Source organism: Micromonospora sp. Mcm103 (genome assembly GCF_024519755.1).
In the GTDB taxonomy this organism is placed as follows: domain Bacteria; phylum Actinomycetota; class Actinomycetes; order Mycobacteriales; family Micromonosporaceae; genus Micromonospora; species Micromonospora aurantiaca.
In genome coordinates, this window is sequence record NZ_JALJRJ010000012.1 from 12751 (window position 1) to 69777 (window position 57027).

Below are 57027 nucleotides of genomic sequence, written 5' to 3' on the forward strand. Positions count from 1 at the left end.
TTTTTTTTTTTTTTTCCCGAAAACCCCCGCGCATGGTTGACGACCAGTGACAATTGGCGATCATCCTCTGGCCATGTCTGGGCAGCTCAACGCCTACTTCTGATAGTCATTGACATGGGCAGGATGGCTACGGACGGTAACAAGGGGTCGTCGGCTCGAATCCGGCCGTCCCGACAGAGAGGGTTTCCACAGGTCGGCGACTTGCGGAGGCCCTGTTTTGATCGCTGTCGGTCGATTCCATGGCGAGCATGCCGCCGTTGGGACCCTCAACTCGGCGGTCTACTGAGTTGATCTCGGTTGGGGCTTTGGCCATGGATGGCCTGGTAGATCGCGTGCGTTTGCGGCGTCGCGCTCATTGCTGGACTCCTTGCCGACGGAGCAACTCGGGACAAATAGGTGCCGATTCCCGTGGCGCTGCCACCCTGAGCCCGATAGGCGGTTGGCGAGCGGCCTGATGACTGCCGTGGTCTCACGAGCGCATGAACGGAGCCCCGCAGACGGAACTCGGGCGCGGCGCCGCAGTCCCCGACTGCTGCCCGACACGGGAAGCTGGCCGCATCCTCGATGAACCAAATTCCCCGCACACCGCGATAGTCCTTGTGTGCGACGAAGAAGAAGCCAGTCACCGGAGCGGTCCGTCAACGAGCTGAGCAGTGACGCCGAGCTGCTGCGTGCCGTTGCAGCCGAGCGGGCCGAGGCTCTCCGGTTGCTGCATCATCGGCACGCGCCCTGGCTGCGGGCCCGCCTGCGCCGGCGCTGCGCGGACCCCGATTTGGTCGATGCCGCGCTCCAGGACACGTTCGTCGCCATCTGGACCGACGCCCGACGGTACGAGGCGACTGGTGCCGATGCCGCGGGATGGATATGGACCATCGCTGTCAGGCGGCTGGTGTCTGCGCTGCGTGGTCCCGCGCATCGTTGGCTCAGTGGCGCCAACACCGAGTTGCCCGACGTCGCCACGGCGCCGTCAGCGGAGGAGTTGGTCCTGCTGGGCATCGAGCACGGCGACCTGGGCGGAGCGCTCGATCGGATCCCACCGGAGCTGCGGGCGCTCATGCAGGCCACGGCTATCGACGGCTTGACCGTACGGGAGGCGGCCAAGCTGCTCGGTATCGCGGAGGGCACGGCAAAGACCCGGCTGCTGCGCGCCCGGGCCCGGTTGAGGGAGCTGCTGACATGACCGACTGGCACATCGATGCGGGTATGCTCGCGGACTACGACCGGGGAGCGCTCGATCCGAGCCGAGTCATGGCCGTCGACGCCCATCTGCTGGCCTGCGCCTCCTGCCGCGGACGTGTCGCGGTCGACACGGTGTGGCTGACCGGCAACTGGGCGGCCGTCTTCGACGCGGTCCATGCGCCCAAACAGCGCGCGCTACGGCGGCTCCTGGGCCGGCTCGGGCTGCCTGAGCATCGGATCCAGCTGCTCGCCGCGACGCCGGCGCTGCGCTGGTCCTGGTTGGGTGCGACCACGGCGGTGCTGGCCCTCGCGGTGGCCGCGGCGTATCTCGATCAGACCGGGGCGCGAGTCAGCGACGCCCTCTTCCTCGTCTTCGCGCCGATCCTGCCGGTGCTAGCAGTCGCCACCGCGTACGGGCCGCCAGCCGACCCGATGCACGAGATCACTGATACGACGCCGGCGGCAGGGCCGCCGCTGGTCCTCTGGCGCGCCACCGCGGTCGTCGCCGTTGCGGTGGCCATGGGCATGGCGGCGGCGGTCCTGCTGCCCGGACCGGGTTGGTACGCCGTGGCCTGGCTGCTGCCCGCACTGCTGCTCAGCGTCGGGAGCTTGGCGCTGAGCACCATCGTTTCGCTCTCGACCGCCGCTGGCCTGCTGGGCAGTGCCTGGCTGATCGTCGTGGGTACCGCGGCCACGGTCCACCGTGAATCTTCTCTGCCGGTCATCTTCGGTGGCACCGCGCAACTCGGCTACCTGCTCGCCGCGGCGGTGGCCGTCGCGGTACTGACCGTGCGGCGAAGCCGCCTCGACTTGGGGGAGACTCGATGACCACCGTCAGCATCGGCGGGCTCGGCAAGCGTTACGGGGCCACGGCCGCGCTTGACGACCTGGATCTGGAGCTCGGGACGGGGGTGACCGGCTTCCTCGGTCCGAACGGCGCCGGCAAGACCACCCTGCTGCGCTGTCTGGCCACCGCGCTGGCGGCCGACCGGGGCCGGCTGCGGATTCTCGGTCTCGACCCGGCGGTCCCCGCGCAGCGGACCGAACTGCGCCGGCGGATCGGCTACCTGCCGCAGAATCCGGGGCTCTACCCCCAGTTCACCGCCTACGACCTGCTCGACTACGTAGCGGTGCTCAAGGAGATGACGGACGGCCGGCAGCGCCGAGCCGAGGTGCGCCGGGTGCTCGACCAGGTCGAGCTGACCGACCGGGCCAGGACCAAGGTACGCAAGCTCTCCGGCGGAATGCGGCAGCGGCTGGGTCTGGCCCAGGCCCTGCTCGGCGAGCCCCAGCTGCTGATCCTTGACGAGCCCACGGTCGGCCTCGACCCGGAGCAGCGGATGCTCTTCCGGGCCTTGATCTCCCGGGTGGGCGAGAGCCGCACCGTGCTGCTGTCGACCCATCAGACCGAGGACGTGGGGGCACTCTGCGAACGGATCGTGGTGATGAACTCCGGGCGCGCGATCTTCGATGGCAGTCCGCGAGAGCTGGTCGCTGTCGCCGACGGCCGGGTGTGGCTGTCGACCACGGCTCCGTCCGGCTCCCAGGCGTACTGGCGCAATGCCGACGGGCTGTACCGGACGCTCGGTGACCGACCCGCAGACGGCGTGCCGGCCTCCCCCTCCATCGAGGACGGCTACCTGCTCCTGCTCGGCTCGTCGACGCGCGAGGGGGTGGCCCGATGACGACGCTCGCACCGGCACCGGTCCGACCCAGCGGTCGGGTGGCGGTGGGCGCGCTCGCCCGCGCCGAGGCGCGCCTGGTGCTGCGCAGTCCGCTCCTCTGGGGCGGCATGGTGCTATCCCTGGCGCTGTGTACGGCATGGGGGTGGACCACGATGCCGACGTGGGAGACCTTCGCCGAAAACGCGGGGATGTCCTCGCTCGTGCTGGCGGGTGCGCTTCTGCTGGCCGGGCATTTGGCGGCGAGCCGGGATCGGCGCGCCGCGGCGGAGGGTCTCGAAACAGTGCCGACGACCGCCGCTCGGCGCGGCGTCGGCCTGCTCGCGCTGGTGGCGGTCTCCGGCGCCGCCGGCGCTACCCTCTGCCTCGCCGGGCTGCTACTCATGCTGCCGGCCTGGCCGGTCGGGCGATTGGACCCCTGGGTGCTGCTGGTGATCGTGGTGGTTCCGGCGATCGGTGCGGCGCTCGGGATCGTGGTGGGGCGTTGGCTGCCTGCGACGGCCGCCGGGCCGCTGACAATGATCGCGATGGCGGTCGTCCTCACCAGCTTGCTGGCCACCGGCTCCGACAGTGTGCTCTTGCACCTTTTCCCCGTGCCGGACGCACCATGGGCGACCGGGGCGGCGCGTCCCACCGGGTGGCACCTGGTCTATCTGATGTCCGTCCTGGCCGTGATCGTCGCGCTGCTGTGGTGGAGACACCGCCGGATCATCGCGATCGGGGTGATCCTCACGGCGATCGCGACCTCAGCGTTCGCCACCGACCAGCAGGCGCGGGCGACCCCGGCGGTGATCTACCCCGAGATGAACGACGCGCTGGCCGGTCCGGCGGTGCTCGACTGCGAGATGCACGGCGGTGTGCGCTACTGCGCCCTTCCGCATTTCGCGGGCTGGATTCCGCTCTGGCGGGAGGCGGTCGAGCCGGTCGCACGGAACCTTCCGGCCGAGGCCACCCGTCCGACGGTCCGCCAGCTCGCCGGCATGGACAATGGCGTCGTCCTCGTTCCCGGGGTGCCGGAGATCGCCACCTGGCCGCGCTGGGGGCGGCACGGTCGCTGGGCGGAGGACTCCCGTACGCAGCTGACCATCACCTACACCACCGCGGCTACCGGATTGTTCGGGCGCGGGCTCACGCCGTTCGACGACGATGCCCGGTCCGGTTGCGTCGGTTCCGGTCAACATCGCACTGTGGTCGCCCTGTGGCTGCTTGCCCAGGCTCTGCCGGATGGTGCGCGCCACCTCCCCGATGGCGGCCTGAGCCTTGGGCGAGTCCGCTACGACCGGGCGGACGCGCACGCCGCAGCCGCGCTGCTCGCCCGGCCGCATGACGAGGTGGCCGCATTCCTGGTCGCGCACTGGGCGCAGATCATGGACCCGGCCGGGGCGGCTCTCGCTCCGCTGGGGGTGACCGTGAAGCCGCCGGCGATCCCCACCGTTGACGAGCCGGCGGCATCCGGATCGTCGGACCAGCCGAGGATTTGCCGGTGAGCGCCATCCGCATGGGGATGCTGCTGACCCGGCCGCTCGCCCGGGCGGTGCCCTGGTGGCCCCTGGCCGCCGCGGCCGCACTCGCGGTGCTGAGCCAGCTACCTGCACTGCTCGCCGAGCCGACGCCGGGCCTCGCGCTGCCCGGCCTCCGACTGGCTGCGGCCGCGCTGGGCGCGGCGGTCTGCTTCGCGCTGCCGGACCGGATGGCATCGACGGTGATGGCGCCGTCCCCGCGATGGATACGGCAGTGGCTGAGGGTGGCCCTGGTCCTGCTCCCGGCCACCACGGTGTGGGTGCTGCTCTACCTGGCGATCGTGGCGGTCAACGGCCAGATCGTCGTCGGGCCCATCGGCCCCGTCACCATGCAGGCGGCGGTGTGCGGGTTGATTCCGCTGGCCGCGGCCGCCGTGGCGGCGCGATACCGCGACGATCTCGGCGCGGCGTCGGCCGGGCCGCTGGTTCAGGGCGTTGCGCTCGTCGGGACGCTGTTCTTCACAGGTACCAAGTCGCCATGGCCTATCCCGCAGGAGACGGGGTGGACGAATGCCCAACTGTGCTGGCCTCCAGCATTGGCGTTGAGTGCGGCTGTACTGCTGCTCGCCAATCGGGAAGTGTTCCGATCCTGAACCCGTGACGATCGCCGCCTGCTGCACGGACGGGACCACCGTAGGGTGTCCTTCCGCCACGTCCTGGCCGGACGGGCCGTTTACGACGCCATCGACGAACGGGACCGCCGTACGCTGCACGAGCGTGCCGGGCGGGTGCTCGAAACCGTGACCCCACGACCGCTGGCACAGCTCGCGCGACACTTCCGGCAGTCCGGCGAGGTCGTCGCGGAGAAGGGGGTCTGGCTGTGGGGCGCCGACCTGGTGCCCGCCCGCGTCCAGGCCCTGCTCGCCGTCGGAGCCACGGCACAGGCGCAGGACCTGGTCGACGCGTTCGCCCGAGGGCTGCCCACCGGGCGGTTACCGGCGCCGCGGGCCGCCGTGCTGGACTGCCGGGGCCTGCTCGCCGAGGCCGCCGGCGACCACGCCTCGGCGGCGGGCCTGTTCGGCCGGGCCGCCGCGGCCTGGGCGGCGCTTCCCCGGCCGTACGGCGCGGCGCTCTCCCGCGAGCGGCAGGCGGGGTGCCTGATCCGGGCCGGGGCCGTCCCGGAAGGGCTCGACCTGCTCACCGACGTCCTGGATGGACTGTCGTCCCTGCCGGCGAGCCTCGACGTGGACCGCGTCGCCACCTGCCGCTGTGACCAGTCGCGGCCGCAGCCCTCACACCCCTGCCGGAGGAGGATCCCCCATGCGCCCAGCGGCCACGGTGCTCGCACTGAACGGCAGACCCCGCCGCGCCGGCGGAAACTACACCGCGAGCTACCAGGCCCCGCGCCTGGCCGCCACCACGGGCACGGTCAGCATCAGGGCCAGGGCGGAGGACGCCGCCGGCAACACCGTCGAGCAGACCGTCCTCGACGCCTTCCGCCTCACCGCGCGCTGACGCGCTGTCGGATCCGCCGGGCACGTCGCGAACGTGCCCGGCGGGCCGGCACCCGCCCGGCCGAGGGCGGCCGGCACCGACGGACCGTCCGCCGGGGCCATCCCTGGCCTCCGGCACGGTGACCGCCGACGACGAGCCCGGCCACGCAGCACGCGGCCGGGCTCGGCGATCTGCTCGGCGGTCGGAGTGGCTATCGCCGCAGGTCGGGCCAGCGGCGGTGGGTCCATGCGCGCAACGCCCACTCGAAGGGGCCGTACCGGAACCGCCGCATCCACCACGCGCTGGTCGCCACCTGCACCGCGAAGATCGTCAGTGCGATCAGCAGCGTCTGCGCCGGCGAGGTGTGACCGGCCAGGCCCAGCCCGACGCCGGTGAACACGAGCACGCAGAGGAGTGACTGGCCCAGATAGTTCGTCAACGCCATGCGTCCGGCGGGCGCCAAGGCGTCCGCGACGCGCGGTCGCCTGGTGAACAGACGCAGCAGGGTCGCGGCGTAGGCCGCGGCGAGGAACGGCGCGGTGACGGCGCTGACCATCAGCCCGGTCATGCTCGCCGAGCCGCCACCGACCGTGAACACGGCGGCGCCGGCGAGACCGACCGGATAGCCGACCCGCTCGCAGTGGCGCAGCAGGTTCTCGTGGGTGGGCACGGTGGCGAGCGTCCGGTGCCTGCCGGCGGCGAGGCCGACCAGGAACGCGGCGAAGGCCAACGGCCCCTGCACGGCGAGTGCGCCGAGCATTGACGGCAACGAGCGCAGGTGCTCCAGGACGACATCACCGAGCCCGCCGCGTAGGGCCTCCGTCGAACGCGCACCGGCGGCGACCGCGGCGGCCTCGTCCGGGACCACCGTGGCGCCGAGGACCGCGGCCAGACCGATCGCGGTCGCGACCACGCCCACGATGACCGCCGCTGCGAGCAGGGCGGCGCGCGGTTCGGTCCGCCGGGCGGCGAGCAGCACGAGACCGAGCAACGCGTACGTGGTGAGGATGTCGCCGTGGTACAGCAGCACCGCGTGCAGCGCCCCGAGCACGAACAGCCCGGACAACCGGCGCAGGAACGACGGGCCGAAGGTCACCCCACGCCGGGCCGCTGAGTCGAGTTGCAGGGTGAAGCTGTAGCCGAACAGGAATGAGAACAGCAGGTACGCCTTCATCACGAACAGCAGTTCCGCCGCACCTGCGACCAGCCGGTCGACCGTGCCGTGCGCCGGATCGTCGACCAGGTGGAACTCGAATCCGGAGCTGAAGTACCACACGTTGGCCAGCAGGATGAACAGCAGCGCGATCCCGCGCAACGCGTCCACGACGTTGATCCGGGCGTCGTCGTCGTGGGCGGCTGCACCTCGGGCGCGGCCCTGCCGGTCAGGTCGGAGCGCGCTCATGACGCCGACCCTCCCGCGACCACGAGGGGCACGTGCCGCCTCTTCGTCGCGGCATTCCGGTGGCCGTCGGCTCGGTGCCGTCGGCGAACATCCCCCGGGGCGCGCTCGACGGCGACGCCGTCGAGCGCGGCCACCGGGTCGTCGTAGGTCCTACGCTCCGGGTCCAGCTGCACGATTTCAGTCATGTTGTACACCGTACGAGCGCACTACGACGGGCAATAGTCAGGCTGTCCCCCGTATTCGCTCTCAGGGTATCGTCACTGCACTAGTGCACGGGAGGCTGCTGTGGAGGAACCGCCGTACCGCCGGATCGCCGCCGATCTCGCTGGCCGGATCGCGTCCGGCGAATTCGCCCCCGGAACGAGGATCCCGTCGACGAGGCAGCTCATAGCCGAGTACGGGGTGGCGATGGCGACCGCGACGAAGGTCCTGGCCACCCTGCGCGAGCGGGGTCTCGTCGAGCCCGTACGGGGCGTCGGCACCGTGGTGGCCGCCGATGTGGGCAGAGCACCCGGCCCGGACCGTGCGCAGGTGGTCGCCACCGCCGTGGCCACCGCCGACGCCGAGGGGCTGCACGGCCTGTCGATGCGCCGGCTCGCCGGTCGGCTCGGCATCCCGACGATGGCGATCTACCGGTACGTGGCCGACCGCGACGAGCTGGTGATGTTCATGATCGACAAGGTCATGGCCGACAATCCGCCCCCGGCCCTCACCCCGGAGCGCGACGGCTGGCGGGCCTGCCTCGAGGCCATCGCCCGGCTGCAATGGGCGATGTACCGTCGGCACACCTGGCTGGCCGAGGCGGTCTCCTTCACCCGGCCGCTGCCGGCCCCGCACGCGATGGTCCATACCGAATGGATGATGCGGGCCCTGGACGGACGCGGGCTCGACCTGAACGCACAGTTCACGGCGGCGGTGACGGTGGCCAACCACGTTCGCGGCACGGCGGTGAACCGGGCCGAGGAGGCGCAGGCCGAGCAGGACAGCGGCCTGACCGACGCCCAGTGGTTGGAGGCCCAGGAAGGACGCATCGGCGCGGTCCTGACCGACGGGCGGCTCCCGCTGCTGGCCCGCTTCATCGCCGCCGACGACGGGGCCTGGAACCTGGACACACTCTTCGAGTTCGGCCTCCAGCGCCTCCTCGACGGCCTCGCCCCGCTCCTGCGGTGACGGCCTCCGCCTCGCGCGCGGCCACGACAACCACCGGGATTCGGGCCACCGGAACCTGCCAGCGAGCGCCGCGAGCGCCCGGCGCGGGCAGGTCCGCCACACACATTGTGGATGATGGCGGCTCGTGCGCGCGGTCTCCGCGCGCCAGAGCAATTGGAGGTACGGGTGCGCGGATCAGCGCGACGACTGGCCGTCTCGATCGTTGCCGCGATCCTCGCGGCGACAGGGCTCGCCTCGCCCGCCTGGGCGGCGACGAACCCGTTCACCGCGGCGCAGGCGTGCAACAACGACTTCGGTGGCTCGTGGGCCTACGCGAGTGACGGCCACCGGTCGATCAACGCCTCCGACGGCACGAAGGTGGGCGACGTCTACCTGTTGTGCAACGGCGCGACCGGCTACAACTGCGTCGTCACCCTCAAGCGGGTGGCCGTCGGCTCGACGACCGGGCTGGCGGCGGGCATCCGGGTGGAGGGCGGTTCCTGGGTCGAGGACTCCGGGAACTACAAGTACTACGCCGCCATCCAGCGCTCCGCCGTCGACAAGTGCGTGATGTATCGCGGCGAGGTCTTGTACTTCACCAGTTGGCAGGTCGCCGGCCGGTACAACTGGGGCTGAGTTCCCGCGACGGGGGCGGCCCCGGGCGCGCGTCGTATCGGCGACCGTCCGGGGCCGCGGTTGTCGTCGCGGTCGGACCCGACCCCGCGCCAATCGCCGCACAACATCAGACTGGATCACGCGATGGCCGTCTTTTGCACCACCAGCGCGGACGTGACCTCCGTCGTCGCTGAGAGTGCGTCGTTGAGGATCAGGCTTGGGGTGCTGACGCGGCCGCTACACGACGCGGATGTGCAACGCCGTGGTGTCCGGTTCCGCGGCGACCCGTGCAGCAAACTTGTCCTGCAACGAGAACAGCTCGGCCATGGGCGCCGGCCGTCGTGTGGTGCCAGCGAGGTCCCGATGTGCTTCGCGCGACCAGAGGAACGGGTAGACCGTCATGCCGTGCGACAAGGGCAACCGGCTTGTCTCATCTTGCCAGCCTGGCCAGCGCAGCGACTCGTAGAACTGGCCGGTACCACCCTCGGTGATCCACGACAGCCAGTCGCCGTGACCAGCGCCGAGGGACTCCCACTCCAACGTGTCCGGCCCGAAGTAGCACACCTCTCCGGGCTCCCCGGGGCGGCCGATAATCGCCGGGTCGGGGCCGTTGACCTCGAACCGTCCGCCAAGCACGTCGTAGCCGACGACCAGCGCCGCAGGCGCTTGCTCCTCGCCCGGCAGGCCGTTGGCCTCCGCCAGCGAGGGCAGGCCGCGCTCACCACCGCCGCCGAGCACACGCAGCCAGCCGCCATCGACCAGCAGACCGCCGGTGTGCAATGCCAACGCGCCCATCCGCGACCGATTGGAAACCTGCAGGCGGTGCAGGCTGTGCCGCCCGGCGGCTGCAGAGACCGGCAAGATGGAGATCTGCGGATTCGATAGCAGTTCCATCTCGAGCGCCGGCCACGCCGGATCGGATGTAGTGGTCAGCTCCTCCAGGGTGCGCACCCGATCATCATGCCCGGGCCGCTGCACGTCGGCGACATCCGTACGGATGCGCTTTCATCTGCCGCTGAGTACGCGCTACCTCGACCTAGAGGTGGTCGCAGTGCGGAGAGCAACGACGACCGAGGCCGTGGCCGTGGCCTTAGCCTTCGACCGGTCGGCGGCCTTCTTGAGGCGGACCAACCGGAGCGGTGGCTGGCTGGTGAAGCGATCGTTACGGCCTTGACCGTGGAAGTGCCAGATGCCACTCACGAGTGCTCGGACGTCGGGAAACCCGGCTCTCGGACCGTTCCGGTGGGCGGGAGATGAGCACGACACCCGTTCTTACCGATGAGCCGGAAGGTGTGGCCCAGATCCCGTGACGGTGGGGAAAGCTACACGCCGAACTGGGCCGTACCGTCGATGCCATGTAAAGGGCGAGTCGGGCATGATCATTTGCATGTCTGTGGAGGAGAGGTACGGGACCACATCGGACAGGGGCGAGGGCGGGCTGGCCAGGCGGTGGACGGCCGTGCGTGGCTCGCTGGTCCTCACGGCCCATCTGGTCGCGGTGATGGCGATGACGGTCGTCACCGTCGCCGTCTTCTGTCTCGTCGCGCTGGGCGTCGGTGTGCTGATCTTCCCCGGCTGCGTACGCGTGCTGCATCGCCAGGCCGAGCGACTGAGCCGGGCGCATCAGCGTTTCACCGGCACCGGTTTCGCGGTGCCGAGCCTGCCGGACCCCGCCGGGTCCGGATTCGCCGCCCAGGCACGTCAGTGCTGGCGGCTCCTCACCGACCGTGCGTTCTGGCATCTGATGCTGTGGGCGGTTCTCGACCCGTACACCGGCATCGTGCTCGCGATCGCACCATTCGGACTTGTCGCCTGGGGTCTGTACGGTTGCGTGGCCATGCCAGTCCTCTACCTCGGTCTCGGCCTGCAACCGACGGAGTGGTACGCGTTCATCCCAGTCATGTCGGCCAGCACGGTGCCGTACGCCGCCGTCCTCGGCTGCGGTTTCATCGTGTTCGGCGCCCGCAGCGGACCCTGGTGGTTGCGGGTACAGGGCCGCTGGTCGTCCGTGCTGATCGGCAGCCGCCTGGTCGACCTGCAGGCTCGGGTCTCCGCCCTCTCGGCCACCCGCGACGAGGCCCGCGACGACGCGGCCGCGCAGCTTCGCCGCATCGAACGGGATGTGCACGACGGCGCTCAGGCCCAACTCGTGGCGATCGGCATGAAGCTGGGAATCGCCGAGACCCTCATGGCCAGCGACCCGAACGCGGCGCTCGCCCTCATCTGTCAGGCGCGTGAGGACTCCTCGAACACCCTCGGCGAACTGCGCGATCTCATGCGCGGGATCCACCCTCCCGTCCTCGCCGATCGCGGACTGGGCGCGGCGATCGAGGCGATGGCCATCGAGTCGGCACTGCCGACGACCACGCAGGTACGGCTACCCGGACGTCTGGACTCCTCGCTCGAGGCTGCGGCGTACTTCGCCACCCGCGAACTGCTGACCAACGCCGCGAAGCATTCCGGCGCGGCTCACCTCGTGGTGACGGCAGACATCGAGAAGGATCACCTCCGAATCGGGGTGCGCGACGACGGCAAGGGGAGCGCGGTCATCGTGCCCGGCGGCGGGCTCGACGGTATCCGTCGGCGGCTGGCCGCCTTCGACGGCACCCTCGCCGTCAGCAGCCCGGCGGGCGGCCCGACGGAAATCGTGATGGAGATGCCGTGCGCGTCGTAGTCGCAGAGGACCAGATGATGCTGCGCGCCGGCCTGGTCGGCCTGCTCGAGGCCGCCGGCCATCAGGTGGTCGAGCAGGCGGGTACGGGACCCGAGCTGTGCCGGGTTCTCGGCGACTGGCGGGCCGATGTCGCGATCGTCGACATCCGCCTGCCTCCGTCGCACACGGACGAGGGGCTGCGCGCCGTGCTGGCGGCACGACGGGTCCAACCCGCTCTGCCGGTCCTGCTGTTCTCGCAGTACGTCGAGCAGCTGTACGTACGCGAACTCCTCGCCGACGGGGCCGGTGGAATCGGCTACCTGTTGAAGGATCGGGTGTCCCATCCGCGTCAGTTCATGGACGCCCTCACCCAGGTCGCCGCCGGCGGCACCGTACTCGACCCCACGGTCATCAGCGCGCTCATCAACCGTGTCGAACGGCGCGGGCCCGTCGGCACGCTCACGGAACGCGAGCGGCAGGTCCTCGACCTCATGGCGCAGGGGCGCTCGAACACGGCGATCGGCGGCGAGATGCATATCAGCGAGAGCGCGACGACCAAACACATCTCGAACGTGTTCGCGAAGCTCGGTCTGCACCCGAGTCTCGACGACAACCGACGGGTCCTGGCGGTACTGGCGTACCTCAACGAACGCTGAGCCCGCTGGTAGGGAAAACTGCACCCAGCCGCACGCCCAGCTCCAGTGTCTGACGCCGTCGCCTGGCCGAGGCTGGACGCATGACGAAGACGAACATTGTTCCTCCGCGGGGAGCGGGTAGGCCGCGCGTGACAACGGTCGTCGTCGCGTTTCTGGTGGTGTCGGCCGCCGCCTCGCCGTTGTTCACGCTGGCGCAGGGGGTGACCGGGCTCGACCCGACAATCCTGGTGCTCACCCAGTTCTCCACCGCGTTCGGCGCCCTCGTCATGTACGCGATCTGGCGAGGCCGCCTGCCCTACCCGCGTACGACCAGGCGAGGCGTCCTCGCTCCACTCTGGGCCGCCGTCGGGCTGTCGTTGGCGGTCGTCGTCCTTCTCTGGCTTCTGGCGATCGTCGAGCCGCGCCGCTGGCAGTCGCTTGACACCTCGACGCTTCCCGCACCGCTGGCCCTGATCCTGTTCGCGCAGTTCCTCGGCGCGGCCGGCGAGGAAGTCGGCTGGCGGGGCCTCGTACAACCCCTGCTCGAAACACGCATGCCGACGTTACCGGCCGCCGCCGTCACCGGCATGCTCTTCGGGCTCGGCCACTTCCACGTGGCGGGCGCCGGAATCGCGGTCTACTCCGTCTTCGTCGTCTCGACCATCGGACTGTCCATCACCGCGGCAGCCATCACGGCCGGGCGCCCATGGTGGGCTCGCATCCTCGTGGCCACCGTCCTGCACTGGGGCGTCAATACCGGGATACTCGTCGCCTTCTCGAACGCCGATGAATCCATGCGGTGGATGACCGATACCGCGATCGCGACGGGTCTCGTCGGCGCGGCCTGCGTTCCCCTCGTCATCCGGTCGAAGCACCGTGCGTCGAACGATTCGCCGGCACCATGTGCGGCCGTCGGCGCCTGATCAGCTCGCGCGTCGTCCCGCACCGCGCGGCGCCCGTACCGAGCGGCACAGGTCGCGCCGGGCGCAAGTCGGCTCACCGTTCCTCTCCGCCGGCTGATCGCAACGCTCACCGACGACGACGTGCTCATCGGACAGCACAGCAGCTCCGGATCCGGCACTTGGCTCGTCTAGGGCTCGAGCGTGGCGGGCATGCTGAAGGCGGCGACGTGACGGGCCCCGATGAAGGCGTTGCTCTCGACGATCTTCCCGTTCTCGATCCGGAGTACGTCGACGACCAACGCCTCGTAGTGCGGGCTGCCGGGCCGGCGGAGATAGTTGATCAGTGCCGGGCGCCCGTTGGCCGAGGTGGGGAACGTACGCCAGTCGAGCGGTCGGCCGAGGAACTCCGCGGCCGCGTCGATGCCGACGACCGGCGGCTCGGGCGGCATCGTGATCCGTACGTCCTCGGCGAGCAGTTCCCGGATCGTCTCCGGGTCCTTCGCGTCGGCGTAGCGGCGCAGGATCTCTTCGTCCGCACTGGTGAGTTGCGGGCGGCGCCAGTCCTTCGGGTCCGACGGAGCGCGCCGCCGGAGGGTGTGGCGGGCCCGCTGGAGGAGGCTGTTGACGGCCGCTACGGCGGTGTCGAGCGTGGCGGCGATCTCCTGCGGCGTCCAGCCGTAGACGTCGCGCAGCACGAAGGCCGCCCGCTGCCGCGGCGGCAGGTACATGAGCGCTGCGATCACGGCCAGCTCGACGGTCTCCCGGGCGGCGAGACCGGCCTGCGGATCGTCGGCCAGCAGGGCGTCGGGATAGGGACCGAGCTCGGTGGACCACTCCAGCGGATCACCGTACGGTACCGTCCGGTGACTGGCCGCCTTGCGGCTGTCGAGGAAGACGTTCGTGGCGATCCGGTAGAACCAGGTGCGCGCCGACGCCCGCCCCTCGAAGCGGTCGCGAGCCCGCCAGGCACGCAGGAAGGTCTCCTGCACCAGGTCATCCGCGTCGGTGACGTTCCCGGCGAGGCGGTAGCAGTGGACGTGCAGCTCACGCCGGTGCTCGTCGAAGGCGCGCTGCAGCCAGACCGCCTTCCCACCCGGCGAGTCGGACATGTGATTTCCCCTGGGCTGAGTGGTTCTCACCACCGTACTGACGACCGCGGAGCCAGCCGTCATCGGTCACCGATGACGATCGCCGACTCGGTCGTCTGTACCTGTGACCGATCCCCACTCCACGAAGGAGACAGCCATGACGGCAACCCCCGCGTCCAGCGCCGCCGCGCCCCCGGTCGTCGACCGGGAGACCTGGCTGCGCGAGCGCAACGAACTGCTGGTCCGGGAGAAGGCCCACACCCGCGAAGGAGACGCGATCGCAGCCGCTCGTCGTCAGCTGCCGATGACCCTGATGCCGCCGGTGACGGTGCGGGGCCCCGGCGGAGACACCCCGTTGGTGGAGGTGTTCGAGGGCCGCCGGATGCTCATCGCCTACTTCCACATGTGGCACGACGGCAACCCGTACGAGCATCAGTGCGAGGGGTGCACCTACTCGACCTGTCACATGCAGACGCTGGACTACCTGCACGCTCGGGACGTCACCTACGCCGTGTTCTGCGAGGGTCCCTACGACGAAAGTGCCCCGTTCGCGGAGTTCATGGGCTACCGGTTCCCCTGGTATTCGGCGAAGGACTCCGACCCGGCTCTGGCCGACGGTCGTGACTTCGGGTTCATCGCGTGCTACCTGCGCGACGGCGACAAGGTCTACGAGACCTACTGGACCACCGGGCGGGGCGTGGAGGCGTTGATGACCACCTACCACGTCCTGGACCTCACGGTGTACGGCCGGCAGGAGAACTGGGAAGACTCGCCTGAAGGCTGGCCGCGGATCGCCGGGCACCCATGGCGTATCAACGGCCGCCCCACCGCACAATGGTCACGCCCCGGCGTCGCACCGCGATGACGTCCTGATGATCGAGGTGATCATGCTCGCGTCGCCCGAGGGGTCAGCCTTCTGCTGCGTCGTGCGTCGTCGGTGGTCCGACCGAGCGCGGCCCGGAGCCGGAGTGGTACCGAACGGCCCGGGCCGTGCTCATGGCGCTCGCCGTGCGCCAGTCCGTCGGCACCACACCGGCGGCGGCGTGGTCCGGGGCGAGGCGGCCTGGCTCGAACCGTATCCGGACCGGCTTGTCCCGTCCGTTCAACCGGATCCGGAGACCCGCGCGATCGCGAGGGAGACCATGGAACTCGCGCTCGTCGCCGCATTGCGGCATCTGCGGCCGCGGCAGCGTGCCGTACTGCTGCTGCGTGATGTCCTCTGGTTACTCCGCCGAGGAGACCGCCGGGATGCTGGGCACCACGGTCGCCGCGGTCAACAGGGAGAGGATGAGCCATGCTCGAGGCCTTCGTAGCAGAACCACCGTGCGCGGTGTGCGGGCGACCGGCAGCACGCATCGAACTCGTCGCACCCGGTACCCGGCCCGCAGACTGGCCGCGCTGGTCACCGGCGCAGCGCGACGCCTATAACGCTGCCCGAGAGCGCGCCGGAGGCCAGCAGTGGTGGCTGCTGTTCACTGGGGTCGCGGCGGGCAACGGATCCGGTCTGCCGGTGGACCTGGAGCATGTGGATCGGATCGCTGCCGCCTTCACCCAGCCGTACCGGTACGCCGCCGTCACCAGTGCGGGCTTCTACGACGATGCCGGATTCTGCGGTCAATGCGACGCCTCGTTCTGCTATCAGCACTGGAGCGTCTCGAGCACTGGCTACGGAACCTGCCCTCAAGGCCACGGCAAGAGCCTCGATCCACACTGGTTGCCCGATGATCTCTAGAGCCCTGGAGTCCGTCGGCCGGCCTGGCCCACAAAGACGCTCCTTCAGGACAGCGCTCTACACGTCGGCACCCGAACTGGTGCGAGCTGCTCGTAGCGGCCGAAAAGCCTGTCTGCGTGTGCTCGCCTGGCACCCGTCAGCCTCCGCGACGCCGGAAAGAACGCCGACGAACTGGATCGCACACTGGCACCAACCGCTGTGTGTGTGAATCGGCACCGCAGCAGAACTCGCTTGGCTGGCTGCTCCTGAAGCGGTGTGCTCGAGAGCGCTCGTTAAGGGCAGCGCTACTGAAGGTGAGAACAGCTGAAGGATTGCCGCAGCGAAGTACAGCAACCGGCCACACCAATCGGAACCACAGTGAACACCGTCAGACCGCCGACCAGCGGTGCGATCAGCACCGGACCGCCTTGCGATTTCCGGGGGGTCAAGGGGTCGTCGGTTCGAATCCGGCCGTCCCGGCAAGGAGAAGCCTTGACCAGCGGAACGTGGTCAGGGATCCGACTCTCGTCGATGAGGACGTGAGTCGCCGCCCCGACCACCGGCTGGTGGGGGATGGCGTCGCGGCGTACGGCCGAAGCGAACACCTGATTGAGCACGGCTCCCACGCCTCTGGCGGCTGAGGGGCGGTCCTTGGCGATGTCGCGCAGGAACGGGTCCAAGCGTCCGGTGCCGGCGTCCCGGATTCGGAGGTCGCCGAGGGCGACGGTAGGGGAGCTGACCGCTTGCGTCCTCACGGGACATCGATGTCGCGCTCATCATGCATACTCGCTCTGTGGCAATCAGCGACCAGCACAACCGGAGGTTCGCCGTTCCGCAGCACTCGGCCATTGCCGTCGTTCTCGTTGTCGGCGCTTTCGCGCTGCTCGCGGTCGCCCCGGCACAGGCGGAAGCCGTCGCCACGCCGATCACCTGCTGCTGATGGCCCCGCCGACAGGTAACGCCGCAGCTGTCATCCACCTCGCCGACGGCGGCGCCATCGACCCGGCGACCATCGGTCGCGAGGTCGACGTGCCGGTCCGGCCGCCCGGCGTGCGGGTGCTGCGCCTCGCCGCCGGGAGCGAGACCGGCGTGCTCCAGCCGAACGTCGACCTGGCGCTGCAGGTGACCGCATGTCCTGCGGGATCGTTCGACGGCAAGGTCCTCGACCAGTCCGGGCGCCCGCGGGTCGCCCTCTGCCAGTGGGGCGGCTAGTGGACCGTAGCCGGGACCTCGCCGGGTGGTTGGTGACACCGCTGTTCACCCTCGTGGCCGCGCCGGTACTCGCCTGCGTCGCCGGCGTACTGGCGACTTTCGCGGCCGAGAACAACGGGACGCCGGCGCTGTGCGCAGAGAGCAAGCCGTACAACCTGTGCGAGGAGACGATCCTCGGTGTGGCCGGCCTTCATGTGGCGATTTCCGGCGGCATCTGGTTGCTGCTCTGGGTGCTCCCCTGGTGGCGGGGCCTCCGGACCGCCCGGGTCGTGCTCGCCGTCGCCGCCACCGTCGTGCTGGTGCTGCTGCCGGTGCGGATGGCGGCATAGGCCGGTCCGAGGCGCTGGGGGTGAAGGGCTGCCCGACCGCGGCCCGGCGTCGGGTCGGTGATCGGATCGTCGTCCGGACCAGGATCGAGGTGCGTGGGCGTCGGCTTGGTGCTGTCGACCCACCGATGGCACTCTGCCGAGATGGGAGAACATCCGGGAGGCCCGCTCACCGACGCCGAAGTGGCAACCATGTTCCGCTTGGTGGCGCGGTTTGCTGAGCACGACCTGGACCAGTGGGACAACTGGCGGCTGAACACGTCCTACGGGCCGGTGTACATCAATGTCAGCCGAGCGCTTGCACCGGGCTGGCAGGACGACGATTTCACCCCTGTTTGGCCGCTGCTGGCACGTTTCAAGGAGGCCGGCCGGGGTGATGCCTCCGGCGGGTAGAGCATCCGGCGGCCGTGCTACTCGCCCCGAACCCCGGCACGCGCCTCGTCGGCCGGGGCCCGGCCCGAGGCGGCCCCGGCGACCGTTGCCGGGCCGTGTCGGGACGTGAACGAGCGAGCCGCCGGTGACATCCTTCGCGCAGATTCGTGCCGCCTGCCCCGAAACTTTCGGCGCTGTGCCGATCGGGAATCCGCCCTGTCGTCATGCGATCTTGCTGGCAGCAGCCCTGTTGACGGATGTCGGGGCACTTAGTAGCCTCAGCGCACGAGATCGTGACATGCAAATATCTCGATAATTTTCGGAGACGTCGAGCTGACCGACGACGAGGCGACGACCGGCCCGCCGGCGTGCCCGCGCTGTGGACAGGCCGTCGCCCTGGTTCGTCGCCGCCACCCCACCACCGCCGCTCACGATCACACCGCTGGAGGGCCGTTGAAACGCGTCCGGACCACCACCACAGCCGTCATGGCCGCCGTCGTGCTCCTCCTCGCCGGCTGTGGCGGATCAGACGGCAAGTCCGACTCGAAGACCTTCGAGTTCTGGTCGTTCGCCAACATCAACCAGAAGGCCGACGTCGACGTCTACACCAAGGCGCACCCCGAAGTGCGCATCAAGCTCACCGAGGTGGGCAGCACGACCGAGACCGCGCAGGCGCTCACCGCCGCGCTGGCCGGGGGCAAGGTGCCCGACCTGGTGCTGATCCAGGCCGACGACCTGCCGAAGTTCATGCAGTCTCCGGACAACTTCGTCGACCTCACCACGCTGGGCGCGAACGACATCAAGGGCAACTACCTCGACTGGGTGATGGCGCAGTCGACGACGAAGGACGGCAAGATCATCGGTGTGCCGACCGATGTGGGCGGCTTGGCGGTGGCCTACCGTACCGATCTGTTCAAGGCGGCCGGGCTGCCCACCGACCGGGAGGCGGTCTCCAAGCTCTGGCCGACGTGGGACGCGTTCATCAACGTCGGCAAGACGTACGTCCAGAAGACCGGCAAGCCGTTCGTGGACAACACGCCGACCAGCGTCTTCTTCCAGGCGGTCAACCAGGGCAGTCAGCGCTACTACAGCGCCGACCGCAAGCTGGACTACGACAACGAGCAGGTCAAGGCGGCGTTCGACGTGACGCTGAAGGCTTTCGGCGCGGGCATCTCCGCCAAGCAGGGGTCGTTCTCGTCCGGCTGGAGCGCGGCGATGAAGAAGGGCGACTACGCGGTGGTGTGCTCACCGTCGTGGATGCTCAGCCAGATGAAGACGAACGCCCCCGAGACGAACGGCAAGTGGGACATCGCCACCATTCCCGGGGGTTCGGGGAACTGGGGCGGCAGCTTCCTCGCGATCCCCAAGCGCGCCAAGAACGCGAAGGCGGCCTGGAACTACATCTCCGAGATGCAGTCGCCGAAGGGGCAGCTGGACCACTTCCTGATGCAGGGGTCGCTGCCCACCACCCCGTCGGTCTACACGGACCCGCAGCTGGTCGGGAAGACCGACCCGTTCTTCAGCAACGCACCGATCGGCAAGATCTACACCCAGTCGGTGCTGGGGATCAAGCCCTTCTACTTCGGTCCGCAGGACGGCCCCATCGGCACCGAGTTCCTCAACACGCTCACCAGTGTCGAGCAGGGCAAGGTGGACCCGGCGAAGGCCTGGGACACCGCGCTGACGAACGTCAAGAACGCCGTACGCGAATGACCGAGGGCTGATGCGCGGCGGCCGGGTACCGCCCGGCCGCCGCCCATCGGGAGGGTGACGCTTTGACCACCATGCTCGGCCCGGCCCCGGTACCACCGGACGTCCGGAGGCCCGCTCGCAACCGGCGGATCCAGCAGGGCGTACGGGAGTTCCTGGCGCCGTACGCGTACATCTCGCCGTTCTTCGTGCTCTTTTTGATCTTCGGCCTCTTCCCGTTGCTGTTCACCTTCTACATCTCGCTGTTCGACTGGGATCCCATCGGCGAGCACCGTTTCGTGGGGCTGGACAACTTCTCCGAGCTGCTGGACGACCCCCGTTTCTGGGGGGCGCTGCGGAACACGTTCAGCATCTGGGTGCTGTCGACGGTGCCGCAGTTGCTTCTGGCGCTCGGCCTGGCGCACCTGCTCAACCACGCGCGGCTGCGGCTGGCCGCCCTGTTCCGGATGTCGGTGCTCGTTCCCTACGTCACCTCGGTGGCGGCCACGACGATCGTCTTCGCCCAGATGTTCGACCGTGACTACGGCATGATCAACTGGTTCCTGGGACTGCTCGGCTTCGAGCACATCGACTTCACGGCGTCGCTGTGGGGCAGCCACATCATGATCGCCACGATGATCGCCTGGCGCTGGACCGGATACAACACACTGCTGTACCTCGCCGCGCTGCAGGCGGTGCCCCGGGAACTGTACGAGGCCGCGGCCGCCGACGGCGCGAACGGCTGGAAGCAGTTCCTGCACATCAGCATCCCCTCGTTGCGGCCGATCATCGCGTTCACCGTCGTGACGTCGACCATCGGCGGGCTGCAGGTCTTCACCGAGCCGCTGCTGGTCAACCCGGTGGGCGGACTCACGTGCGGGGCGGCACGGCAGTGCCAGACCGTCACCCTCTACCTCTACGAGCAGTCCTTCGGGCAGTTCCACTTCGGCTACGGGGCGGCGGTCGGCGTCGCGCTCTTCGTCATCGTGGTGGCCTTCTCCGCACTCAACTATCTGCTGACCACCCGAATCCGTTCGGAGCGCCCATGAAGCCCGTAGCACCGACCGCCGCGCCCCGGCGGGCCCGGCGGCGCCAGGCCAACCGCGTCCCGATCCCGGTGTACGCGCTGCTCACCCTCATGGCGCTCGTCAGCGTCTTCCCGCTCTACTGGATGTTCGTGGTGGCGACGACGGACTCCGCCACCGCGACGACTCTTCCCCCGACCCTCACACCCGGCGGCAACTTCCTGCACCTGGCCGAGCTGGTCTTCACCATCGTGCCGTTCGTGCAGTCCCTGCTGAACAGCCTCGTCGTCGCCGGCACGATCGCCGTGGGTCAGGCGGTGCTCTGCGCGTTGGCCGGCTTCGCCTTCGCCAAGCTGTCCTTCCCGGGCCGTAACACGCTGTTCCTCATCGTCGTGCTGACCATGACGGTGCCGGCGCAGCTGGCAGTGGTGCCGCAGTACCTGATCATCTCCCAGTTGGACTGGGTGGACAGCCTCCAGGCGGTGATCGTTCCCGGGCTGGTCAGCGCGTTCGGCATCTTCTGGATGCGCCAGCACATCGGCAGCACCATCGACGACGAGCTGATGCAGGCGGCGCGGGTGGACGGCGCGACCACCTGGCAGATCTTCTGGCGGATCGCCTTCCCGCTGGTCCGCCCCGCGGCGTACGTGCTGGGGCTGTTCACGTTCGTCTACGCCTGGAACGACTTCCTGTGGCCGTTCATCGTGTTGAAGTCGCCGGAGAACTACACAGTCCAGATCGCCATCAAGGCGCTGCAGCAGAACCGGGACATCGATCTGGGGCTGGCCATGTCCGGTTCCTTCCTGGCCACCATTCCGCTGCTGGTGCTGTTCGTCTTCGTCGGGCGCCGTCTGGTGCAGGGGATCATGGAAGGCGCGTTCAAGGGGTGAGGGATGACGAGCCTCCGCCGCCGACTGACCGGCCGGCTCCGGAGTGCCCGCCGCAGCCCGTACCCCGTCACGGTGCGGCGCGGGCTGCGCGTGCCGATGGACGACGGCGTCGACCTGGTCGCCGACCTCTACCTGCCGCGCGGCCCGGTGGAACCGCCGCTGCCCACGATCGTCATCCGCTCGCCGTACGGCCGGCACGGCTCGCTCACAGACGCGCCGGCACTGGCCGGCGAGGGGTTCACGGTGCTGGTGCAGAGCTGCCGCGGTACCGGTGGCTCGGGTGGCACCTTCCGGCCGCAGCTCGACGAGCAGCGCGACGGCATGGCCACCCACCGGTGGGTACGCCGCCAGCAGTGGTTCACCGGCACCGTCGCGACGTACGGCGAGAGCTACCTCGGTTACACCCAGTGGGCGGTGGCGGGACGGATGTGCCGGGACGACCCCGGGAACGCCCCTGACGCCCTGTGCCTGAACGTCACGATGGCTGACTTCGGCGCGGTCACCTGGACCAACGGCGTCTTCTCGCTGGGCGGCTCGCTCGGCTGGTCGCGACTGATGGCCCTGCGGGGCATGCGCGGCGCCCTGGTCCGGGCGCGGCTCGCGCGGCGGCCGGACCGGAAGCTGGCCGAAGCCGTCGACGTCCTGCCGCTGTCCCACGGCGACACGGCGGTGGCGGGCCACCCGATCGGCTGGTACCAGGACTGGCTGGCTCACGAGCAGCTCACCGACGACTACTGGACCCGGCAGTCGCACACCGCGTCGGTGCCCGACGTGACAGCGCCCGTCTACATGGCCACCGGCTGGTACGACATGTTCCTCCCCTGGCAGCTGCGCACCTACGCCCAACTCGTCGCGGCCGGTCGCCCGCCCCGGCTGACCATCGGCCCGTGGGGCCACCGCACCGATCAGAGCCCGTTCCTCGCCGAGTCGATCGCGTTCCTCAAGGAACACTTCGCCGGCGTACCGGCGGGCCGGCCCGCGCCCGTGCGCGCCTTCCTCACCGGCGCGCGGCAGTGGCACGACCTGCCCGCGTGGCCACCGCCGGGCACCGCCGTGCGGCGGTGGTACCTGCACCGGTCCGGGCTGCTCGACCTGGCCCGCCCCGGCGGGGGCGGCACCCGCTACACATACGATCCCGACCGGCCCACGCCCGCGCTCGGTGGTCCCGGCCTGGGTCCGTCCTGCGGGCCGGTCGACAACAGCGCCCACGAACGCCGTACGGACGTGGTCGTCTTCCGCAGTCCACCGCTGGAGCACGCCGTCGTCCTCGCCGGGGAGCCGATCGCCCGGGTCCGGTTCCGCTCGACGGCGGCCAGCGCGGACGTGTTCATCCGGATCTGCGACGTGCACCCCGACGGCCGCTCGATGAGCGTGTGCGACGGCATCCGCCGCATCGGCGGCGTCGGCACCGCGGTCGCCGACCCGCGGCCCGGTGAGGACGGTTTCGTCGAGCTGGACGTGCCGCTGTGGCCGGCGTTCCACCGCTTCGCCGCCGGCCACCGCATCGCCGTGCAGGTCAGCTCCGGAGCGCACCCGCGCTACGCCCGCAACCCCGGCACCGGCGAACCCGCCGCCACCGCGACCACCACCGTACGGGCGCAGCAGGAGATCTCCCACGACGGCGTCCACCCGTCCGCGATCGACCTGCCGGTGTGGACGTGAACTGGCGCGGACGCGCCGGCCGCCGCGCCGAAGGCATCTCCATCAATCGACGAGGAGGCTCCCCGGATGACATCCGTGTTCCATGTGGCGATCACCGGTTCGGATCGCGCCGACGGCTGCGCCGAGCGGCCGTTCCGGACGATCAACCGGGCGGCGGGCGTCGCGCAGCCCGGTGACACCGTGGTGGTGCACGCGGGGGAGTACCGCGAGTGGGTGAAGCCACGCCACGGCGGTCTCAGCGACTCCCGCCGCATCACCTACGAGGCGGCACCGGGCGAGCACGTGGTGATCAAGGGATCGGAACGCGTCACCGGCTGGGAGCCGCTCGGCGGGACGGTGTGGCGGGCGGTCGTCGACAACGCGCTGTTCGGCTCGTTCAACCCGTTCGCCGAGGAGGTGACCGGCGACTGGATCGTCTACCGCCCGGGTGCGCCACGCCGGCACCTCGGCGACGTCTACCTGAACGGCCTGAGCTTCTTCGAGGTGGGGAGCCGGGCGGAGGTCGACGATCCGCCCCGGCGCACCGAGGTCGTCGACGACTGGACCAGACTGCCCCGTCCGGTCGGCGATCCCGACCGGACCCGGCTCGTCTGGTACGCCGAGGTCGGTGAGCGGACGACGATCTGGGCCAACTTCCAGGGCGCCGACCCGAACACGGAACTGGTCGAGATCAACGTACGCCGCAGCGTCTTCTACCCGGACCAGCCGCACCTGGACTACATCACCGTCCGTGGCTTCGAGCTGGCGCACGCGGCCAGCCCGTGGGCGCCGCCGACCGCCGACCAGCCGGGACTGATCGGGCCCGGCTGGGCGAAGGGGTGGGTCATCGAGGACAACGTGATCCACGACGCCAAGTGCGCGGCGATCTCGATCGGGAAGGAGGGGTCGACCGGGCGGAACTTCTCGGCTCTGCGCGGTGACAAGCCGGGCTACCAGTACCAGGTGGAGTCGGTCTTCGCGGCCCGCCGGATCGGGTGGGACCGGGAGCACATCGGCTCGCACGTGATCCGCCGCAACACCATCTACGACTGCGGCCAGAACGCGATTGTGGGCCACCTCGGATGTGCGTTCTCCACTATCGAGGACAACCACATCCACCGCATCGGCGTGAAGCGCGAGTTCTACGGTTACGAGATCGCCGGCATCAAGCTGCACGCCGCCATCGACGTGGTGATCCGGCACAACCGGATCCACGACTGCTCGCTCGGCACCTGGCTGGACTGGCAGGCGCAGGGCGCCCGGCTCTCCCGCAACGTCTACCACGACAACTCCCGGGACCTCTTCGTCGAGGTCAGCCACGGCCCCTACCTGGTCGAGCACAACATCTTCGGCTCGCCCGCCGCGCTGGAGCTGTTCAGCCAGGGCGGCGCCTTCGTCTGCAACCTGATCTGCGGCACGGTGCGGCTGGAGCCGGTGCTGGACCGCGCGACGCCGTACCACCTGCCGCACAGCACGCAGGTGGCCGGCTACGCGGTGATCTACGGCGGCGACGACAGGTACGTGGGGAACCTCTTCCTGGGCGGCGACCCGGGCGCGGCCTACGGCCCGGGCGCGGAGGGCGCGGGGCCGCCGCTGGCCGGCACCGCCGGCTACGACGGGCATCCGGCGTCGTTCGCGGAGTACCTGGCCCGCCTCGCCGACCAGCCGCCGAGCGACCAGCAGAAGTACGTCGAGGTGCGCCAACCGGTGTACGCCCGCACGAACGCCTACGCCGCCGGGGCCCGGCCGTTCGAGGGTGAGCACGAGCCACTGGTGCTGGGTGCCGCGTCGGCGACGGTCGTCGACGAGGGCGACGGAGTCTGGCTCGTCACCGACCTCCCCGAGGCGTTCGACGATGCCCGGGTCGGCGTGGTCACCGGCCGGGACCTGGAACGGGTCCGGTGCGCCGACGCGGAGTTCGAGGAGCCGGACGGCAGCCCCGCCGTGATGGACGTCGACCTCACGGGCGAGCCCCGGCAACCCGGGCGGGACGGCGCCGTCGGCCCGATCGCGGGCCTTGCGTCCGGGACACGCCGTACACGCGTGTTCTGACGGCGGACCCGCGCGTACGCGGACGGGGACGGTGGCGCCGGCCGGCGCCACCGTCCGCATCGAACTCAGCCGCGTTCGGCCCAGTCGCCGAGGGCCCAGTCGCGGACCTCGGGCATGTCCTCCAGGTGCTCCACCACGTACGCCTCGTGGCGGTCGAGCTGACTGCGGCACCACGCCTTGAGGTCCGCCGCACCGCGCGGCAGACGCTTGGCGTTGTTGATGGCGTCCATCACGAGGTGGTACCGCGACGCCTTGTTGCGCACCGTCATGTCGAACGGGGTGGTGGTCGTGCCCTGCTCGATGAAGCCGCGCACGCGGAACCGGTCCGCGTCCGGGCGGCCGTGGACGAGCTGGTGGATCGCGCCGGGGTAGCCGTGGAAGGAGAAGACCACGTCGACGTCGTCGGTGAACAGCTCGGTGAACAGGGTCTCGCTCATGCCGTGCGGGTGGTCCTTGGGCCGGACCAGGGTCATCAGGTCGACCACGTTGACGACGCGCACCTTCAGACCGGGCAGCCGGTCCCGCAGGATCTGCGCCGCCGCGACCGTCTCCATGGTGACGACGTCGCCGGCGCAGGCGAGGACGATGTCGGGGTCGCTGGTGCCGTCGTCGGTGCCGGCCCACTCCCAGATCCCCGCCCCGCGGGCGCAGTGTTCGATCGCCTCGTCCATGGAGAGGTACTGCAACTGCGGCTGCTTGTCGATGACGATCAGGTTGATGTACGACCGCGACCGGAAGCAGTGGTCGGCCACCGACAGCAGGGTGTTGGCGTCCGGCGGCAGGTAGACCCGGGCGACGTCGCCGCGCTGGGTGAGCACCACCTGGATCAGGCCCGGGCCCTGGTGGGAGAAGCCGTTGTGGTCGTTGCGCCACGCCGTCGAGGTCAGCAGCACGTTGAGGCTCGGCACCTTCGCGCGCCACGGCAGGTGCTTGGCCTCCTGCAGCCACTTGCCGTGCTGCACCGTCTGCGAGGCGCTGACCATGGCGAACGCCTCGTAGGTGGCGAACATGCCGTGCCGGCCGGTCAGGTTGTAGCCCTCCAGCCAACCGTGGCAGTTGTGCTCGCTGAGCACCTCCATGACCCGGCCGTCGCGGCTGATCGCCACGTCGTCCGGCGTCACCCGCTCCATGAAGGCGCGGTCGGAGACGTCGAAGACGCCGCCGAGGCGGTTGCTGTTCGTCTCGTCCGGACAGAACAACCGGAACCGGTCGGCGTTGCGGGCGTAGATGTCGCGCATCATCTCGCCCAGCTTGCGCGTCGACTCGGCCCGCTGCTGCGCCGGCTGGGACACCTCGATCGCGTAGGAACGGAAGTCCGGCAGGTCCAGGTCCCGGGTGAGCAGCCCGCCGTTCGCGTGCGGGCTGGCGCTCATCCGCAGGTCGCCGTCGGGGGCCTGGTCCCGGACCAGCGCCGAGGGCGCGCCGGTGGAGTCGAACAGCTCCTCCGGACGGTACGACCTGAGCCAGCGCTCCAGCAGCGCGAGGTGCTCCGGATTGTCCTTGACGCCGGACAGCGGCACCTGGTGGGAGCGCCACGTCCCGGTGACGGTGACCCCGTCGACGGTGTCCGGCCCGGTCCAGCCCTTCGGCGACCGCAGGACGATCAGCGGCCAGGTCGGACGCGTACCGTCCCAGGAGCCGTCACGGGCGGCGGTCTGGATGTCGCGGATCCTCGTCCAGGCGGTGGCCAGGGCGGCGGCGAAGCGGTGGTGCATGCCGGGCAGGTCGGAGCCCTCGACCTCGATGACGTCGTAGCCGTGGCCCCGCAGCAGGTGGCGTACCTCCTCGGGGTCCTTGCGCCCCAGCACGGTGGGACCGGAGATCTTGGCGTCGTTGAGGTGCAGGATCGGCAGGACCGCGCCGTCGCGCTCGGGGTTGAGGAAGGACACGCCCTTCCAGGAGCCCTCCAGGGGCCCGGTCTCGGCCTCGCCGTCGCCCACCACCGCGATGGCCAGCAGGTCCGGGTTGTCCATGACCGCGCCGAACGCGTGGACCAGGACGTAGCCCAGCTCACCGCCCTCGTGAATGGAACCCGGGGTGGTCACCGACACGTGCGACGGGATACCGCCGGGGCTGGAGAACTGCCGGAACAGGCGCAGCATCCCGGCCTCGTCCTGGCTGACGTCCGGGTAGATCTCGCTGTAGGTGCCCTCCAGGTAGCCGGCGGCCACCAGTGCCGGCCCGCCGTGACCCGGACCGGCCAGGTAGATCGCCTGCTGGCCGGTGTGCCGGATCAGCCTGGAGACGTGCGCGTAGATCAGCGACAGGCCGGGGCTGGTTCCCCAGTGGCCGAGCAGGCGCGGCTTGATGTGCTCAGCCGACAGTGGCTCGCGCAGCAGTGGGTTGCCCTGCAGGTAGATCTGACCGATGGTCAGGTAGTTGTTCGCCCGCCACCACGCGTCCAGACGGGCGAGTTCGGTGTCGTCGAGTTCGGCGAGCGTACGGAGTTCGGATTCGACCGCGGTCACCGTGCTTCCCTTCCACTGATCTCGTCTTGTCCGGACCTAGCCTAGGCCCGGCGGCGTCCGGCCACGGGGGGCCGCGGGCCGGAAGCCGGGGGACTTTCGGCCCTCGCCGGCGACCGCCGCGCACCGCCGGGCCCTCCTGAGCGAGGCGGCGGTCACCGCCGGATCAGCCGGCGGTCGCCGGTCCGTAGTACGCGGCGCGCATCAGTTCCTGCATGTCGCCGAGCATCGGCATCCGGGGGTTCGCCGGCGCGCACTGGTCCTCGTACGCGTTCAGCGCCTGTTGCGGCAGCGCCGCGAGGAAGGCCTGCTCGTCCACGCCGACCGCCGCGAACGACGGCTCGATGCCGACCTCGTCGCGCAGGCGCTCGATCGCCGTGGCCAGGGCCTCCACCGCTTCGGCGTCGGTCGCCGCGGGGAGCCCGAGGGTACGGGCGATGTCGGCGAAGCGTTGCGGCGCCCGGTAGGTCTCGTACCTGGGCCAGCCGGTGAGCTTGCTCGGCACGGTGCCGTTGTACCTGATGACGTGCGGGAGCAGGATCGCGTTGGTGCGCCCGTGTGCGACGTGGAAGGTGGCACCCAGGGTGTGCGACATGGCGTGCACGATGCCGAGGAAGGCGCTGCCGAACGCCATGCCGGCGATCGTGCCGGCGTTGTGCATCTTCTCGCGGGCCACCGGGTCGGCGGCGCCCTGGTGGACGGCCCGGGCGAGGTTGCCGAAGATGAGCCGGACGGCGTGCAGGGCCAGACCGTCGGTGAAGTCGTTGGCGTAGACGGACACGTACGACTCGATCGCGTGGGTGAGCGCGTCGAAGCCGCTGTCCGCGGTGACCACCGCCGGCAGGTCGGCGGCCAGGACCGGGTCGACGATCGCCACGCTCGGCGTGAGGGCGTAGTCGGCGAGCGGGTACTTCTTGCCGGACGCGGTGTCGGTGATGACCGCGAACGGGGTGACCTCGGCTCCGGTGCCGGAGGTGGTCGGGATGCAGACGAGCTGGGCCAGCGCGCCGAGGGTGGGGAACTTGAAGGCGCGCTTGCGGATGTCGAAGAACTTCTCCCGCAGATCGGCGAAGACCACCTCGGGGTGCTCGTAGCGCAGCCACATCACCTTGGCGGCGTCCATCGCCGAACCCCCGCCGAGCGCGATGATGGTGTCCGGGCGGAACGAGCGCATCGACTCGGCGCCCCGGTCGACGGTGCGGACGCTGGGCTCCGGCTCGACGTCGTCGATGATCTGCAGGGCCACCTGCTCGCGGCGGCGGTGCAGCACGGACAGCACGCGGTCCACGTACCCCAGTCTGGTCATGGTGTGGTCGGTCACCACGGTGACCCGGTGCACGTCGGGCATGTCGGCGAGGTAGCGGATCGCGTTCGGCTCGAAGTAGATCTTCGGCGGGACCTTGAACCACTGCAGGTTGTTCGTCCGCCGGGCCACCCGCTTGATGTTGATGAGGTCGACCGCCGTGACGTTGTGCGACACCGAGTTGTGGCCGTAGCTGCCGCAGCCCAGCGTCAGCGACGGCAGGAAGGCGTTGTACATGTCGCCGATGCCACCCTGCGAGGCCGGCGCGTTCCAGATGATCCGGACGGCCTTGACCCGGCGGCCGTACGCCTCGGCCAGATCGGCGTCCCGCGTGTGGATGACGGCGCTGTGACCCAGGCCGTCGAACTCGACCATCTGCTCGGCGTACCCGAAGGCCTGGTCGTGACCGGTGGCGGGCAGCAGGGCGAGCACCGGGCAGAGCTTCTCCCGGGTCAGCGGCTCGGCCGGGCCGACCCGGTCGACCGGGACCAGGATGATCGAGGTGTCCGGGGCGACCGGGAAGCCGGCGTGTTCGGCGATCCAGGTCACCGACTGCCCGACCACGTCCGGGTTGAGCTTCCCGGAGCCGAAGAGCAGCTTCTCCAGCAGCGACTTCTCCTCCGGTGTCGCGATGTGGGCGTGCAGTCGCCGGAACTCGGCGAGGGCGGCCGGCCGGATCGCGTCGTCGATGATGACCGCCTGCTCGGAGGCGCAGATCATGCCGTTGTCGAACGCCTTCGACAGCACCACGTCGTTCACCGCGCGGGCCACGTCGGCCGACGCCTCGATGTACGCGGGAACGTTGCCGGCGCCGACACCGAGCGCCGGTTTGCCGGTGGAGTAGGCGGCCCGGACCATCGCGTTGCCGCCGGTCGCCAGGACCACCGAGACGGCGGGATGCCGCATCAGCTCGTTCGTCGCGGCCACCGACGGCTCGTCGATCCACTGGATGCAGTGCTCCGGCGCGCCGGCGGCGACTGCGGCGTCGCGGACCGTGCGGGCCGCCTCCGCGCTGCAGCGCTGCGCCGCCGGGTGGAAGGCGAAGATCACCGGGTTGCGGGTCTTGAGGGCCAGCAACGCCTTGAAGATGGTGGTCGAGGTCGGGTTCGTCACGGGCGTCACGGCGGCCACCACGCCCACCGGCTCGGCGATCTGGGTGATGCCCGTGATGTCGTCCTGCGCGATCACCCCGACGGTACGGATGTCGGCCATGTGGTTGGTGACGTGCTCGCAGGCGAAGATGTTCTTCACCGCCTTGTCCTCGAACACGCCTCGGCCGGTCTCCTCGACCGCGAGCATCGCGAGTTCGGCGTGCCGGCCGAGCGCGGCCACCGACGCCTTCTTCACGATCTCGTCGACCTGTTCCTGGCCGTAGGAGTCGTAGCGGGCCAACGCCGTGAGACCGTTCTCCACCAGGGTTCCGATCATGCTTCCGCCCTCCATCGGTCCGTCACCTCGAACCTAGATCCGCGGTGATCGATGCGACTATGGCCGGTGGACCCGCGAGGACGGGACCACCGGCCCGCGCTTGGCCCGCTGGATCTGCTCGTAGACGTGGGTCCGCAGTTCGGTGAACCGGGGCAGGGCCCGGGTGGTGAGCTGGTCGCGTTCCCGGGGGAGGTCGATGACGAGGTCCTCCTGCACGCGGGTCGGCGAGTTCGACAGGACGAGCACGCGCTGGCCCAGGTACACCGACTCGTCGATGTCGTGCGTCACGAAGACGGTGGAGATGCCACGGGTCAGGTGCAGTTCGCGGACGAGGTCCTCCAGGTCGGCGCGGGTCTGTGCGTCCACAGCGGCGAACGGCTCGTCCATGATCAGCACGTCCGGCTGGTACGCGATGGCGCGTGCGATCGCCACCCGCTGCTGCATCCCGCCGGAGAGCTGCCACGGATGGCTGCGCGCGGACTGCGGCAGCCCGACCGCGTCGAGGGCGTCGGCGACCGTCCGGGCGCGTTCGGCGCGGGAGAGCTTCTTGTGGCGGAGCGGAAGCTCCACGTTGCCGCGGACCGTCAGCCACGGGTAGAGGCTGCGGCCGTACTCCTGGAAGACCACCGCCATCGCCGGGCTCGGCCCGGTCACCGGCGACCCCTCCATCTCGACGAGGCCGCTGGTGGGGCGGAGCAGCCCGGCCAGGCATTTCAGGAGCGTGGTCTTCCCGCAGCCCGAGGGACCGACGACGCACAGCAACTCGCCGGGGTCCATGGTGAAGCTGATGTCCCCGATCGCCTCGACCTCGCCCCGGCCGGAGGCGTAGACCTTCCGCAGGTGCTCGACCCTCAGCAGGGGACGCCCGTCAGCCACGGGTCACCTCCTTCATTCCGTGGTACCAGCGCAGGACGCGGCGTTCGACGACACCGAAGACCACGGCGAGGACGACGCCGATGAGGCCGAGCAGCAGGATCCCGCTCCACATCTCGGCGATGAGGTAGTTCCGCTGGAAGTAGGCGATCCGGTAGCCGAGGCCGGCTGACGACGCGAACATCTCCGAGATCACCATGAGGATCAGGGCCACCGAGAGCGCCTGCCGTACGCCGGTCATGATGCGCGGGCTCGCCGCCGGGAGGATCAGCCGCCACAGCCGGTCCCACCGGGAGATCCGGAACGAGTACGCGGTCTCCGTCATCACGCTGTCGGTCGCCCGGACGCCTTCGATCGTGTTCAGCAGGATCGGCCAGATCGCGCCGGAGGTGATGACGACGACCTTCATGGTGTCGGTGATGCCGAGCAGCAGCATCGCGACCGGGATCAGCACGGGTGGCGGGATCGCGCGGAAGAACTCCAGCAGCGGTTCGAGCATCTCGCGTAGCGGGCGGAACCGGCCGATGACGACGCCGGCGGCGACGCCGAGCAGGATCGACGCGAACAGTCCGATCAGGAGCCGGTACAGGCTGGGCAGGACGTCGTCGACGAACGCCGGGCCGATCCAGGTCTGCCGGAACGCGTCGAGGAGCGTGGCGGGGCCGACGAGGAACCGGTTCGTCGACCGGGTGGACCAGACGGCCCAGAGCGCCACGGTCAGGACGGGAAGCCCGACTGCGAACAGGACGTTCTCGGCTACCCGGATGCCCAGGCCGCGCGAGCGGGCCCGGCCCGCGCCGAGGGCGGTCATCCGGTCGCCTCGTCCGCGAGCACCGACTGGTGCCAGGCCAGCGAGCGCCGTTCGACGAAGCGGAACACGACGTTCACCAGCAGTCCGAGCATCCCGGTGACCACGACGAGGCCGTACAGGCCGACCGCGTCCCCGGCGGAGCGGGAGAGTTCGATCATGCGCCCGAGGCCGGGGTTGCCGATCACCATCTCCGCGGTGACGGCCAGGATGAGCGCGACCGCCGCCCCGAGACGCAGGCCGGTCATCAGGTACGGCAGCGCGGTCGGCAGGATCAGGTACCGCAGCCGCTCGGCGCGGGTGAGGCCGAAACTCCGCGCGGTGTCCCGGGCGACGGTGTCGACGTCGGCGACGCCGTAGATCACCTGCACGAACACCTGCCAGAACGCCGCGTAGACGATGATGACGAGCGCGGCGCGCATCTGCAGGCCGAACATCAGCACGGCGAGGGGGATCAGCGCGACCGACGGCACCGGCCGCAGGAACTCGACTGTCGTGTGCGTCGCGCGGCGCAGGAGCGGCACCATCCCGACCACTGTCCCCAGCGCGACCGCGGCGAGCGTCGCCACCGTCAGGCCGATCGCCCACGAGGTCATGGTGAGCCGGACCCGCCGCCAGAACGCCAGGTCGCGGACCTCCTGGGCCAACCGCCCGAACACGTCGGTGGCGTACGGCAGGTAGTGCGGGTCGACCAGTCCCAGGGTCGGGATCAGTTGCCAGACGACGAGGAACCCCAGCAGGCCTGCGGCGCCCAGCAGGATCTTGCGCATCGGCCGGCTACTGCTGCTGGATGAGGCGGTCGAAGTCGGGTCGCCGGTCGAGGACGCGGTACTTCTGGGCGAGCGTCGCCAGTTGCTCCAGGCCGGCCCGGTCGAGCTCCCACCCGAACGCCGGGAGCCGCACGGAGTCCGCCACCGCCTCCGGTAGTTCGAGATTGTCCTTGATGGCCTGACGCAGGTCCTTCTCGTTGGCCGGATCCTTGGCCCAGGTGAGCGTCTTCTTCATCGCCGCCGAGAAGTCCGCGACCAGGGAGGCGTCGGAGTCCTTCAGCTTGCTCGACGTGATCGTCGTCAGGGTGGTGAGCCCGGGGACGGTGGCCTGGTACGGGGCGACCACGAGGACGTCACCGCGCTTGCGCATCTGGGTGATGAACGGCTCGGTCACCCAGGCGGCGTCGATGTTGCCGGCGGCGAGCTGGGCCGGCGCGTCCGGGAAGGCCACCTCGACGAACTTGACCTTCGCGGGATCGCCGCCGTCCTTCTCGACCGCCGCCATGATCGTGACGTCGCCGGCGGCGCCCAGGCTGTTCACCGACACCTTGCGCCCGGCGAGCTGGGCGGGCCGGGTGATGCCCGACTTCGCCGACGCCACCACGGCGTTGATGTCGTCACCGTCGGGGTAGGACGACGCGTAGTTCCCGATGATCACCACACCGAGGTTCTGCAGGTCGGCGCGGAACGGGCCGAACGGCTGACCGATGGCGAAGTCGATGTCACCGTTGAGCAGCGCCGGGATGGCCTGGGCGCCGCCCTGCGCGGGCACGACCTCCACGTCGAGCCCCTGCTCCCGGAAGATGCCCGCCTCGATGCCGCCCCACAGCGCGGCGGTCTCGCTGATCGGCAATGCGGCCACGCGGACCTTGCGCAGGTCGCCGCTCGCCCCGGGGGACGGATCGGTGGCGTCGGAGTCCGTGCAACCGGTCAGGGCGATCGCGACGCCGGCGAGAACAGCGAGGGCGGTGACCTTCTTCATGGACGAGCCCTTCCGTGCGAAGCGCTGGTGCATCCGGAGGAGTGAGGGCCGGTGAGGTGAGGTGAACCATCCGACCGCGTCGATCAGCGTCATGCAGAGGTGATTGATTGTCAAGAATTCCGATAAGGCGAATCGCATTGCGGGACGAGTGGCCGGAACTCGTATGTGAATACGTCTTGACGCGTGACGATTTTGTGACCAAACTGTGCGGTTGGTGGTCCGGTGGCGGAGGGAGCGACGACTTGGCGATCGTGATCGTGGGCGCGGGGATCGGTGGCCTCACCACCGCTCTCAGCCTGCACCGGGCCGGCTTCCGTGAGATCACCGTCTACGAGCGGGCCGACGTGCTGCGCCCACTCGGCGTCGGGATCAATCTGCTCCCGCACGCCGTTCGCGAGCTGACCGAATTGGGCCTCGGCGAACGCGTGGAAAGGCTGGGCGCGGCCCCCGGCACGCTTGCCTACTACAACCGGCACGGTCAGCAGATCTGGAGCGAACCGCGCGGACTGGACGCCGGATATCGCTGGCCGCAGCTATCCGTGCACCGCGGCCGGTTCCAGATGGAACTGCTCGACGTGGTGCGGGAACGGCTGGGACCCGACGCGGTACGCACCGGGCACCGGCTCGTCGGCGTCCGCGACGGCGTCGCCCGATTCGGGACGGCGGCGGGGGAGGTGAGCGTCGCGGGCGACCTGATCGTCGGAGCGGACGGCATCCACTCCGCGTTGCGCGGGCAACACCATCCCGGCGAGGGGCCGCCGATCTGGAACGGGCTGACGCTGTGGCGGGGGACGGCCCGGGCGCCCGGATTCCTGGACGGGCGAACCATGATCATGGCGGGGGACGCGGAACAGAAGTTCGTCGCGTACCCGATCGGCGCCGGCCTGATCAACGTCGTCGCCGAGCGGCGCGGGCCCGGTTTCGCCGGGCCCAACGCGGACTGGAACCGGACGGTCGACCCCGCGCCGGTCGTCGCCCTCTTCGCGAACTGGCGTTTCCCGTGGCTCGACGTGCCGGAACTGCTCGCCGCCGCCGACGAGATCCTCGAATACCCCATGGTGGACCGCGACCCGATCGACACCTGGACCCACGGGAACACGACGCTGCTCGGCGACGCGGCGCACCCGATGTACCCGAACGGTTCCAACGGCGCGTCGCAGGCGATCCTCGACGCGCGTACCCTCGCCTTCCACCTCGCCACCGCGCCGACGGTCCGGGCGGCGCTCGACGCCTACGAGGCGGACCGGCGGCCGGCGACCACCGCACTCGTGCTGAGCAACAGGCGGCAGGGCCCGGAACAGGTGATGGTGCTCGCCCACGAGCGCGCGCCCGACGGCTTCGACCACGTCCACGACGTCATCCCGCCGGAGGAGCTCACCGAGATCGCCACCGGCTACAAGAAGGCGGCCGGCTTTCTGCCCGCCGACCTCAACGAACGGGCCTCCCTCACGCCGACTGTCTTCTCCGGTGTCCTGCCGTGACCGGCCCGGAGCCGACCGGGTTGGACGCGGCCCGACTGGCGTCGGTGATCTCGCCGCTGCGCCGCACGCTGCTCGCCGCCGCCCGGGCCGCCGAGCACCTGCCGGAGATTCCGGACGCGCAGATCGAGATCGTGCGGGCCCTGCCCCGGGGCACCGTGTCCGGTCCCGGCGAGCTGGCCGAACGACTCCGCCTGAGCCGCTCGACGGTCAGCAACCTGCTGACCACGATGGAGGGCAACGGACTCGTCGAGCGCCGCCCCCGTCCCGGCAACCACCGCCACGTCGACGTCCTCGCCACCCCGAAGGCCCTCGACCTGTTCGACCGCTTCGACCTCGCGAGCGGAGACCTGGTCGCCCGCGCCGCGGCCACCCTCCCGGCGGAGGACCGCGCGGCCCTCGCCGCCGCGGTGCCCGCGCTGGAACGCCTCCGCGACGCCCTCGCGCAGACCAAGGACACCCCATGAGTACGCGCCGACGCGCCGTCCGCCGCGCCGAGCAGCCGGGCGGGGCCCGGTGAGCGCCCCGCCGGTTCCCGGTCTGGAGGCCGCGTTCGAGGTGGAGGTCCGGCTCGGCGCGCTGGAGGACCACGGGGTGACCCGCGCGGGCCACCGCCGCGTGGTGCCCGTCGTCGGCGGCCGGGTCACCGGCCTCGTCGAGGCCGACATCCTTCCCGGCGGTGCCGACTGGCAGCTGGTCCGCCCCGACGGCGCGATCGAGATCGACACCCGCTACTCGGCGCGCACCGCCGACGGCGGTCATGTCTACCTCCGCACGTTCGGCGTCCGCAGTGGCCGCCCCGAGGTCCTCGAAGCCCTCCTGCGCGGCGACGCGGTAGACCCCGCCGAGTACTACTTCCGCCTGGGCGTACGACTGGAGACGTCGGTGCCCGCGCTGGCCGTGCTGGAGCAGTGCGTCTTCGTCGCGTCGGCGATCCGTGAGGCCGACCGGGTGCGCTACACCGCCTACCGCGTCACGTAGTCGTTCCCGCGCGGCGCGTTGTGCGCGTTCGCCCTCCCCGTGCCCGGCCGCCGTGATATCCCATCTACTATGCGCCTGTAGTAGACGCTGGTTGTCGAGGTGGCCGCCACGCGCCGGGCCGGACGTGCGGAGGGGATGGATGGGACGCGCTCACCCGCTGCTGCGGCTGGCGCTGTTCGTCGCCGTGACGTTCGGGGTGTTCGGCATGCACACGTTCGGCCACCCGGCCGGACCCGACGCCGCCCACGCGAGCGCCGTACACGGGAGCACCGGCCACGCCGCCGACGCCGCCCGCGAGATCGCCGCCGCGCCCGACGCCGAACACGGAGACGACGGCTCGCCCGGGCGCCACGACGGGACGCACGTGTTCACCGTGTGCCTGGCGGTGCTGGGCGGCGCACTCGTCCTCGGCGCCCTGTCCCTGCTGTGGCGGCCCCGCCGCGGCACCGCCACGCCGGCCGGCCCTCGGTCCCGCGGGCCCGGCCCGGACCGGGGTCCACCCCGCCGGCCCATCGGGCTGCTACTGCGAGCCGTCACGGTCCTGCGTACGTGAGGAGAACACGGTCCGGCGTCTCGCCCGGACCCGACGACTCCGTTCCGGCACACCTCACGACAAGGACCACGTACTGATGAGACAGACCATCCTGCGCCGCGCCGTCCTCGCGGGCGTCGCCCTGTCCGCCCTGCTCGCCACCGCCGCCTGCGGCGGCGCTGACGACACCGGCGGCATGACGCACGGCACCGGCAGCAGTTCCGCGGCGGGCGCCTCGGCCTCCGCGGACGCCACAGTCAACGCCGCGGACGTGATGTTCGCCCAGATGATGATCCCGCACCACCAGCAGGCGGTGACGATGGCCGACCTGGCCCCGACGCGCGCGAGCGACAGCGAACTGAAGGACCTGGCCGCGAAGATCAAGGCGGCGCAGGATCCGGAGATCGCCACCATGAAGGGGTGGCTCACGGCCTGGGGCAAGCCCACGGACCTGCCCAGCGACCACAGCATGCCCGGCATGAGCGCCACGCCCGGGCACGGCATGCCGGGGATGGACGCGGGGATGCCCGGCATGATGTCCGAGCAGCAGATGAGGGACCTCGCCGCGGCGAAGGGCCCCGCGTTCGACAGGATGTTCGCCGAGATGATGATCGCCCACCACAGGGGCGCCATCGACATGGCCCGGACCGAGCAGGCCGACGGGAGCAACCCCGCGGCCAAGGCGCTGGCCGCCGAGATCGCCTCGGATCAGGCCGCCGAGGTGCAGACCCTGCAGAAGATCCTCGACCGCCTGTAGACGGCCGGGTGCGGCCGGTCCCGGCGTCGGGACCGGCCGCACCGCCACGACACCTGACGTACCCTGACCGGCACGAAGGGAGAGCACGTGGCGGAACTGGGCAGACTCGAATCGGCGGTGATGGACGTCCTGTGGCGTGCCCCCGAGCCCGTGCTCGTGCGTGACGTCCTCGACGCGGTGACCACCGACCGGGTTCTGGCGTACACGACGGTGCTCACCGTGCTGGACAACCTGCACCGCAAGGGCTGGGCCGTACGGGAGAAGGACGGCAAGGCCTACCGCTACCGGGCCGCCGGCACCCGCGAGGAGATCATCGCGCGGACACTGCGCCGGGTCGTCGAGACGAGCACCCACCCCGACCTGGTGCTCCTGCACTTCGCCCGGTCCGCCTCCGACCACGAGCTGCACATCCTGCGGCAGGTCCTCGACGAGCGGGAGTCCGGGGCGTGAGCCTCGCGCTCGCCCTCGTCACCGGCGCGGTGCTGGTCGCCTGCTGTGGTCCCGCCGCGTTGCGGCTGTGCTTCCGGCACGTCGCCGACCCCGTCGCGATGCTGCTCGGCTGGCTCGGCCTGATCGTCGCGGTGCTCGCCACCTTCGCCCTCGCCACCGTGATGCTCCTCGCCCCCGGCAGCACCCGGCAGTGGGCGCTGCACGACCTCGCCCGAATCTGCTGGCACTGGGCGCAACCCAGCCGGCCGCCCGCCGTCGACGAGATCGTCGGGGCGACCGGAGCGCTGCTCCTGCTGGCCGTGCTCGCCCGGTTCACGGTGACCTGCACCCGCCGGGCGATGCGCGCCCACCGTGCTCGCCGCGCCCACGCCGACCTGCTCACGCTCGCCGGCGGCCCACCGGAGCGCGGCGAGGCGCCGGTGCTGTGGATCCCGCACCCGACCCCGATGGCCTACAGCCTCGGCGGGTCCGGCGGGCTGACGGTCCTGGCCAGCGCCGCCGGTGACCTGCCGGCGGACCAGCTCGCCGCGGTGCTCAGCCACGAGCGGGCACACCTGCGGGAGCGTCACCATCTCCTGGTGGCCGCCGTGGAAGGGCTCGCCGCCGCCGTACCGTGGCTGCCCCTGACCCGCCAGGCGCCCGCAGCAGTGCGCCTGCTCGTCGAACTGCGCGCCGACGCCGCCGCCGTCCGCGAATGCGGCTCGACCGCCGTACGCGACGCGTTGCTGACCTTCGCCGGCGCGCCGCGCCCGCCGTCGGCGCTGTCGATGGCCGGTGCCGACGTGGCGATCCGGCTGCAGCGCCTCCAGGGACGCCGCCCGCACCGCCGCAACCTGGTCGCCCGCGCCCTGCTCGCCTCGACCGCCCTGGCGGCACCCCTGGGCGCCGGCGTGGTCACCGGCATCCTGTTCTGCCTGTAGACCCCCGGGACCGCCCCGGCGGCGCGGGCCCACCTACATGCCGGTGTTGACCAGGATTGCGGTGGCCAGCAGGACGGCGACCATCAGCACCGCCTCCGCCAGCACCGTGCGGCGCAGGCGACGCATGCCCTCCGGGGTGGGGTGGTCCAGCCGGGGCACCACCCGTCTGCTGTTGTAGAGCCCGACGACGGCGACGACCGCCACCAGCGCGACCTTGACCAGGAGCACCCGGCCCCATCCGGTGCTCACCAGGTGACCGGGCCGGTCCAGGATCGCCAGCGTCAGCGCGGCACCGGCGACGCCGGTGAGCGTCACCGCCGCGGTGGCCGGGACGGAGAAGCGCACCGCCATCTCGGCGGCGCCCGTCGGCACACCGAGGCGCGCACGCCCCAGCAGCAGCGCCGCCAGGAGCAGAACGCCGCCGACCCACACCGCCGCGGCGACGGTGTGCGCCACGTCCGCCGCCACGACGATCGCCCGTGGCCCGGCGGTGACGGTGTGCCCGTCGAACAGGAACGAGCCGAGCAGCAGCGCCACCGTGACGCCGAGGAGCACCGGCCGGACCGCTCGCGCGCGTACCCGCTGCGCCTCGTCGCCGCTCACGTCGCCGGTGGGCGGCACGACAAGAGGGCGAGGGGCGGTGGGGATCGCGGCGACCGTCACCACGGCGTGCCGCCCGACCGCGTGCCGGCCCCGGATCAGCGCCGCCTCCAGGGAACCGGCCACGAGCAGCCCGGCCGCGCCGGCGAACCGCAGACCAAGTCCGGCGGCCACCGGCGTACGGCTGAGCGCGGTCAGCGCCTGCACGCTGACCGCCGAGGCGAGACCGCCCCCGCCGAACACGGCCGCCAGCGCCGCCAGTTCGAGCAGCACGCCGGCCACCACCGTCAGCCCGGCGATGCGTACCCAGACCTGGACCAGCCGGATGTCGCTGCGCGTACCCACCAGTGTGGTCAGCGCGAAGACGAGACCACCCACGCCGAGCAGGATCGCCCCGTAGGACAGCCAGCGCCCCGCCGTGCCGATCAACCGCACCGGACCCTGGCCGGCGTCGGCGGTGTGGCCCACCGCGTGCCCGCCGGAGTGGGCCGGCGGCGACGCCGACGGAACGGCCGGTCCGCCGTGACCGGTGTGCCCGTGCGAACCGGCCGTGGGCCGGGGGGCGGCGGTCGCGCCCGGTGGCGCGGCGGCCGGGACCACTGTGAACGTGACGTCGCCGGTCAGCGGATGGGCGTCCGGGGCGGCCACGCTCCAGCGCAGCGTGAACTTCCCGTCGGTCAACGCGGCGGAGGGGTGGACCAGCCACGTACGGCCCCCGTCGGGGGTGTGAGTGGTCACCGGAACGGCAGCACCCTCGCGGGAGAGCTTGAAGCCGGCTGCGGTGGGCGTGCCGGGGGCGCTGAACGTCAGCCGGATCTCCGCGACCGCGCCGTCCACGCGGGCGCCGTCGGCCGGTACGACCTTGAGCAGCTTGAAGTGCGCGGCGGCCGGCGACGCGAACCCGAGCACCACGAACACGGCGGGACAGCACGCCAGCCACACGAGCAGCAGCCACCGCGCCACGCCACGCGCCGGCGACCGATGACGCCGCGGGAGAGGCACCACTGATCCCCTTCGTCAGGGAGACATGGACCCGGCGCCCATCGCTCCGACCTGATGCGGTCGCCATCCTAGGGGAACTACTAAGAGCTGGTAGTAGAGCGTCGACCTGATCAACGTCGTGGCCGAGCGGCGCGGTTCCGGTTTCGCCGGGCCGGATGCGGACCGGGACCCGTCACGTCCTCGTTCCCGGAGGCGGACGGAACCCCGGGCTTCAGAACTGCACTCCCGAGTAGATCCGCGGCACGATCAGCGCGTACGCGAGGACGAGCGCGGCGACGGTGACCACCGGCGTGCCGACGAGCACCACGGCCGATGCCACCCGGACCCGGGTTCGCAGCACCTTGTGCATGCCGGGGGTCTGCGTCAGCACCATCAGCGCGGTGACCCACGTGGCGAGGCCGACAGTGGCGACGATGCCGAGCCACGACAGCAGCACCATGACGTTGGTCCCGAACCGGTCACCCGCGTCGCTGCCGTACTGCAGCAGGTACGGCCGGTTCTGCAGCCCGACCCAGAGGTTGACGCCCGCGAACGCGGTGAGGGCGACGGACCACAGGGCGGCGAATCCGACAGCGGTGCCCCGCAGCCGGGTGCGGGTACGCTGCGCTGCCTCGTCAAGTACGGCCATGCACGGATGCTAGGCCATCGGTGGTTCACCTGATCAGCGCGCGCTTGTCCGGCTTTCCGCTCGGTGCCGTCGGCACCCGCTCGATCGGCTGGATCGTCTGCGGGACCGACGCCTCGCCCAGCGCCTTCGCCACCAGCGCACGCAGCCGCTCGGCATCCGGTACGCAACCGGCGGCCGGCACCACGTACGCGTGCACCGCCTCCCCGGTCACGTCGTCGGGGCGCCCGACGACGTACGCCTCGGCGACTGTGGGATCGGCGGCGAGGACCCGCTCGATCGGGCCCGCGTACACCAGGTTGGCGTGGACGATGATGACGTCCCGGATCCGGCCGAGCAGGTGCAGGTAGCCGTCGCCGTCGAGCCGGGCCAGGTCCCGGGTGCGGACCCAGCCGTCGGCGAACACCTCGGCGCTCTCGGCCGGATCGTTCCAGTACGCGGCGGCCTGCGCCGGTGTGCGGACGAACAGTTCGCCCTCGGTGGCGGGACGGCCGTCGGCGTCCCGGATGGACAGCGCTGTCACCGGTGGTGGCCGGCCGACGGAGGCGAGCGCGGCCGGGCACGCCAGCATCTCGGCCGGCGTCACCATCGTGATCATGCCGGTCTCGGTCTGGCCGTATCCGTGGAAGACGACGGGCCCGAGCACGTCGAGCGCCTCGGCGAGCCGGCCCGGTGCGAGCGGGGAACCGGAGACCAGCAGGGCCCGCAGGCTGCTCAGGTCGACCGGGTCGCTGCGCTGGTCCCGCACGAGCTGGTACAGCTTGCCCACGGTGATCACGCTCGCGGTCGCCCGGCGCCGGGCGATCATGCCGGGGAGACCGGGGGGCCGGGCCGCGACCAGGGTGCCGCCCGCGGCCAGGGTGAGGATGCCGTACTCCAGCATCACCTGGCTGCTCAGCGAACCGAAGAGCAGATACCGCTGGAGCCGGGTGGCGAGGTCGGCGACCGCCGGCGGCCAGCGATCCGGGTACGGGGTCCAGGCCGCGCTCATCGCCGCGTACGTCTGGGCGCAGCCCTTCGGGCTGCCGGTGCTGCCGCTGGTCCAGATGATCCGGGCGACGTCGTCCGGGCGCCCGGCGGCGATCAGCGGCCGTCCGTCGTCGGGGGTGCGCGCCAGTTCGGCGACCCGGGCGTCGTCGACCAGCAGCGTGGTGCCGCCGAGCTGCCAGGCGCGGTGCGCCGGGCCCAGGTCGGGGCGGATCCCGGAGACCCGGGCGCCCACCGCGAACGCCGCGATGATCGCCGCGAACGCCTCCGCAGTGACACCGAGCCGCAGGGCCACCCCGACGCCCGGGCCCGCCCCGGCGGCACGGAGCCCGGCGGCGATGCGACGGACCAGCCGGTACATCTCGGCCGTGGTGACCGTCCGGTCGCCCTCCTCGAAGACCGGCCGGTCGTCACCGGCGGCGAGCAGGTCCAGCACGGGCTGGGGCCAGACCTCAGCCGGCATCGGAGAGGACGCCCTTGACGAAGAGCACGAGCGGCTGGTGGTGCACGTCCGGCAGGTTCCAGTGGTTCTCCAGGTTCTCCGCGAGGTGGTGCACCGCGACGACGGTCCCACCACGATGGACCCGGACGACCGGGTGCAGGTAGCTCGCGTCGTGGGCGTGCGCGGCGTCGTTCTCGGCGATCCGCGGCACCGTGATGTCGAACGGGTCGACCTGGTCGTGGTCCGGCCCGTACTCGAGGGTGACCACGAACGCGAACGGTTCCGGCCCCAGCCCGCCGTCGTGCACGTAGGCGACGGGCACCTCCTCGTGGTAGCGCGCGGTGTCGCCGTCGACGACGACGACGTCGCCGAGGACGGCGAACTGCTGCCACAGCGCCGAGGTGCGGTTGATCCGCGCGATGATCGCGTCCGCGATCGCCTCCGGGGTGACCTCCAGCGGCGTGGCCGGCCACGGCGTGTCGTGGTGGCGGGCGCCGAGGATCCGGTGCAGGGCGCGTACGCCGTACCGGAAGCCGTGGATGAACCCGTTCGTCGAGCGCTTGAAGTCGCGCTGCTGGGTGAGCGTGCCGGCGAAGTAGAGGCCTGGCACGTTCACCGACTCGTACGCGGAGGTCTGCTCGGGGAAGCGGTCGTTGATGACGAGCCGGGGCCGGGCGGACGGGTCGAAGATGCCCGCGTCGAACCGGAACCCGGTGCAGAGGATGACCCGGTCGTAGTCGATCTGCCGGATGCGCTCGACGGTGCGGGCGTACCGGAAGTCGATCCGGTAGCCGCCGTCGTCGCGCCGGACGATCCGCTCGACGGTGCCGTCGAGGACCGCGTTCTGCGACTTGAGCTGGTACGTGTCGAGGAAGTTGTTGTTCACCGCGCGCAGGTGCCCGACGTAGTGCGTCTGCCACGCCAGCTTGATCGAGTGCGGGCCGGCGACGTGGATGACGGCTGCCGTCTCGACGAGCGCGTCGGCGGTCTCGAACGCGGAGTTGCCCTTGCCGATGATGAGGACGCGCTGGTCGGTGAAGTCGTCCGGGTCGACGCTCACCGTGTCGTACCGTTCGGCGAGCTGGGCGCCCTCGATCGGCGGGACGTAGAGCTGGGACACGCCGGTGGCGACGACCACCCGGTGGGCGGTGACCGTGTCGTCGCCGGCGTCGACGGTGAACAGGTCGCCGTCGCGCGCGACCCCTGACACCCGGGTGTCGTACCTGATCCGCAGGCCGCGGGCGACGTCGGCGAGGTAGCGCACCATGTCCGCGGCGTCCGGGAAGTAGCGCCGGCTGTAGTTCCTGAACAGCAGCGCCGGATCGTCGGTGAGCAGTGAGTTCCAGTCCGCGCGCAGGTTGAACTCCGGGTCGTCGGAGCCGGTCCAGACCTTGTTGATCGAGATGAGTTGCCGGTGCCGGGGGTAGGTGGCGAAGAACGTGCCCGGCGCCGGGCCGGCCTCCAGGACCAGGTAGTCGCGGCCGTCGCGCTCGAGCAGGTGAGCGAGCTGCAACCCGGCCGGTCCGGCTCCGATGATCAGATAGTCGAGCGTCATGCGCCGCAACGTAGCGACTCGATCTCAGAGCGTTCTGAGAATTCGTCTCTAGGGTGCGATCGCATGACGACAGAGGTGGACCTCGATGTCCCACTGCGGATCGCCGACCTCCGCGCCGCCCGCGACCCGATCAAGGTCGTGGTCGGGCCGCAGGTCCGGGGCCGGGTCACGGCCGCCCGCTCGTTCCTGTCCGCGGTGCTCGGCGACGACCGCGCGGTGTACGGCGCCACCACCGGCTTCGGCGCCCTGGTCGGGTACGCGGGCCGCGCCGACCTGCGCGACCAGGCCGACAACACGCTCGCCCACCTCGGCGCCGGTCAGGGCCCGGACATCGATCCGGAGGTGGTCCGCGCGACAGTGCTGCTGCGGGCCGCGTCGCTGGCCCGGGGCGCGTCGGGGGTCTCCCCGCACGTGATCGACGCCCTCGCGGCGATGCTCGCGACCACGTTCGTCCCCGCGATGCCCCGGCTGGGTTCGGTCGGTGCCAGCGGTGACCTCATCCCGCTGGGTGCGGCGGCGCAGGCGTTGCGGGGCCGGGGGCACGCCTACCTGGACGGGGTGCGGATGCCCGCGGGCGAGGCGCTGACGCTGGCCGGCCTGGAACCCCTGCCGCTGGACGGCCGGGACGCCCTCGCCCTGGTCAACGGGACGTCGCTGACCACCGCGGCGACAGCGCTGGCGCTGGACGCGGTCCGCGCCGCACACCGGGCGGTCCAGGTGCTCACCTGCCTGCTCGCCGATCTGCTCGGCAGCGACACGCAGTTCCTCGACGCCCGGCTGCTGGCCGCGTACGGCCATCCGGGCGCGATCGACGTGGGCGCGCGGATGCGCCGCGTCAGCGCCGGACTCGTCGCGTCCGGCACGCGTCCGTTGCAGGAGCCGTACAGCATCCGGTGCACGCCGCAACTGCTCGGCGCCGCCGAGGACGCCCTGCGCTACGTCGACGCCGTGGTCGCGGCCGACCTCGCGAGCGTCACCGACAACCCGCTGTTCTTCCCCGACGACGACGTCGTGGTGCACGGCGGCAACTTCTTCGGGCAGCCGGCCGCGTTCGCCGCCGACGTGCTGTCGATGGTCGTGGCGCAGGTCGGCAACCTCGCCGAACGGCAACTGGATCTGCTCGTCGACCCGAACCGCAACGGCGGCCTGCCGCCGATGCTGGCCGCCGGCCCGGGACAGCAGCACGGGCTCCAGGGGGTGCAGCTGGCGGCGACCGCGCTGATCACCGAGATCCGCCGGGACACCATGCCCGCGAGCATGCAGAGCGTGCCGACCAACCTGCACAACCAGGACGTCGTCCCGCTCGGCACCCAGGCCGCGCTGCGGGCACTGGACCAGGCCCGGCTGCTGCACCTCGTCGTCGGGTCGCTCGCACTGGGGCTGCGCCAGGCCGCGTACGTGGGCGCGCGTACGCCGACCGCGTCCGGCTGCGCCGAGGCGCTCGCGGCGCTGGCCGCTGTCGTACCGCCGGTCGACCCCGACCGGCCGCTGGACGGTGACGTGCGGCGCGCGGCCGACGTGATCGCGGATCTCTCCGTTTCTCTTCCCTGAGGGTGGGCGCACATGACGCTTGACTATCTGATCGTCGGGGCCGGGCCGGCGGGCCTGCAACTCGCTGCTCTGCTGGAGGCCGACGGCAAGCGCGACTATCTGGTCCTGGAACAGGCGGACGGCCCGGGGGCGTTCTTCGCCACCTATCCCCGCCACCGGCAACTGATCTCCATCAACAAGCCGCACACCGGCTCCGACGACCCGGAGCTGAACCTGCGGCTGGACTGGAACTCGCTGCTCAGCGACGACCCGGCGCTGCGGTTCACCGGCTACACCGAGCGGTACTTCCCGGACGCCGACGTGATGCTCCGCTACCTGGCGGACTTCGCCGCGAAGACGGGGGCACGGGTCCGGTACGGCACCCGGGTGACGTCGATCGGCAAGGCCGACGGGGTGTTCGAGGTCCGGGCGGGGGAGGAGGTCTTCCGGGCGCGGCGGCTGATCGTCGCCACCGGCGTGTCCCGGCCGTACCTGCCGCAGATCCCCGGGCTCGAACTCGCCGAGCAGTACGCGGACATGTCCGTCGACCCGCGCGACTACCTCGACCAGAAGGTGCTGATCATCGGCAAGGGGAACTCCGCGTTCGAGACCGCCGACAACCTGATGGAGACCACCACGCTGATCCACGTCGCCGGGCCGAGTTCGGTGCGGATGGCCTGGCGTACGCACTACGTGGGGCACCTGCGCGCGGTGAACAACAACTTCCTGGACACGTACCAGCTGAAGTCGGCGAACGCGATCCTGGACGGCGAGGTCAGACGCATCGAGCGCGACGACGCCGGTTACACGGTGACGTTCTCGTTCTCCCGGGCGAACGAGGTGGTCAAGGAGCTGCGGTACGACCGGGTGCTCGTCTGCACCGGGTTCGCCTTCGACGCGTCGGTCTTCGACGACACCTGCCGGCCGGCGCTCGCGATCAGGGACCGCTTCCCGGCGCAGACCCCGGCGTGGGAGTCGGTGAACGTTCCCGGCCTCTACTTCGCCGGCACGATCAGCCAGGAACGGGACTTCAAACGCTCCACGAGCGGCTTCATCCACGGTTTCCGGTACGCCGTCCGGGCGCTGCACCGGATCCTGGAGCGACGGTACGGGGACACGCCGTGGCCGGCGGAGAAGCTTGATGCCACAGCGGAGTCGATCGCCGACGCCGTCGTCGCGCGGGTCAACCGCACCTCCGCCCTGTGGCAGCAGTTCGGCTTCCTCGGCGACGTGGTCACAGTGGCCGGATCCGACGCGCGCTACCACGACGAGGTGCCGGTCGAGTACTTCACCGGCACCGGCCTGCGCACCGCCGACCACGACTACACGGACGCCTTCGTCGTCACCCTCGAGTACGGCCCCGACCACGACCGGGTGGACCCGTTCGACATCACTGTCAGCCGGGTCGCCCAGGACGTCCCCGGTCAGGCCCACGACGCCGCCTACCTGCATCCGGTCGTCCGCCACCACCGGGCGGGCCAGGTCGTCGCCACCCACCACCTCGCGGAGAACCTGGAGAACCGGTGGGACCGGCCGGAGACGCACGTCGCGCCGCTCGTCGCGTTCGTCGACAGCTGCCTGAGCCGTGCCGAGGGTTGAGATGCGCCCGCCGGAGGGCACGGCGCTGGACGGCCCGGCGCTGAACCTGGCCGAGCTGGCCGCCGACGCGCGCGGCCGGCTGGACCCGGTCCACTGGGACTTCTTCTCCGGTGGAGCGGGCGAGGAGCGCACGGTCCGCGCCAACGAGGCGGCCTTCAGCCGGCGGTACGTGGTGCCCCGCGTCCTGCGCGGCGCGGGCCGGCGCGACCTGCGGACGTCGCTGCTCGGCACGCGGATCTCGATGCCGGTGCTGATCGCGCCGACCGCGTTCCACCGGCTGGCCCACCCCGAGGGTGAGGTGGCCACCGCACGCGCCGCCGCCGAGGCGGGCACGATCATGGTGGTCAGCATGGCGGCCACCCGGCCGGTCGAGGAGGTAGCCGCCGCCGGCGGGCCGCTGTGGTTCCAGCTCTACCCGCAGGCGGACCTCGACTTCACCGCGCTCGTGGTGCGGCGGGCCGAGGCGGCCGGCTGCACCGCCCTGGTCGTCACCGTCGACTCGCCCGTGTTCGGGCGGCGGGAACGCGACCTGCGGCACGGCTTCGCCGACCTGCCGCCGGGGATGGTCTGCGAGAACATGCGTGACGCGAGCGGCCGGGTGCGCGACATCGGGATGGACGCCGGGCTGGACTGGGCCCGGATCGCCTGGCTGCGCGAGGTCACCACGCTGCCGATCCTGCTGAAGGGGGTGCTGCATCCGGCTGACGCGGCGCTTGCCGTCTCGTACGGTCTCGACGGTCTGCTGGTCTCCAACCACGGCGGCCGGCAGCTCGACGGCGCGCTCGCCACCCTGGACGCGTTGCCCGCCGTGGTGGAGGCCGTCGGCGGGCGGCTGCCGGTGCTGCTCGACGGCGGCGTCCGCCGGGGAACCGACGTCCTGGTGGCGCTGGCGCTCGGCGCGAGCGCCGTGCTTGTCGGCCGCCCGGTGCTGTGGGGGCTCGCGGTGGGCGGCGCCGCCGGGGTACGCCACGTGCTCGACCTGCTGCAGGCCGACCTCGACCGGGCGCTGGCGCTGGTCGGCGCCGCCGGTCCGGCCGACCTGAGCGCCGACCTGGTCGCCACGGTGGCGTGCGGATGAGCGCCCTGATCGTCCTGGCGGGGGTCGGCGTGGCGTGGACCCTGCCGTACTGGCTGCCCCGGACGGTGGTCCGGCTGCGGGAGTGGGTGTTCGTCACCGTCAACGGCGTCGAGGGTGTACCGGTGCCGGGCCCCACAGTCGGCATGGAGCACTTCGAGCGGGTGTATTCCGATCCGGCGGCGGACGGCCGCAGTCGCGGGGCCGGGCTGTCGGACCTGTTCTGGTACTGGCTGGCGCCCGGGCCGCACATGCACCAGGAGCATCTGGAGCCGGGGGAGCGGTACCGGACCGTGGCCGCGACGACCCGGCGGGTGCTCGCGATACGCCGTCAGCGCTGCGACGACCTCGCGACCGCCGCCACCCGGCGCGTGCTCGACCGGCTGCCCGCCGACCGGACCAGCCACGTCCGGCTGCGCGACCTGATGATGCCGGTCTGGGCCGAGGTCTACTACGAACTCGTCTTCGGCGAGGCGTGCCCCCCGGACGCGCGGGCACTGATCGTCGCCAACGCCGAGGACGTGGTCAACGGGCTGAAGTGCACCGGCCTGCGGCACATGCGGCGGCGCGACCGGCTGACCCGGTACCTGCACGACCGGATCGAGGCGGGGACCTGCCCGGTGACGCTGCCGCCGCCGTTCACCACCCGGGAGACGGCCTGGTATCTCCAGGGCGCCTTCTTCAACACCGCCGTCGTGCAGATGTCCGAGGCGATGGCGCACGTGCTGCTCGCCCTCGCCACCCATCCCGGCCTCCAGCGCGGACTCGACGACGACGAGGCGCTGGACCGGGTGATCGACGAGACGCTGCGGGTGCATCCGCTCTTCGGCGTGGCGCACCGGATCACGTCCGCGCCGATCACGCTGCCGACCGGCGTGTCCCTGCCCGCCGGAACCGTACTGCTCTTCAACTACCTGGCGTTCCACCGCGGCGGAGCCGCCGGCGACGACCGGTTCGACCCGGACCGGTGGCTGACGCTCAAGCGCGGCGACGCGCACTTCATCCCGTACGGGGTCACTGCGAACCGGGCCTGCCCGGCCCGCGGCGTCGCGCCGGTGATGATGCGCGCCGCGACCCGTGAGGTGCTGCGCCGGTACGTCCTGACCTCCTCCGCGTCACACACCCGCTCGCTGCCCAGCCGAGGTCCGGCGTACCTGACTCCGGCCGGGTCCACCGTCCCGGGGCGGCTGCGGCTGGCCGCGATGCGGTCGCGGGACCGGTGGGCCGACGTGGGCCGCAGTGTCCGGCAGTTGGTGTTCGGCACCTGGATGGTGCTCGACGCCCGCCGGCAGCGGTTGTGCACCGACTACTTCGAGAGGGCTGTCCGATGACACCAACGGAGCTGGCGCCACGGTTCTTCATCGCGGTCACGGTGATCCTGATCTTCTGCAAAGGGGTCGCGTGGCTGCTCGGCAAGGCGGGTCAGCCCGCCGTGGTCAGCGAGATGCTCGCCGGCGTCCTCCTGGGGCCGTCGCTGCTCGGGCTCCTCCTGCCGGACGTGCAGGACGCCCTGTTCCCGGCACCCCTGCTCCCGGTCCTCTACGTCGTGGGTCAGGTCGGCCTGGTGCTGTTCATGTTCCAGGCCGGGTACGCGTTCAGCGCCCACCGGGTCACCGGGCTCGCCGGCACCGCCGGCGTGGTCTCGCTGGCCGGGGTCACCGCGCCGCTCCTGCTGGGGGTGCTGCTGGTCCTGGTGACGGCGGGCGCCGTGCCGATCCAGGCCGACGGGACGTCACTCGGGGTCTCGGCCGCGTTCGTCGGCGTCGCCCTGGCCATCACCGCGTTCCCGATGCTGGCCCGGATCATCACCGAACACGGGCACGCCGGCACCCGGCACGGCACCCTCTCGCTGGCCAGCGGCGCGATCGACGACGTGGTGGCCTGGATCATGCTGGCCGCCGTCCTGGCCTTCGCGTCCGGCCGGGCCGGTCCCGCGCTCGTCACCGTGGGCGGGGCGGTCCTGTTCGGACTGGTGCTCTGGTTCGGCGGGCGGGCGGCCGCCTCCACGCTGATGACCCACCGGGCCCTCAACGACCGGGCCCGGCTGCTCGGCACCGTCGCCCTGCTCTTCCTGGTCGCCTGGTACACCGACGAGATCGGCCTGTACGCGGTCTTCGGCGCGTTCGCGGTCGGCGTGGTGATGCCCCGCACCGAGAACACCGACCGGGTGGTGGACACGCTCACCCCGGTCGCCGCGACGCTCTTCCTGCCGCTGTTCTTCACCTACTCGGGGCTGCGGACGGAGTTCGGTCTGCTCGGCTCCCTGCCGGTGCTGTTGTTCGCGCTCGCCTGCGTGACGGCGGCGATCGCCGGCAAGTTCGGCGCCTGCTGGGCGGCGGCCCGGCTCCGTGGCGAGCCGCCGGGTGTCGCGCTGCGGGTCGGCGCGCTGATGAACGCCCGTGGCCTGATGCAGCTCATCGCGCTGAACGTCGGGCTGGAGGCGGGCATCGTGAACCCGGCCCTGTTCACCGTGCTGGTACTCGTCGCGCTGGTCACCACGCTGATGACGACGCCGGTGCTGAGCTGGATCGAGCGACGTGAGGCCCGGCAGCCCGCGACCGTACGCACACCGGCGCTCGCGGTTTCAGATAGTTGAAGAGGCAAATACTGATGCCTCCATCGGCTCTCATCTATGAGATCGTTAACATATGCGGGGCGGAAGATCGAACCGGCTGCTGCTGGTCGAGGACGACGCGGACCTGACCGAGATGCTCACCGAGGCGCTGGGTCAGGAAGGCTATCTGGTCGACCGGGCCTTCGACGGCCAGCGCGGCCTGCATCTCGGGCTGACCCGGTCGTACGACGTGATGGTCATCGACCGGATGCTGCCGGCGCTCGACGGACTCGACCTGGTCACCCGGCTGCGCGCCCGGGCGGTCCCGTCCCGGACCCTGATGCTCACCGCGCTCGGCGCTGTCGACGACCGCATCGCCGGGCTGGACGCGGGCGCCGACGACTATCTGGTCAAACCCTTCGACCTCGACGAGCTGAGCGCCCGGGTCCGGGCGCTGTGCCGGCGTACACCCGAGCCGACCGACGTGCTGCGCATCGGCGCCGGGCGGCTCGACCTGGCGCCACGCGAAGCGGTGCTGGCCGACGGCACCCGGGTGGCGCTGTCCACCCGCGAGTTCGAGCTGCTGCGGGTGCTGGCGGCCCGGCCGAACGCCGTCCATCCCCGCGCCGTGCTGCGCCGCAAGGTCTTCGAGGAGGCCGCCGCGGCATCGATAGTGGACACCTACGTCTACTACCTCCGGCGCAAGCTCGGCCGTGCCGTGGTCCGCACCGTGCACGGGCTCGGCTACCGCCTCGGAACGCTCTGATGGAGGCGTCCGAGCGGGCGATCGTCCGGCGGACCCGGCTGCGGATCGGCCTGTTCGTCGGGCTGACCATCGGGGCCCTGCTGCTGCTGGCCGGCGGCATCTCCTACGCGGTCCTGGTCCGCGGCCAGGAGGCGCAGATCCAGCGCGAGCTGACGTGGGGCACCGAACACGGCACGATCGCCGGGCCGCCCGCCTGCAGCTGGATCTTCCAGTACGACGGCGCCACCGTGCGCACCGGCGCGAACCCGCCACCACCCGGCTTCCCGTTGCGCGACGCGCTGGACACCGTGGCAGCCACCCGGGCCACCGCGACCACCACCGTCGCGCGTAACGGCACGACCTACCACGTGCGCACCGAGGCCCGTGGCGACACCGTCGTCCAGGCGGTGTTCGACGCCCGGTTCCAGCTGTCCGACCGCCGGCACCTCCTGCTCGCGTTCAGCCTCGCGGCGGTGGCCGGGCTGCTCGCCGCCATGCTGACCGGTGTGCTCGTCGGCCGCCGGGCCGTCGCGCCACTCGCGGAGGCGCTGACCCGGCAGCGGCGCTTCGTCGCCGACGCCAGCCACGAACTGCGAACCCCGATCGCCCAGGTGCACACCCGCGCCCAACTGCTCGCGCGGCGGGCGCGCCACGACGGCACCGCCAGGAACCTGGACGACCTGGAACGCCTCGTCGGCACCACCCGCCGGCTCGGCGAGATCGTCGACGACCTGCTGCTCTCGGCCCGGCTCGCCGCCGCTCCCGCCGACCGGGAACCGGATCCGCCGGTCGACCTCACCTCGCTGGTCGGGACGACGGTCGCCGCCGAGAGCGACCGCGCCGCCGAGCGCCGGGTCACCCTCACCCTGGACACCCCCGGCGACCCGCTGCCGGTGCCGGGCATCGAGTCGGCCCTGCGCCGGGTCGTCGGCGAACTGCTCGCGAACGCGCTGGCCCACACGCCGGCGGGCGGCCGGATCGACGTGACGCTGCGGGCCGCCGGCGACGCCGCCGAGTTCGTCATCGCCGACACCGGCAAGGGGTTCGACCAGGCCGACGCCCGGCGGATCTTCGACCGGTTCCACAGGGGCGCGGGCGCCGGGGACCGGCGTTTCGGTCTGGGGCTGGCGCTGCTCCAGGAGGTCGTCACGAGCCACCACGGCACGATCGAGGCCGAGGGCCGTCCAGGGCGGGGAGCCCGATTCACGGTGCGCCTGCCCCGGACGCGATCGCCCGGCACTACGAGTAGGGCCTCGCGGATCAGGAACCTCCGGGTGTGGCAGCTCGGCGCCGGTACGTGAGCGCCGGATCGTGGAGCGCGTTCTCCGGCCCACTGCCGGGAGGCCCGAGGTGCAGGATCGCGGTCGGCGCGTCGGCCAGGTTCCCGCCGGCCGGCAGCCGGGCCGCCGGGGGAGTCGCCGCCTCAGCCGCCGCGCCCGGTGCGCTCCTGCGCCGCACCAGCACCAGTGCGAGCGCGCCCAGGCCCGCGGCGACCAGCAGGCCGCCCAGGAGGAACATCGACGTACTGCCGCTCTCCTCGCCGGTGGCCTTGAGCGTGGGCGGCGCGGCCGCGGGAAGGTCGTCGCCGGCCGCCGCGGCGGGAGGGCTCGCCTCCTCGGCGGGCGACGGCGACGCAGTGGCCGGCGTGGCCACCGCGGCAAGGGTCAGTCGTACGGTGGCGACGTCACCGGCCCTGCCCCGTACGGTCGCGCGGGCGGTGCGGTAGCCGTCCATGGACGCGCGGACCGTGATGGATCCCTCCGCGATCGTCCGGCCGGCCCTGGCGGTGATCGAGAACTGGCCGCTGCGGTCGCTGGTCGTCCGGTACTCGTGACCGGCACTGTCCCGGATGGTCAGGTCCGCGCCGCCGATCGCCTTTCCGCCGGCGTCGCGTACCCGGCCGGAGACCCCGCTCACCCCGGCCGCCGGTGCGGCCCCGCCGGTGGGCGAGGCACCCGCCCCGTGGACGTAGACCATCTTGTAGGCGTAGCTGTTCTGTCCGGCGAGCCGCACGCCGATCGAGATGTTGAGGCCGGTGGTCTCGCCCGGGCGGGCATCCGGGGCGACGAGTGTCGCGTCGAAGGTCCGGCTCTGGCCGGGACCGAGAGTCGGCTCCGCCCGGCAGCCGGTGGCGCACCGCAGGCCGCCGCCCACCACCACGATGGCCGTCTCGGCCCGGCGTCCGCTGTTGGTGACGCGGAACTGCACGCGTACCGTCTCGCGGGGTTTCACGTTCTCCGCCGAAACGCTCAGGATGCTCACCGTCTCCGGTGCGGCCGTCGCCGGTGCCGCCGCCACCGCGAGCGTCCCTCCGGCCAGGATGGCCAGTACGGCCGCCCGGGCCCGTCGGACACGTGAGCGCGTCGTCACTTCCCACCACCTCCGCCGAGAGCGGGCAACATCGGTCGATGGAGCCGCGGGCCACTATGCCCTGTGCGGAACGGGTGGCGCGACCCGCCCCGATGACCGCGGCGGGCCGGCCACGGGAATCGACAGGTCCGTTCCGGCGACTGCTAATCGGTTGCCCGGCGCGCTGAGGGATGCCTAGATTGCCGATCATGTACGACATCGACGGGTGTGCCGGATGAGCAGTCGCCTCCGCGAGACCGCCCGGCAGACGGTCGCGATCGCCGAAGCGGGACGCTACCGCAACGATGCCGGCGAGGACATCGCGATCGACGCGGCGGTACGCGCCGCGGTCGACGGCACCCGTGAGCACCTGCCGGACGAGGTCCTGCACCTCGACGGCGCGAAGTCCGGCGCCGGCGATGTGGAGGTGACGCACGAGTCGACATTGCAGGCGGCCCGCCGGCTCGGGCCCGGCGCGGCGTGTCTGGTGTTCGCGTCGGCGAAGAACCCGGGCGGCGGGTTCCTGGGCGGCGCGAAGGCGCAGGAGGAGAGCATCGCCCGCTCGTCCGCGCTGTACCCGTGTCTGCTCGCGGCGCCCGACTTCTACGCCTTCCACAGGGGGCAGCGGGACCTGCGGTACAGCGACCGGGTCGTCTACTCCCCGGGCGTGCCGGTGTTCCGCGACGACAAGGGAAACCTGCTCGACCGGCCGTACGCCACGTCCTTCCTGACCGCGGCGGCGCCGAACCTGGGCGCGATCGTGCGCAACCAGCCGGAGCACGCCGCGGACGTGCCGGCGGTGCTGGCCCGGCGGGCCCGCCACGTGCTGGAGGTCGCTGCCGCGCACGGGCATCGCACGGTGGTGCTGGGCGCGTGGGGTTGCGGGGTGTTCCGGAACGACCCGGCGACGGTGGCCGGCGCGTTCGCCGACGCGCTCCTGGCGGTCGGCCGGTTCGACCTCGTGGTGTTCGCCGTGCGTGACGGGCTGCCGGGCACACCGGTGTACCGCACGTTCGCGGAACGCTTTCGGTAGGTTCGTCGCATGAGCGACGACACCTTCCGGTCGGTGGAGATCGAGCGCACCAGCGTGGGCAGATACGTGGCGCGCAACGCCCGTGGCGGCGAGCTGTCGATGGGTACGGGGGAGGACGCGACCTTCACGCCCGTGGAGCTGCTGCTGGCGGCCCTCGGCGGCTGCACCGCTGTGGACGTCGACCACGTGACGAGCCGTCGCGCCGAACCGACCCGGTTCGCCGTCACGGTGAGCGGCGACAAGATCCGCGACCCGGAGGCCGGGAACCGGATGGAGAACCTCACCGTCACGTTCGCGGTGACGTTCCCGGACGGCGCGGACGGTGACCGGGCCCGTGAGGTGCTGCCCCGCTCGCTGCGGCAGTCGCACGACCGGCTCTGCACCGTGTCCCGCACTGTGGAGCTGGGCACTCCCGTCTCCATCGCCGACGCGACTGCCGACCCGGGCTCGACCGAACCGCGGTAGCGGCCGGAGTCGCCCGCCCAAGGGCGTCGATGCCCCCGTCACCTTGACACTCGTCTATGTTAACGAGAACATTGCCGTAACCCGGCGGTAATGCCGTTGCCATGAGCGTCACGTGCGAGGCGAGCCGCCGCAGTCGGCCGGCGGCGGCCGAGCTCAGGAGGTTTCGGTGACAGGGACCGCTCGGACGACGCGTACGGCCGCGGTCGTGGTCGCGGCGGCGGCCGTCCTCGCCGCGGGGGTGGTGGCCGGGACGCCCCCGGCGTCGGCGGCGACCGTGGACACGTCCGCGTCGTACGTCGTCGTGAACCGGCACAGCGGCAAGGCGATGGACCTGTACGACTGGTCGACGGCGGAGAACGCCCCGGTGAACCAGTGGACGCGCAACGACCTCGCCGTGCAGCAGTGGCAGTTCGTGGACGCCGGCGGCGGGTTCTACAAGGTGCGGTCCCGGCACAGCGGGAAGGTGCTGGAGTTGCCGAGCGGCGGCGACGGCACCCAGCTCGTGCAGAGCACCGACCGGTCGTCGGCCACCCAGCAGTTCCGGTTGCAGGATTCCGCGGGCGGGTTCGTGCGGTTCGTGAACCGGCAGTGGGGCAAGGTCGTCGACGTGTGGCAGTGGTCCAACGCCGACGGTGGGCGGCTGGCCGGCTACACCGATCTGGACGGCGCCAACCAGCAGTGGCAGCTGATCCGGCTGGGCGGCGGCACGCCCACCACACCGGCGCCCACGACCCCGGCACCGACCAGCCCGGCACCGGCCTACCCGCAGCCCGGCCGGGTGACCGGGGACATCGGGGTCCACGATCCGACGGTGGTCAAGCGACCCGACGGCACCTACCTCGTCGCGCACACCGGTGACGGCATCGCGCTGAAGACCTCCGCCGACCGGATCGCCTTCCGCAACGCGGGCGCCGTCTTCCCCGGTGGCGCGCCGTGGACCACCACGTACACCGGGGGAGCGCGCAACCTGTGGGCGCCGGACCTGTCGTACCGCAACGGGCGTTACCACCTGTACTACTCGGCGTCGACGTTCGGTTCCAACCGCTCGGCGATCTTCCTCGCGACCAGCACCACCGGCAATGCCGGGAGCTGGACCAACGAAGGGCTGGTCGTCGAGTCGCGGACCACCGACGACTTCAACGCCATCGACCCGAACCTCACCGTCGACGACCAGGGCCGCTGGTGGCTCACCTTCGGCTCGTTCTGGTCCGGCATCAAGATGATCCCGATCGACCCGGCCACCGGACGCCGGCTCGGCACCACCGTGTACGCGCTCGCGGACTACGGCCCCGGCATCGAGGCGCCCGTCCTGGTCAAGCGCGGCGCCTGGTACTACCTGTACGTCTCGTTCGACAGATGCTGCCAGGGCGCCGCCAGCACGTACCGGATCATGGTCGGTCGTTCGGCGAGCCCCACCGGGCCGTTCGTGGACCGCACCGGCCGGGACATGCGCGCCGGCGGCGGCACGCAGATCCTCGCCTCGCACGGCGGCGTGCACGGCCCCGGCCACCAGGCGGTCCTCGCCGACACCGACGGCGACGT

At 71.3% G+C, this 57027-nt stretch carries 55 protein-coding genes (1 of these 55 only partly in view); 39 read left to right on the forward strand and 16 right to left on the reverse strand.

Going from position 1 to position 57027, the window contains the following annotated elements; genetic code table 11:
- The first annotated feature begins 601 nt into the window (after positions 1–601).
- The 6 genes from OC439_RS16435 (at position 602) to OC439_RS16460 (ending at position 5836) form a co-directional block, all read left to right on the forward strand.
- Positions 602–1180 (forward strand): RNA polymerase sigma factor, encoded by a 579-nt coding sequence (locus OC439_RS16435; RefSeq protein ID WP_262014168.1) that lies wholly within the window; start codon positions 602–604, stop codon positions 1178–1180.
- Entirely contained in the window at positions 1177–2007 is an 831-nt protein-coding gene (locus OC439_RS16440; protein WP_262014169.1) for a zf-HC2 domain-containing protein, read from the forward strand. The genes OC439_RS16435 and OC439_RS16440 overlap by 4 nt, the downstream gene beginning before the upstream one ends.
- The gene (locus OC439_RS16445; protein WP_262014170.1) at positions 2004–2864 is read left to right on the forward strand and encodes an ABC transporter ATP-binding protein; all 861 of its coding nucleotides are present in this window, start codon (positions 2004–2006) and stop codon (positions 2862–2864) included. Before OC439_RS16440 ends, OC439_RS16445 begins: the two co-directional genes overlap by 4 nt.
- Complete coding sequence (locus OC439_RS16450) at positions 2861–4348, forward strand: hypothetical protein (RefSeq protein WP_262014171.1); 1488 nt, start codon at positions 2861–2863, stop codon at positions 4346–4348. Before OC439_RS16445 ends, OC439_RS16450 begins: the two co-directional genes overlap by 4 nt.
- Positions 4345–4974 (forward strand): hypothetical protein, encoded by a 630-nt coding sequence (locus OC439_RS16455; protein WP_262014172.1) that lies wholly within the window; start codon positions 4345–4347, stop codon positions 4972–4974. Before OC439_RS16450 ends, OC439_RS16455 begins: the two co-directional genes overlap by 4 nt.
- Before the next feature lie 667 nt (positions 4975–5641).
- Positions 5642–5836: a hypothetical protein gene (locus OC439_RS16460; protein ID WP_262014173.1), complete on the forward strand. Its 195-nt coding sequence runs from the start codon at positions 5642–5644 to the stop codon at positions 5834–5836.
- A gap of 190 nt (positions 5837–6026) precedes the next feature.
- Here OC439_RS16460 and OC439_RS16465 read toward each other — a convergent pair whose 3' ends face one another.
- Both OC439_RS16465 and OC439_RS16470 read right to left on the reverse strand, forming a co-directional pair.
- The gene (locus OC439_RS16465; RefSeq protein ID WP_262014174.1) at positions 6027–7217 is read right to left on the reverse strand and encodes a DUF418 domain-containing protein; all 1191 of its coding nucleotides are present in this window, start codon (positions 7215–7217) and stop codon (positions 6027–6029) included.
- A complete protein-coding gene (locus tag OC439_RS16470) occupies positions 7214–7402 on the reverse strand; it encodes a hypothetical protein (RefSeq protein ID WP_262014175.1) in 189 nt (62 codons plus the stop codon). Before OC439_RS16470 ends, OC439_RS16465 begins: the two co-directional genes overlap by 4 nt.
- A 100-nt stretch (positions 7403–7502) precedes the next feature.
- Here OC439_RS16470 and OC439_RS16475 point away from each other — a divergent pair, with 100 nt between their 5' ends.
- Both OC439_RS16475 and OC439_RS16480 read left to right on the forward strand, forming a co-directional pair.
- Positions 7503–8387 (forward strand): TetR/AcrR family transcriptional regulator C-terminal domain-containing protein, encoded by an 885-nt coding sequence (locus tag OC439_RS16475; protein WP_262014176.1) that lies wholly within the window; start codon positions 7503–7505, stop codon positions 8385–8387.
- 165 nt (positions 8388–8552) lie between these two features.
- The gene (locus OC439_RS16480) at positions 8553–9002 is read left to right on the forward strand and encodes a hypothetical protein (protein ID WP_262014177.1); all 450 of its coding nucleotides are present in this window, start codon (positions 8553–8555) and stop codon (positions 9000–9002) included.
- Between the two features lie 216 nt (positions 9003–9218).
- Here OC439_RS16480 and OC439_RS16485 read toward each other — a convergent pair whose 3' ends face one another.
- Positions 9219–9932 carry a DUF2625 domain-containing protein gene (locus tag OC439_RS16485; RefSeq protein WP_262014178.1) on the reverse strand — a complete coding sequence of 238 codons (714 nt, stop codon included), beginning with the start codon at positions 9930–9932 and terminating at the stop codon, positions 9219–9221.
- A gap of 436 nt (positions 9933–10368) precedes the next feature.
- On the opposite strand from OC439_RS16485, the gene OC439_RS16490 reads away from it, so the two are divergent.
- The 3 genes from OC439_RS16490 to OC439_RS16500 all read left to right on the forward strand — a co-directional run bounded on the left by OC439_RS16490 (position 10369) and on the right by OC439_RS16500 (position 13192).
- Positions 10369–11655, forward strand: coding sequence for a sensor histidine kinase (locus OC439_RS16490; RefSeq protein WP_262014179.1), 1287 nt, complete (start codon positions 10369–10371; stop codon positions 11653–11655).
- Positions 11643–12290 (forward strand): response regulator transcription factor, encoded by a 648-nt coding sequence (locus tag OC439_RS16495; protein WP_262014180.1) that lies wholly within the window; start codon positions 11643–11645, stop codon positions 12288–12290. Before OC439_RS16490 ends, OC439_RS16495 begins: the two co-directional genes overlap by 13 nt.
- A 128-nt stretch (positions 12291–12418) precedes the next feature.
- Complete coding sequence (locus OC439_RS16500; RefSeq protein ID WP_262014181.1) at positions 12419–13192, forward strand: CPBP family intramembrane glutamic endopeptidase; 774 nt, start codon at positions 12419–12421, stop codon at positions 13190–13192.
- Positions 13193–13359: 167 nt separating this feature from the next.
- On the opposite strand, the gene OC439_RS16505 is transcribed toward OC439_RS16500, so the two are convergent.
- Positions 13360–14280 (reverse strand): RNA polymerase subunit sigma-70, encoded by a 921-nt coding sequence (locus OC439_RS16505; protein WP_262014182.1) that lies wholly within the window; start codon positions 14278–14280, stop codon positions 13360–13362.
- 136 nt (positions 14281–14416) lie between these two features.
- Between OC439_RS16505 and OC439_RS16510 the strand changes: the two genes are divergently transcribed.
- Positions 14417–15124 carry a DUF899 domain-containing protein gene (locus tag OC439_RS16510; protein ID WP_262014183.1) on the forward strand — a complete coding sequence of 236 codons (708 nt, stop codon included), beginning with the start codon at positions 14417–14419 and terminating at the stop codon, positions 15122–15124.
- Positions 15125–15553: 429 nt separating this feature from the next.
- Complete coding sequence (locus OC439_RS16520; RefSeq protein WP_262014309.1) at positions 15554–15991, forward strand: hypothetical protein; 438 nt, start codon at positions 15554–15556, stop codon at positions 15989–15991.
- Between the two features lie 284 nt (positions 15992–16275).
- Here OC439_RS16520 and OC439_RS30300 read toward each other — a convergent pair whose 3' ends face one another.
- A complete protein-coding gene (locus OC439_RS30300) occupies positions 16276–16650 on the reverse strand; it encodes a hypothetical protein (RefSeq protein WP_315985939.1) in 375 nt (124 codons plus the stop codon).
- 113 nt (positions 16651–16763) lie between these two features.
- On the opposite strand from OC439_RS30300, the gene OC439_RS16530 reads away from it, so the two are divergent.
- The 9 genes from OC439_RS16530 (at position 16764) to OC439_RS16570 (ending at position 25177) form a co-directional block, all read left to right on the forward strand.
- A complete protein-coding gene (locus OC439_RS16530) occupies positions 16764–16910 on the forward strand; it encodes a hypothetical protein (RefSeq protein WP_262014184.1) in 147 nt (48 codons plus the stop codon).
- Positions 16910–17182 carry a hypothetical protein gene (locus OC439_RS16535; protein WP_262014185.1) on the forward strand — a complete coding sequence of 91 codons (273 nt, stop codon included), beginning with the start codon at positions 16910–16912 and terminating at the stop codon, positions 17180–17182. The genes OC439_RS16530 and OC439_RS16535 overlap by 1 nt, the downstream gene beginning before the upstream one ends.
- A 32-nt stretch (positions 17183–17214) precedes the next feature.
- Positions 17215–17511 carry a hypothetical protein gene (locus tag OC439_RS16540; RefSeq protein WP_262014186.1) on the forward strand — a complete coding sequence of 99 codons (297 nt, stop codon included), beginning with the start codon at positions 17215–17217 and terminating at the stop codon, positions 17509–17511.
- 93 nt (positions 17512–17604) lie between these two features.
- Entirely contained in the window at positions 17605–17901 is a 297-nt protein-coding gene (locus OC439_RS16545) for a hypothetical protein (RefSeq protein WP_262014187.1), read from the forward strand.
- 432 nt (positions 17902–18333) lie between these two features.
- Positions 18334–19593, forward strand: a complete 1260-nt coding sequence (locus tag OC439_RS16550; RefSeq protein WP_262014188.1) for an ABC transporter substrate-binding protein — start codon at positions 18334–18336, stop codon at positions 19591–19593.
- Positions 19594–19664: 71 nt separating this feature from the next.
- Complete coding sequence (locus OC439_RS16555; RefSeq protein WP_262014302.1) at positions 19665–20618, forward strand: carbohydrate ABC transporter permease; 954 nt, start codon at positions 19665–19667, stop codon at positions 20616–20618.
- Positions 20615–21484, forward strand: a complete 870-nt coding sequence (locus tag OC439_RS16560) for a carbohydrate ABC transporter permease (protein WP_262014189.1) — start codon at positions 20615–20617, stop codon at positions 21482–21484. Before OC439_RS16555 ends, OC439_RS16560 begins: the two co-directional genes overlap by 4 nt.
- A gap of 3 nt (positions 21485–21487) precedes the next feature.
- Positions 21488–23146, forward strand: coding sequence for a CocE/NonD family hydrolase (locus OC439_RS16565; RefSeq protein ID WP_262014190.1), 1659 nt, complete (start codon positions 21488–21490; stop codon positions 23144–23146).
- 66 nt (positions 23147–23212) lie between these two features.
- Positions 23213–25177 carry a right-handed parallel beta-helix repeat-containing protein gene (locus tag OC439_RS16570; RefSeq protein WP_262014191.1) on the forward strand — a complete coding sequence of 655 codons (1965 nt, stop codon included), beginning with the start codon at positions 23213–23215 and terminating at the stop codon, positions 25175–25177.
- A gap of 65 nt (positions 25178–25242) precedes the next feature.
- On the opposite strand, the gene OC439_RS16575 is transcribed toward OC439_RS16570, so the two are convergent.
- The 6 genes from OC439_RS16575 to OC439_RS16600 all read right to left on the reverse strand — a co-directional run bounded on the left by OC439_RS16575 (position 25243) and on the right by OC439_RS16600 (position 33806).
- Positions 25243–27645, reverse strand: coding sequence for a phosphoketolase (locus OC439_RS16575; RefSeq protein WP_262014192.1), 2403 nt, complete (start codon positions 27643–27645; stop codon positions 25243–25245).
- A gap of 163 nt (positions 27646–27808) precedes the next feature.
- The gene (gene adhE / locus OC439_RS16580) at positions 27809–30373 is read right to left on the reverse strand and encodes a bifunctional acetaldehyde-CoA/alcohol dehydrogenase (protein ID WP_262014193.1); all 2565 of its coding nucleotides are present in this window, start codon (positions 30371–30373) and stop codon (positions 27809–27811) included.
- 57 nt (positions 30374–30430) lie between these two features.
- A complete protein-coding gene (locus tag OC439_RS16585; RefSeq protein ID WP_262014194.1) occupies positions 30431–31249 on the reverse strand; it encodes an ABC transporter ATP-binding protein in 819 nt (272 codons plus the stop codon).
- Positions 31242–32057, reverse strand: coding sequence for an ABC transporter permease (locus OC439_RS16590; RefSeq protein ID WP_262014195.1), 816 nt, complete (start codon positions 32055–32057; stop codon positions 31242–31244). Before OC439_RS16590 ends, OC439_RS16585 begins: the two co-directional genes overlap by 8 nt.
- A complete protein-coding gene (locus OC439_RS16595) occupies positions 32054–32824 on the reverse strand; it encodes an ABC transporter permease (RefSeq protein WP_262014196.1) in 771 nt (256 codons plus the stop codon). The genes OC439_RS16590 and OC439_RS16595 overlap by 4 nt, the downstream gene beginning before the upstream one ends.
- Before the next feature lie 7 nt (positions 32825–32831).
- The gene (locus OC439_RS16600; protein ID WP_262014197.1) at positions 32832–33806 is read right to left on the reverse strand and encodes an ABC transporter substrate-binding protein; all 975 of its coding nucleotides are present in this window, start codon (positions 33804–33806) and stop codon (positions 32832–32834) included.
- A 251-nt stretch (positions 33807–34057) separates the two neighbouring features.
- Between OC439_RS16600 and OC439_RS16605 the strand changes: the two genes are divergently transcribed.
- The 7 genes from OC439_RS16605 (at position 34058) to OC439_RS16635 (ending at position 38924) form a co-directional block, all read left to right on the forward strand.
- Positions 34058–35287: a flavin-dependent oxidoreductase gene (locus tag OC439_RS16605; RefSeq protein ID WP_262014303.1), complete on the forward strand. Its 1230-nt coding sequence runs from the start codon at positions 34058–34060 to the stop codon at positions 35285–35287.
- Positions 35284–35751: a MarR family winged helix-turn-helix transcriptional regulator gene (locus tag OC439_RS16610; protein ID WP_262014198.1), complete on the forward strand. Its 468-nt coding sequence runs from the start codon at positions 35284–35286 to the stop codon at positions 35749–35751. Before OC439_RS16605 ends, OC439_RS16610 begins: the two co-directional genes overlap by 4 nt.
- A 49-nt stretch (positions 35752–35800) precedes the next feature.
- The gene (locus tag OC439_RS16615; protein WP_262014199.1) at positions 35801–36265 is read left to right on the forward strand and encodes a DUF3237 domain-containing protein; all 465 of its coding nucleotides are present in this window, start codon (positions 35801–35803) and stop codon (positions 36263–36265) included.
- A 139-nt stretch (positions 36266–36404) separates the two neighbouring features.
- Positions 36405–36818, forward strand: coding sequence for a DUF6153 family protein (locus tag OC439_RS16620; protein ID WP_262014200.1), 414 nt, complete (start codon positions 36405–36407; stop codon positions 36816–36818).
- Between the two features lie 76 nt (positions 36819–36894).
- Positions 36895–37554 (forward strand): DUF305 domain-containing protein, encoded by a 660-nt coding sequence (locus tag OC439_RS16625; protein WP_262014201.1) that lies wholly within the window; start codon positions 36895–36897, stop codon positions 37552–37554.
- A gap of 87 nt (positions 37555–37641) precedes the next feature.
- Entirely contained in the window at positions 37642–38004 is a 363-nt protein-coding gene (locus OC439_RS16630; protein WP_194799891.1) for a BlaI/MecI/CopY family transcriptional regulator, read from the forward strand.
- Entirely contained in the window at positions 38001–38924 is a 924-nt protein-coding gene (locus tag OC439_RS16635; RefSeq protein WP_262014202.1) for a M56 family metallopeptidase, read from the forward strand. The genes OC439_RS16630 and OC439_RS16635 overlap by 4 nt, the downstream gene beginning before the upstream one ends.
- A 33-nt stretch (positions 38925–38957) precedes the next feature.
- Here OC439_RS16635 and OC439_RS16640 read toward each other — a convergent pair whose 3' ends face one another.
- The 4 genes from OC439_RS16640 to OC439_RS16655 all read right to left on the reverse strand — a co-directional run bounded on the left by OC439_RS16640 (position 38958) and on the right by OC439_RS16655 (position 44135).
- Positions 38958–40487 carry a CopD family protein gene (locus OC439_RS16640; RefSeq protein ID WP_262014203.1) on the reverse strand — a complete coding sequence of 510 codons (1530 nt, stop codon included), beginning with the start codon at positions 40485–40487 and terminating at the stop codon, positions 38958–38960.
- Between the two features lie 250 nt (positions 40488–40737).
- On the reverse strand, positions 40738–41154 hold the full coding sequence (locus OC439_RS16645; protein ID WP_262014204.1) for a hypothetical protein: 417 nt from the start codon (positions 41152–41154) through the stop codon (positions 40738–40740).
- A 25-nt stretch (positions 41155–41179) separates the two neighbouring features.
- Entirely contained in the window at positions 41180–42601 is a 1422-nt protein-coding gene (locus tag OC439_RS16650) for a class I adenylate-forming enzyme family protein (protein WP_262014205.1), read from the reverse strand.
- The gene (locus OC439_RS16655; RefSeq protein WP_262014206.1) at positions 42591–44135 is read right to left on the reverse strand and encodes an NAD(P)-binding domain-containing protein; all 1545 of its coding nucleotides are present in this window, start codon (positions 44133–44135) and stop codon (positions 42591–42593) included. The genes OC439_RS16650 and OC439_RS16655 overlap by 11 nt, the downstream gene beginning before the upstream one ends.
- Before the next feature lie 63 nt (positions 44136–44198).
- Here OC439_RS16655 and OC439_RS16660 point away from each other — a divergent pair, with 63 nt between their 5' ends.
- The 7 genes from OC439_RS16660 to OC439_RS16690 are packed head-to-tail and all read left to right on the forward strand — an operon-like array spanning position 44199 to position 52939.
- Positions 44199–45686 (forward strand): aromatic amino acid ammonia-lyase, encoded by a 1488-nt coding sequence (locus tag OC439_RS16660; protein WP_262014207.1) that lies wholly within the window; start codon positions 44199–44201, stop codon positions 45684–45686.
- 12 nt (positions 45687–45698) lie between these two features.
- Positions 45699–47264 carry an NAD(P)-binding domain-containing protein gene (locus OC439_RS16665; protein ID WP_262014208.1) on the forward strand — a complete coding sequence of 522 codons (1566 nt, stop codon included), beginning with the start codon at positions 45699–45701 and terminating at the stop codon, positions 47262–47264.
- Position 47265: 1 nt separating this feature from the next.
- A complete protein-coding gene (locus OC439_RS16670; protein WP_262014209.1) occupies positions 47266–48342 on the forward strand; it encodes an alpha-hydroxy acid oxidase in 1077 nt (358 codons plus the stop codon).
- Complete coding sequence (locus OC439_RS16675; protein WP_262014210.1) at positions 48339–49670, forward strand: cytochrome P450; 1332 nt, start codon at positions 48339–48341, stop codon at positions 49668–49670. Before OC439_RS16670 ends, OC439_RS16675 begins: the two co-directional genes overlap by 4 nt.
- Positions 49667–50935 carry a cation:proton antiporter gene (locus OC439_RS16680; RefSeq protein ID WP_262014211.1) on the forward strand — a complete coding sequence of 423 codons (1269 nt, stop codon included), beginning with the start codon at positions 49667–49669 and terminating at the stop codon, positions 50933–50935. Before OC439_RS16675 ends, OC439_RS16680 begins: the two co-directional genes overlap by 4 nt.
- A 52-nt stretch (positions 50936–50987) precedes the next feature.
- Positions 50988–51659, forward strand: a complete 672-nt coding sequence (locus OC439_RS16685) for a response regulator transcription factor (protein ID WP_262014212.1) — start codon at positions 50988–50990, stop codon at positions 51657–51659.
- Complete coding sequence (locus OC439_RS16690) at positions 51659–52939, forward strand: sensor histidine kinase (RefSeq protein WP_262014213.1); 1281 nt, start codon at positions 51659–51661, stop codon at positions 52937–52939. Before OC439_RS16685 ends, OC439_RS16690 begins: the two co-directional genes overlap by 1 nt.
- Here OC439_RS16690 and OC439_RS16695 read toward each other — a convergent pair.
- Positions 52899–54008, reverse strand: a complete 1110-nt coding sequence (locus OC439_RS16695) for a carboxypeptidase-like regulatory domain-containing protein (RefSeq protein WP_262014214.1) — start codon at positions 54006–54008, stop codon at positions 52899–52901. The genes OC439_RS16690 and OC439_RS16695 overlap by 41 nt on opposite strands.
- 214 nt (positions 54009–54222) lie before the next feature.
- Between OC439_RS16695 and OC439_RS16700 the strand changes: the two genes are divergently transcribed.
- The 3 genes from OC439_RS16700 to OC439_RS16710 form a co-directional block, all read left to right on the forward strand.
- A complete protein-coding gene (locus OC439_RS16700; protein WP_262014215.1) occupies positions 54223–55020 on the forward strand; it encodes a TIGR02452 family protein in 798 nt (265 codons plus the stop codon).
- 9 nt (positions 55021–55029) lie between these two features.
- Positions 55030–55485, forward strand: coding sequence for an OsmC family protein (locus OC439_RS16705; protein ID WP_262014216.1), 456 nt, complete (start codon positions 55030–55032; stop codon positions 55483–55485).
- Between the two features lie 166 nt (positions 55486–55651).
- Positions 55652–57027: the 5' portion of a family 43 glycosylhydrolase gene (locus OC439_RS16710; protein ID WP_262014217.1), read on the forward strand. 94 nt of this gene lie beyond the right edge of the window; the window shows 1376 of its 1470 coding nt (coding positions 1–1376); the start codon lies at positions 55652–55654; the stop codon falls past the right edge of the window.

Excerpts from the sequence above, each read along its gene's own strand:
- OC439_RS16595 (WP_262014196.1), bottom strand. The coding sequence starts at position 32,824 with ATGCGCAAGATCCTGCTGGGCGCCGCAGGCCTGCTGGGGTTCCTCGTC.
- OC439_RS16555 (WP_262014302.1), top strand. The coding sequence starts at position 19,665 with ATGCTCGGCCCGGCCCCGGTACCACCGGACGTCCGGAGGCCCGCTCGC.
- OC439_RS16565 (WP_262014190.1), top strand. The coding sequence starts at position 21,488 with ATGACGAGCCTCCGCCGCCGACTGACCGGCCGGCTCCGGAGTGCCCGC.
- OC439_RS16560 (WP_262014189.1), top strand. The coding sequence starts at position 20,615 with ATGAAGCCCGTAGCACCGACCGCCGCGCCCCGGCGGGCCCGGCGGCGC.
- OC439_RS16665 (WP_262014208.1), top strand. The coding sequence starts at position 45,699 with ATGACGCTTGACTATCTGATCGTCGGGGCCGGGCCGGCGGGCCTGCAA.
- OC439_RS16465 (WP_262014174.1), bottom strand. The coding sequence starts at position 7,217 with ATGAGCGCGCTCCGACCTGACCGGCAGGGCCGCGCCCGAGGTGCAGCC.
- OC439_RS16645 (WP_262014204.1), bottom strand. The coding sequence starts at position 41,154 with ATGGCCGTACTTGACGAGGCAGCGCAGCGTACCCGCACCCGGCTGCGG.
- OC439_RS16705 (WP_262014216.1), top strand. The coding sequence starts at position 55,030 with ATGAGCGACGACACCTTCCGGTCGGTGGAGATCGAGCGCACCAGCGTG.
- OC439_RS16490 (WP_262014179.1), top strand. The coding sequence starts at position 10,369 with ATGTCTGTGGAGGAGAGGTACGGGACCACATCGGACAGGGGCGAGGGC.
- OC439_RS16680 (WP_262014211.1), top strand. The coding sequence starts at position 49,667 with ATGACACCAACGGAGCTGGCGCCACGGTTCTTCATCGCGGTCACGGTG.
- OC439_RS16700 (WP_262014215.1), top strand. The coding sequence starts at position 54,223 with ATGAGCAGTCGCCTCCGCGAGACCGCCCGGCAGACGGTCGCGATCGCC.
- OC439_RS16570 (WP_262014191.1), top strand. The coding sequence starts at position 23,213 with ATGACATCCGTGTTCCATGTGGCGATCACCGGTTCGGATCGCGCCGAC.
- OC439_RS16660 (WP_262014207.1), top strand. The coding sequence starts at position 44,199 with ATGACGACAGAGGTGGACCTCGATGTCCCACTGCGGATCGCCGACCTC.
- OC439_RS16450 (WP_262014171.1), top strand. The coding sequence starts at position 2,861 with ATGACGACGCTCGCACCGGCACCGGTCCGACCCAGCGGTCGGGTGGCG.
- OC439_RS16690 (WP_262014213.1), top strand. The coding sequence starts at position 51,659 with ATGGAGGCGTCCGAGCGGGCGATCGTCCGGCGGACCCGGCTGCGGATC.
- OC439_RS16460 (WP_262014173.1), top strand. The coding sequence starts at position 5,642 with ATGCGCCCAGCGGCCACGGTGCTCGCACTGAACGGCAGACCCCGCCGC.
- OC439_RS16620 (WP_262014200.1), top strand. The coding sequence starts at position 36,405 with ATGGGACGCGCTCACCCGCTGCTGCGGCTGGCGCTGTTCGTCGCCGTG.
- OC439_RS16510 (WP_262014183.1), top strand. The coding sequence starts at position 14,417 with ATGACGGCAACCCCCGCGTCCAGCGCCGCCGCGCCCCCGGTCGTCGAC.
- OC439_RS16625 (WP_262014201.1), top strand. The coding sequence starts at position 36,895 with ATGAGACAGACCATCCTGCGCCGCGCCGTCCTCGCGGGCGTCGCCCTG.
- OC439_RS16685 (WP_262014212.1), top strand. The coding sequence starts at position 50,988 with ATGCGGGGCGGAAGATCGAACCGGCTGCTGCTGGTCGAGGACGACGCG.
- OC439_RS16675 (WP_262014210.1), top strand. The coding sequence starts at position 48,339 with ATGAGCGCCCTGATCGTCCTGGCGGGGGTCGGCGTGGCGTGGACCCTG.
- OC439_RS16470 (WP_262014175.1), bottom strand. The coding sequence starts at position 7,402 with ATGACTGAAATCGTGCAGCTGGACCCGGAGCGTAGGACCTACGACGAC.
- OC439_RS16440 (WP_262014169.1), top strand. The coding sequence starts at position 1,177 with ATGACCGACTGGCACATCGATGCGGGTATGCTCGCGGACTACGACCGG.
- OC439_RS16445 (WP_262014170.1), top strand. The coding sequence starts at position 2,004 with ATGACCACCGTCAGCATCGGCGGGCTCGGCAAGCGTTACGGGGCCACG.
- OC439_RS16520 (WP_262014309.1), top strand. The coding sequence starts at position 15,554 with ATGCTCGAGGCCTTCGTAGCAGAACCACCGTGCGCGGTGTGCGGGCGA.
- OC439_RS16535 (WP_262014185.1), top strand. The coding sequence starts at position 16,910 with ATGGCCCCGCCGACAGGTAACGCCGCAGCTGTCATCCACCTCGCCGAC.
- OC439_RS16505 (WP_262014182.1), bottom strand. The coding sequence starts at position 14,280 with ATGTCCGACTCGCCGGGTGGGAAGGCGGTCTGGCTGCAGCGCGCCTTC.
- OC439_RS16655 (WP_262014206.1), bottom strand. The coding sequence starts at position 44,135 with ATGACGCTCGACTATCTGATCATCGGAGCCGGACCGGCCGGGTTGCAG.
- OC439_RS16670 (WP_262014209.1), top strand. The coding sequence starts at position 47,266 with ATGCGCCCGCCGGAGGGCACGGCGCTGGACGGCCCGGCGCTGAACCTG.
- adhE (WP_262014193.1), bottom strand. The coding sequence starts at position 30,373 with ATGATCGGAACCCTGGTGGAGAACGGTCTCACGGCGTTGGCCCGCTAC.
- OC439_RS16590 (WP_262014195.1), bottom strand. The coding sequence starts at position 32,057 with ATGACCGCCCTCGGCGCGGGCCGGGCCCGCTCGCGCGGCCTGGGCATC.
- OC439_RS16600 (WP_262014197.1), bottom strand. The coding sequence starts at position 33,806 with ATGAAGAAGGTCACCGCCCTCGCTGTTCTCGCCGGCGTCGCGATCGCC.
- OC439_RS16650 (WP_262014205.1), bottom strand. The coding sequence starts at position 42,601 with ATGCCGGCTGAGGTCTGGCCCCAGCCCGTGCTGGACCTGCTCGCCGCC.